General features: G+C 69.2%; 56 protein-coding genes and 2 pseudogenes (2 of these 58 cut by a window edge). 17 read left to right on the top strand and 41 right to left on the bottom strand.

The window, feature by feature from the left end:
• Both ACIA47_RS15925 and ACIA47_RS15920 read left to right on the top strand, forming a co-directional pair.
• Positions 1–542: the end of a SulP family inorganic anion transporter gene (locus ACIA47_RS15925; RefSeq protein ID WP_396708525.1), read on the top strand. Its footprint begins 958 nt before the window's first position; the window shows 542 of its 1,500 coding nt (coding positions 959–1,500); the start codon falls outside the window, past its left edge; it ends in the stop codon at positions 540–542.
• The gene (locus ACIA47_RS15920) at positions 542–988 is read left to right on the top strand and encodes a MerR family transcriptional regulator (protein ID WP_396708523.1); all 447 of its coding nucleotides are present in this window, start codon (positions 542–544) and stop codon (positions 986–988) included. Before ACIA47_RS15925 ends, ACIA47_RS15920 begins: the two co-directional genes overlap by 1 nt.
• A 177-nt stretch (positions 989–1,165) precedes the next feature.
• Here the strand turns inward: ACIA47_RS15920 and ACIA47_RS15915 are convergent, their stop codons facing one another.
• From ACIA47_RS15915 to ACIA47_RS15895, 5 genes are all read right to left on the bottom strand, one after another.
• Positions 1,166–2,620 carry a glucose-6-phosphate dehydrogenase gene (locus ACIA47_RS15915; protein WP_203118156.1) on the bottom strand — a complete coding sequence of 485 codons (1,455 nt, stop codon included), beginning with the start codon at positions 2,618–2,620 and terminating at the stop codon, positions 1,166–1,168.
• A gap of 433 nt (positions 2,621–3,053) precedes the next feature.
• Complete coding sequence (locus ACIA47_RS15910) at positions 3,054–4,322, bottom strand: MFS transporter (protein WP_396708521.1); 1,269 nt, start codon at positions 4,320–4,322, stop codon at positions 3,054–3,056.
• Complete coding sequence (locus tag ACIA47_RS15905) at positions 4,322–5,740, bottom strand: FAD-dependent oxidoreductase (protein ID WP_396708519.1); 1,419 nt, start codon at positions 5,738–5,740, stop codon at positions 4,322–4,324. The genes ACIA47_RS15910 and ACIA47_RS15905 overlap by 1 nt, the downstream gene beginning before the upstream one ends.
• 77 nt (positions 5,741–5,817) lie before the next feature.
• Positions 5,818–6,315 carry a GNAT family N-acetyltransferase gene (locus ACIA47_RS15900; protein WP_203118153.1) on the bottom strand — a complete coding sequence of 166 codons (498 nt, stop codon included), beginning with the start codon at positions 6,313–6,315 and terminating at the stop codon, positions 5,818–5,820.
• A complete protein-coding gene (locus tag ACIA47_RS15895; RefSeq protein WP_203118151.1) occupies positions 6,315–6,641 on the bottom strand; it encodes a metalloregulator ArsR/SmtB family transcription factor in 327 nt (108 codons plus the stop codon). Before ACIA47_RS15895 ends, ACIA47_RS15900 begins: the two co-directional genes overlap by 1 nt.
• 292 nt (positions 6,642–6,933) lie before the next feature.
• Between ACIA47_RS15895 and ACIA47_RS15890 the strand changes: the two genes are divergently transcribed.
• Positions 6,934–7,311 (top strand): metalloregulator ArsR/SmtB family transcription factor, encoded by a 378-nt coding sequence (locus ACIA47_RS15890; protein ID WP_203118149.1) that lies wholly within the window; start codon positions 6,934–6,936, stop codon positions 7,309–7,311.
• On the opposite strand, the gene ACIA47_RS15885 is transcribed toward ACIA47_RS15890, so the two are convergent.
• Positions 7,283–8,395 (bottom strand): flavin-containing monooxygenase, encoded by a 1,113-nt coding sequence (locus tag ACIA47_RS15885; protein WP_396708516.1) that lies wholly within the window; start codon positions 8,393–8,395, stop codon positions 7,283–7,285. The genes ACIA47_RS15890 and ACIA47_RS15885 overlap by 29 nt on opposite strands.
• A gap of 62 nt (positions 8,396–8,457) precedes the next feature.
• On the opposite strand from ACIA47_RS15885, the gene ACIA47_RS15880 reads away from it, so the two are divergent.
• The 5 genes from ACIA47_RS15880 (at position 8,458) to ACIA47_RS15860 (ending at position 12,768) form a co-directional block, all read left to right on the top strand.
• Positions 8,458–8,787 carry a metalloregulator ArsR/SmtB family transcription factor gene (locus tag ACIA47_RS15880; protein ID WP_203118145.1) on the top strand — a complete coding sequence of 110 codons (330 nt, stop codon included), beginning with the start codon at positions 8,458–8,460 and terminating at the stop codon, positions 8,785–8,787.
• Between the two features lie 209 nt (positions 8,788–8,996).
• Positions 8,997–9,698, top strand: coding sequence for a helix-turn-helix domain-containing protein (locus ACIA47_RS15875; RefSeq protein WP_396708514.1), 702 nt, complete (start codon positions 8,997–8,999; stop codon positions 9,696–9,698).
• A 238-nt stretch (positions 9,699–9,936) separates the two neighbouring features.
• Positions 9,937–10,344, top strand: a complete 408-nt coding sequence (locus ACIA47_RS15870) for an arsenate reductase ArsC (RefSeq protein WP_396708512.1) — start codon at positions 9,937–9,939, stop codon at positions 10,342–10,344.
• Positions 10,345–10,413: 69 nt separating this feature from the next.
• Positions 10,414–11,343, top strand: coding sequence for a thioredoxin-disulfide reductase (trxB, locus tag ACIA47_RS15865; protein ID WP_396708510.1), 930 nt, complete (start codon positions 10,414–10,416; stop codon positions 11,341–11,343).
• 57 nt (positions 11,344–11,400) lie between these two features.
• Positions 11,401–12,768 carry an FAD-dependent oxidoreductase gene (locus ACIA47_RS15860; RefSeq protein ID WP_396708508.1) on the top strand — a complete coding sequence of 456 codons (1,368 nt, stop codon included), beginning with the start codon at positions 11,401–11,403 and terminating at the stop codon, positions 12,766–12,768.
• A gap of 150 nt (positions 12,769–12,918) precedes the next feature.
• On the opposite strand, the gene ACIA47_RS15855 is transcribed toward ACIA47_RS15860, so the two are convergent.
• The 7 genes from ACIA47_RS15855 to ACIA47_RS15825 all read right to left on the bottom strand — a co-directional run bounded on the left by ACIA47_RS15855 (position 12,919) and on the right by ACIA47_RS15825 (position 20,308).
• Positions 12,919–13,287, bottom strand: coding sequence for a metalloregulator ArsR/SmtB family transcription factor (locus ACIA47_RS15855; protein WP_203117976.1), 369 nt, complete (start codon positions 13,285–13,287; stop codon positions 12,919–12,921).
• A 77-nt stretch (positions 13,288–13,364) separates the two neighbouring features.
• Positions 13,365–14,060, bottom strand: a complete 696-nt coding sequence (locus ACIA47_RS15850; protein ID WP_203117978.1) for a response regulator transcription factor — start codon at positions 14,058–14,060, stop codon at positions 13,365–13,367.
• 69 nt (positions 14,061–14,129) lie between these two features.
• Positions 14,130–14,897 (bottom strand): phosphate ABC transporter ATP-binding protein PstB, encoded by a 768-nt coding sequence (gene pstB, locus ACIA47_RS15845; RefSeq protein ID WP_396708807.1) that lies wholly within the window; start codon positions 14,895–14,897, stop codon positions 14,130–14,132.
• Positions 14,898–15,047: 150 nt separating this feature from the next.
• A complete protein-coding gene (pstA, locus tag ACIA47_RS15840) occupies positions 15,048–15,968 on the bottom strand; it encodes a phosphate ABC transporter permease PstA (RefSeq protein WP_203117979.1) in 921 nt (306 codons plus the stop codon).
• Positions 15,965–16,909: a phosphate ABC transporter permease subunit PstC gene (gene pstC / locus ACIA47_RS15835; RefSeq protein WP_396708504.1), complete on the bottom strand. Its 945-nt coding sequence runs from the start codon at positions 16,907–16,909 to the stop codon at positions 15,965–15,967. The genes pstA and pstC overlap by 4 nt, the downstream gene beginning before the upstream one ends.
• An 8-nt stretch (positions 16,910–16,917) precedes the next feature.
• The gene (locus ACIA47_RS15830; protein WP_396708502.1) at positions 16,918–17,883 is read right to left on the bottom strand and encodes a phosphate ABC transporter substrate-binding protein PstS family protein; all 966 of its coding nucleotides are present in this window, start codon (positions 17,881–17,883) and stop codon (positions 16,918–16,920) included.
• A 325-nt stretch (positions 17,884–18,208) separates the two neighbouring features.
• Positions 18,209–20,308, bottom strand: a complete 2,100-nt coding sequence (locus tag ACIA47_RS15825; protein ID WP_396708500.1) for a PhoX family protein — start codon at positions 20,306–20,308, stop codon at positions 18,209–18,211.
• A 201-nt stretch (positions 20,309–20,509) separates the two neighbouring features.
• Between ACIA47_RS15825 and ACIA47_RS15820 the strand changes: the two genes are divergently transcribed.
• The 3 genes from ACIA47_RS15820 to ACIA47_RS15810 all read left to right on the top strand — a co-directional run bounded on the left by ACIA47_RS15820 (position 20,510) and on the right by ACIA47_RS15810 (position 22,728).
• A complete protein-coding gene (locus ACIA47_RS15820) occupies positions 20,510–20,869 on the top strand; it encodes a metalloregulator ArsR/SmtB family transcription factor (protein ID WP_203117980.1) in 360 nt (119 codons plus the stop codon).
• Positions 20,866–21,942 (top strand): ACR3 family arsenite efflux transporter, encoded by a 1,077-nt coding sequence (gene arsB / locus ACIA47_RS15815; protein WP_203117981.1) that lies wholly within the window; start codon positions 20,866–20,868, stop codon positions 21,940–21,942. Before ACIA47_RS15820 ends, arsB begins: the two co-directional genes overlap by 4 nt.
• 132 nt (positions 21,943–22,074) lie before the next feature.
• Positions 22,075–22,728 (top strand): low molecular weight phosphatase family protein, encoded by a 654-nt coding sequence (locus ACIA47_RS15810; RefSeq protein ID WP_396708497.1) that lies wholly within the window; start codon positions 22,075–22,077, stop codon positions 22,726–22,728.
• Between the two features lie 370 nt (positions 22,729–23,098).
• Here ACIA47_RS15810 and ACIA47_RS15805 read toward each other — a convergent pair whose 3' ends face one another.
• Positions 23,099–24,517, bottom strand: coding sequence for an FAD-binding oxidoreductase (locus ACIA47_RS15805; protein WP_396708495.1), 1,419 nt, complete (start codon positions 24,515–24,517; stop codon positions 23,099–23,101).
• A 331-nt stretch (positions 24,518–24,848) separates the two neighbouring features.
• On the opposite strand from ACIA47_RS15805, the pseudogene ACIA47_RS15800 reads away from it, so the two are divergent.
• Positions 24,849–25,055, top strand: a pseudogene (locus ACIA47_RS15800) (transposase family protein); the annotation flags it as partial.
• 229 nt (positions 25,056–25,284) lie between these two features.
• Here ACIA47_RS15800 and ACIA47_RS15795 read toward each other — a convergent pair.
• The 23 genes from ACIA47_RS15795 to rpmB all read right to left on the bottom strand — a co-directional run bounded on the left by ACIA47_RS15795 (position 25,285) and on the right by rpmB (position 47,965).
• A complete protein-coding gene (locus tag ACIA47_RS15795) occupies positions 25,285–26,430 on the bottom strand; it encodes a hypothetical protein (protein ID WP_396708493.1) in 1,146 nt (381 codons plus the stop codon).
• Positions 26,427–26,999 carry a sigma-70 family RNA polymerase sigma factor gene (locus ACIA47_RS15790; protein WP_203117984.1) on the bottom strand — a complete coding sequence of 191 codons (573 nt, stop codon included), beginning with the start codon at positions 26,997–26,999 and terminating at the stop codon, positions 26,427–26,429. The genes ACIA47_RS15795 and ACIA47_RS15790 overlap by 4 nt, the downstream gene beginning before the upstream one ends.
• 693 nt (positions 27,000–27,692) lie before the next feature.
• A complete protein-coding gene (locus tag ACIA47_RS15785) occupies positions 27,693–28,001 on the bottom strand; it encodes a metalloregulator ArsR/SmtB family transcription factor (RefSeq protein ID WP_203117985.1) in 309 nt (102 codons plus the stop codon).
• Complete coding sequence (locus tag ACIA47_RS15780; protein WP_396708491.1) at positions 27,998–28,834, bottom strand: metal ABC transporter permease; 837 nt, start codon at positions 28,832–28,834, stop codon at positions 27,998–28,000. The genes ACIA47_RS15785 and ACIA47_RS15780 overlap by 4 nt, the downstream gene beginning before the upstream one ends.
• Complete coding sequence (locus ACIA47_RS15775) at positions 28,818–29,705, bottom strand: metal ABC transporter permease (protein ID WP_396708489.1); 888 nt, start codon at positions 29,703–29,705, stop codon at positions 28,818–28,820. The genes ACIA47_RS15780 and ACIA47_RS15775 overlap by 17 nt, the downstream gene beginning before the upstream one ends.
• Positions 29,702–30,472 (bottom strand): metal ABC transporter ATP-binding protein, encoded by a 771-nt coding sequence (locus ACIA47_RS15770; RefSeq protein ID WP_396708487.1) that lies wholly within the window; start codon positions 30,470–30,472, stop codon positions 29,702–29,704. Before ACIA47_RS15770 ends, ACIA47_RS15775 begins: the two co-directional genes overlap by 4 nt.
• Position 30,473: 1 nt before the next feature.
• Complete coding sequence (locus tag ACIA47_RS15765; RefSeq protein ID WP_396708485.1) at positions 30,474–31,463, bottom strand: metal ABC transporter substrate-binding protein; 990 nt, start codon at positions 31,461–31,463, stop codon at positions 30,474–30,476.
• Between the two features lie 120 nt (positions 31,464–31,583).
• Positions 31,584–32,345: a methyltransferase domain-containing protein gene (locus tag ACIA47_RS15760; protein WP_396708483.1), complete on the bottom strand. Its 762-nt coding sequence runs from the start codon at positions 32,343–32,345 to the stop codon at positions 31,584–31,586.
• 112 nt (positions 32,346–32,457) lie between these two features.
• Positions 32,458–33,648 (bottom strand): aminotransferase class V-fold PLP-dependent enzyme, encoded by a 1,191-nt coding sequence (locus ACIA47_RS15755; RefSeq protein ID WP_203117993.1) that lies wholly within the window; start codon positions 33,646–33,648, stop codon positions 32,458–32,460.
• A gap of 1 nt (position 33,649) precedes the next feature.
• Positions 33,650–34,969 (bottom strand): pyridoxal-phosphate dependent enzyme, encoded by a 1,320-nt coding sequence (locus ACIA47_RS15750; protein ID WP_203117995.1) that lies wholly within the window; start codon positions 34,967–34,969, stop codon positions 33,650–33,652.
• Positions 34,966–36,327: a Y4yA family PLP-dependent enzyme gene (locus tag ACIA47_RS15745; protein ID WP_238410411.1), complete on the bottom strand. Its 1,362-nt coding sequence runs from the start codon at positions 36,325–36,327 to the stop codon at positions 34,966–34,968. Before ACIA47_RS15745 ends, ACIA47_RS15750 begins: the two co-directional genes overlap by 4 nt.
• Before the next feature lie 748 nt (positions 36,328–37,075).
• The gene (locus ACIA47_RS15740) at positions 37,076–37,720 is read right to left on the bottom strand and encodes a choice-of-anchor M domain-containing protein (RefSeq protein WP_396708805.1); all 645 of its coding nucleotides are present in this window, start codon (positions 37,718–37,720) and stop codon (positions 37,076–37,078) included.
• A 5-nt stretch (positions 37,721–37,725) separates the two neighbouring features.
• On the bottom strand, positions 37,726–38,382 hold the full coding sequence (locus ACIA47_RS15735) for a choice-of-anchor M domain-containing protein (RefSeq protein WP_396708480.1): 657 nt from the start codon (positions 38,380–38,382) through the stop codon (positions 37,726–37,728).
• A 43-nt stretch (positions 38,383–38,425) separates the two neighbouring features.
• On the bottom strand, positions 38,426–39,361 hold the full coding sequence (locus tag ACIA47_RS15730; protein ID WP_203118008.1) for an anchored repeat-type ABC transporter permease subunit: 936 nt from the start codon (positions 39,359–39,361) through the stop codon (positions 38,426–38,428).
• Positions 39,361–40,074 (bottom strand): anchored repeat-type ABC transporter ATP-binding subunit, encoded by a 714-nt coding sequence (locus ACIA47_RS15725; RefSeq protein ID WP_396708803.1) that lies wholly within the window; start codon positions 40,072–40,074, stop codon positions 39,361–39,363. Before ACIA47_RS15725 ends, ACIA47_RS15730 begins: the two co-directional genes overlap by 1 nt.
• 26 nt (positions 40,075–40,100) lie before the next feature.
• Positions 40,101–41,081: a choice-of-anchor M domain-containing protein gene (locus ACIA47_RS15720; RefSeq protein ID WP_396708478.1), complete on the bottom strand. Its 981-nt coding sequence runs from the start codon at positions 41,079–41,081 to the stop codon at positions 40,101–40,103.
• A gap of 11 nt (positions 41,082–41,092) precedes the next feature.
• Positions 41,093–42,676 carry an anchored repeat ABC transporter, substrate-binding protein gene (locus ACIA47_RS15715; RefSeq protein WP_396708476.1) on the bottom strand — a complete coding sequence of 528 codons (1,584 nt, stop codon included), beginning with the start codon at positions 42,674–42,676 and terminating at the stop codon, positions 41,093–41,095.
• Entirely contained in the window at positions 42,673–44,274 is a 1,602-nt protein-coding gene (locus tag ACIA47_RS15710; protein WP_396708474.1) for a TIGR03773 family transporter-associated surface protein, read from the bottom strand. Before ACIA47_RS15710 ends, ACIA47_RS15715 begins: the two co-directional genes overlap by 4 nt.
• A gap of 134 nt (positions 44,275–44,408) precedes the next feature.
• A complete protein-coding gene (locus tag ACIA47_RS15705; protein WP_396708472.1) occupies positions 44,409–45,602 on the bottom strand; it encodes a WxL protein peptidoglycan domain-containing protein in 1,194 nt (397 codons plus the stop codon).
• Between the two features lie 128 nt (positions 45,603–45,730).
• Positions 45,731–47,203, bottom strand: coding sequence for a choice-of-anchor M domain-containing protein (locus ACIA47_RS15700; RefSeq protein ID WP_396708470.1), 1,473 nt, complete (start codon positions 47,201–47,203; stop codon positions 45,731–45,733).
• A gap of 53 nt (positions 47,204–47,256) precedes the next feature.
• Positions 47,257–47,562 (bottom strand): 30S ribosomal protein S14, encoded by a 306-nt coding sequence (gene rpsN / locus ACIA47_RS15695; protein WP_396708468.1) that lies wholly within the window; start codon positions 47,560–47,562, stop codon positions 47,257–47,259.
• Entirely contained in the window at positions 47,562–47,729 is a 168-nt protein-coding gene (rpmG, locus tag ACIA47_RS15690; protein ID WP_013287204.1) for a 50S ribosomal protein L33, read from the bottom strand. Before rpmG ends, rpsN begins: the two co-directional genes overlap by 1 nt.
• Positions 47,729–47,965 (bottom strand): 50S ribosomal protein L28, encoded by a 237-nt coding sequence (rpmB, locus tag ACIA47_RS15685; protein ID WP_203118037.1) that lies wholly within the window; start codon positions 47,963–47,965, stop codon positions 47,729–47,731. Before rpmB ends, rpmG begins: the two co-directional genes overlap by 1 nt.
• A 199-nt stretch (positions 47,966–48,164) precedes the next feature.
• Between rpmB and ACIA47_RS15680 the strand changes: the two genes are divergently transcribed.
• Positions 48,165–49,466: a CobW family GTP-binding protein gene (locus tag ACIA47_RS15680; RefSeq protein ID WP_396708465.1), complete on the top strand. Its 1,302-nt coding sequence runs from the start codon at positions 48,165–48,167 to the stop codon at positions 49,464–49,466.
• Positions 49,463–49,723 carry a type B 50S ribosomal protein L31 gene (locus tag ACIA47_RS15675; protein WP_203118054.1) on the top strand — a complete coding sequence of 87 codons (261 nt, stop codon included), beginning with the start codon at positions 49,463–49,465 and terminating at the stop codon, positions 49,721–49,723. Before ACIA47_RS15680 ends, ACIA47_RS15675 begins: the two co-directional genes overlap by 4 nt.
• Positions 49,724–50,187: 464 nt before the next feature.
• On the opposite strand, the gene ACIA47_RS15670 is transcribed toward ACIA47_RS15675, so the two are convergent.
• The 3 genes from ACIA47_RS15670 to ACIA47_RS15660 all read right to left on the bottom strand — a co-directional run bounded on the left by ACIA47_RS15670 (position 50,188) and on the right by ACIA47_RS15660 (position 52,631).
• A complete protein-coding gene (locus ACIA47_RS15670) occupies positions 50,188–51,414 on the bottom strand; it encodes a GTP-binding protein (protein ID WP_396708462.1) in 1,227 nt (408 codons plus the stop codon).
• Positions 51,411–51,590: a 50S ribosomal protein L32 gene (rpmF, locus tag ACIA47_RS15665; protein WP_132340382.1), complete on the bottom strand. Its 180-nt coding sequence runs from the start codon at positions 51,588–51,590 to the stop codon at positions 51,411–51,413. Before rpmF ends, ACIA47_RS15670 begins: the two co-directional genes overlap by 4 nt.
• 624 nt (positions 51,591–52,214) lie before the next feature.
• Complete coding sequence (locus ACIA47_RS15660; RefSeq protein ID WP_203118058.1) at positions 52,215–52,631, bottom strand: Fur family transcriptional regulator; 417 nt, start codon at positions 52,629–52,631, stop codon at positions 52,215–52,217.
• Positions 52,632–53,115: 484 nt separating this feature from the next.
• Here ACIA47_RS15660 and ACIA47_RS15655 point away from each other — a divergent pair.
• The 3 genes and pseudogenes from ACIA47_RS15655 to ACIA47_RS15645 form a co-directional block, all read left to right on the top strand.
• Positions 53,116–53,310, top strand: a pseudogene (locus ACIA47_RS15655) (hypothetical protein); the annotation flags it as partial.
• A gap of 435 nt (positions 53,311–53,745) precedes the next feature.
• On the top strand, positions 53,746–54,828 hold the full coding sequence (locus ACIA47_RS15650; RefSeq protein WP_396708459.1) for a permease: 1,083 nt from the start codon (positions 53,746–53,748) through the stop codon (positions 54,826–54,828).
• Positions 54,825–55,628 (top strand): TIGR03943 family putative permease subunit, encoded by an 804-nt coding sequence (locus ACIA47_RS15645; RefSeq protein WP_203118060.1) that lies wholly within the window; start codon positions 54,825–54,827, stop codon positions 55,626–55,628. The genes ACIA47_RS15650 and ACIA47_RS15645 overlap by 4 nt, the downstream gene beginning before the upstream one ends.
• Positions 55,629–55,779: 151 nt before the next feature.
• Here ACIA47_RS15645 and ACIA47_RS15640 read toward each other — a convergent pair whose 3' ends face one another.
• Positions 55,780–56,089, bottom strand: the final stretch of a protein-coding gene (locus tag ACIA47_RS15640; protein ID WP_203118062.1) for a hypothetical protein. 368 nt of this gene lie beyond the right edge of the window; the window shows 310 of its 678 coding nt (coding positions 369–678); the start codon falls outside the window, past its right edge; the stop codon is at positions 55,780–55,782.

Here is a 56,089-nt window from a genome sequence, read left to right as displayed (position 1 = left end):
TCGGCGACATCGTCGCGGTGATCCCGATGGCCGCCCTGGTCGCCGTGATGATCATCGTCGCCGTCGGCACGTTCGACTGGCACTCCGTCGCCCCGGCCACGCTCAAGCGGATGCCGCTCGGCGAGACCCTGGTCATGGTCACCACCGTCGGCGCAGTGCTCGCCACCCACAACCTGGCCATCGGCGTGATCGCCGGCGTGCTCACCGCCATGGTCATCTTCGCCCGGCGGGTCGCCCACCTGGTGGAGGTCACCAGCGTGCTGGACCCCGACGGCGGCACCCGGATCTACTCCGTACACGGTGAGCTGTTCTTCGCCTCCAGCAACGACCTGGTCTTCCAGTTCGACTACGCCAACGACCCGCAGAACGTGGTCATCGACATGACGCACGCTCACGTGTGGGACGCCTCGTCGGTCGCGGCGCTGGACGCGATCACCACCAAGTACGCCGCACGCGGCAAGACCGTCGAGATCGTCGAGCTGAACAAGCGCAGCGCCGCCATCCACGGGACCCTCGCCGGCAACCTGAGCGGCGGCCACTGATGCCGGGAACGACGCAGGGCACCGGGGCGCAGCACAGCTGCGGCCCGGCCGCCGGCCGGCTGATGCAGATCGGCGAAGCCGCCGACCGGGTCGGACTGAGCATTCGCACCATCCGCCACTACGAGGACGCCAAACTGATCGTCCCGTCGGCACGCAGCGAGGGCGGCTTCCGCCTCTACACCGAGCCGGACCTCGACCGACTCGCCGTGGTCAAGCGGATGAAGCCGCTCGGATTCACCCTCGACGAGATGCGCGACCTGCTCGGCGTCCTGGACGCCCTGCCCACCGCCGGCGAGGACGACCGGCCGGCACTGCTCGACCGCCTCGGCATGTTCCACACCCTCGCGACCGCCCGGGTCGACGCACTGCACGAGCAACTGGCCGCCGCCGAGGGCTTCGCCAACACCCTGCGCCACCAACTCGACCAACACACGCCCGCCCACTGAGCGAACCAGGTCCACGCCGCCGCGGGACCGGTGCACCTTGACGGGGCAAACCTCAACCGGACACCACGACGGTGTCGCCACGGGATCGAGACCGTGAACGTCGACTCGCCGCCACTGCGCCCGCCCCGGGGGCCTCGACCCCCCACCTGCCCCCGGGGCCGCCGCAGCAGTGACATCTCAGTGGAGAATTTCCTCGCCGGGCGCGGGGGCCAGTAGGGAGTCAACCGGGCCACGGCTGCCGGCCGGGTACTCCTGCAACGGCACCGCACCCGCCCGCCAGGCGTCGAGCACCGGCTCGACAATGCGCCAGCACTCCTCAGCGGTGTCGCCCCGCACCGACAAGGTCGGGTCGCCGTCGAAGGCGCCACGAAGCACCTCCCCGTACGGCGGCAGGCCGCCCGGGCCGAACTCGGCCACCAGATGCGCCTGATCGAGCTCCAAGGGATCGCCCGGCCCGTTGATGTTGACGTCGAGACCCAACCGGTCCGGGCCGAAGCCGATCCGCAGCCGATCGGGCTGCTCGTACCCGGTGAGACCAGTGGGCACTCGGGGCGGTTGCCGGAAGGTGACGACGGCCTCCTTGCGCCGGCCGGCCAGCGCCTTACCGGAGCGCAGTCGAAACGGCACACCCGCCCACCGCCAGGTGTCCACGGCCAGCACCACCTCCGCCAGGGTTTCGGTCCCCCCGGTCGGGTCGATGCCGGGCTCGTCGGCGTACGCGGGCAGTCGCCTCCCGTTCACCTCGCCCGCCGTGTATCGGGCCCGCCGGCTCCACCGCACCGGATCGCCGTCCCACACCCTCGTGGCGCGCAGCACCTGCGCCTTGCGGCCCCGCAGGTCGCGGGCGTCGAGGGTGGGCGGCGCGTCCATCGCCATCAACGCGAGGACCTGCAGCAGGTGGCTCTGCACCATGTCGACGAGCGCGCCCGCGCCGTCGTAGTAGCCGGCCCGGCCCTCCAGGCCCAGGGCCTCGTCGAAGACGATGTCCACGCAGGCCACGTGCGCGGCGTTGAGCACCGGTTCGAAGATCCGGTTGGCGAAGCGCAGACCGAGGATGTTCACCACCGTGGACTTGCCCAGAAAGTGGTCGATGCGGTGCACCTGGTCCTCCGGCACCAGCCCGGCCAGGACGTGGTTGAGCGACCTGGCCGACGCCCCGTCCGTACCGAATGGTTTCTCCAGCATCAGCCGGGTGCCGGGTGGCAGGCCGATGCGGGCCAGAGCTGCGGCGGACCGGGCCGTGATCACCGGCGGCAGGGCGAAGAAGATCACCAGCTGGCCGTGGCAGGCGGCCAGCAGCCGCCGTAGGTCCTCCTCCCGGGTCACGTCCGCAGGCAGGTAGCGGGTTGCGCGGACCATCTCGGTCTCCCGAGGCCCGTCCGCACCCACCGTCGCGAAGGATTCGGCCACGCGGCGACGCCACCGCTCGTCGTTCCAGTCGTCCCTGCCGCTGCCGATCAGCACAAGGTCCGGCTGGGCGCCGGTAGCGACCAACCGACCCAGCCCGGGCAGGAGCAGACGCTCCGCCAGGTCACCGCTGGCGCCGAGCAACAGCAGCGTCTGGGGTACGGGGTCGGAGGGTGCGGGACCGTCGGCCACGGAAATGGCGGCGCTCGAGGTCGATGTCGTCATGCACTCACCATGCCCTGCCGGTCGGGCTGCTACGCGCCCGTTGCCCGGACCTACCTGCTCCTCGTTCATCGGAGCCTGGCTCCACAGCTCGACCAGGAAACACCGACAGCACCGCCACCAGCCGATCGCGCGGGCGACAAGGGTGAATCGCTCCCGCAACGCGAGGACGCCACAGCCAGCCGCGACCGCGAGTAAGGCGAGTACGACAACCGTGCAGAGTTCGACCCGCGGCGGCGGCCGCGCGGGCAGGTCCGCAACGCGAGGGTCATACCGGCACGGGTATCAGCCAGATCAGTGCCGGCAGTATCACCGACGCCGTGACGGTCAGTGACCGTACGCACCGATGTCGGCTCACCCGCTGCCGCCGGGCGTGCGAGCGCCATGCGCTCGCCGCCGGGCAGGCGGTGAAGGCGGAGCTGCCCCGTCGACCGGCTCAGCTCTGGGCCTCGGATAGGTGTCGCGCAGGGACGTTCGCCCTGACGAGCATGCCGAGTACGGCGAGTGCGCAGCAAGTGGCGACGGCGGCGAGCAGCGCCGCGTATCCGCCAGCGGTGTGCAGGAGGAGGGCGGCTGCCAGGGGTGCGGTTGCTTTGGCGATGGTGACGGGGGCGGCGAGGCGTCCGGCGATCGTGGCGTAGGCGGTGGTGCCGTAGCGGTCGGCAAGAAGGGCCGGGGTGGCGAGGCTGGTGATCCCGAAGCCGAGTCCGAAGCCGACGACGGTGGTGACAGCGCCGGTGCGGGTGTCGGCGAGCAGGGGCATCGTGAGGACGGCGGCGGCCTGGGTGGCGAAGACGGCGGCCACGATCGTGGTGACGCGTAGGTGTCGGCGGGCGGCGGTGAGGACGAGTCGGCCGGTGACCGAGAGGACGCCGAGCAGGCCGGTGGCGGTGGCGGCGAAGGTGGCGGGGTGGCCACGGCTCATCAGGTAGCCGACGAGGTGGACGGTCATGGTGCTGGTGGCCGCGCCCTGCGCGATGAAGGTTGCGGCCAGGACCCAGAACCGGGCGTCGCGCATAGCGGCCTTGACGATCGCGCGCCGCTGGGCGTGGGCCGGCGGTGCCGGGTCGGTAGGGGCCGTGGCCGCTGTCGGCTGGGGTCGGCGGATGGTGAGTGCGTGCAGGGGCACGGTGACCAGGCCGTGGATGACGGCGAGGACGAGGAGCGCGCCGCGCCAGCCGAGGTGTGCGGCCAGGAGGCCGGTCAGCGGCATGAAGATGGTGCTGGCGAAGCCGGCCACGATGGTGACGGCCAGCAGTGCCGTGGTACGCCGGTCTGGGGTGAACCAGGCGATGATGACGGCGAAGGCTGGCTCGTAGAGCACCATCGCGCCGGTGATTCCGATGCCGATCATGACGGCGTAGAGCTGGCCGATGGTCTGTACCTGGGACCACGCCACCAGCAGGGCGGTGGCCACGATCGACCCAGCGGTCATCAGCGCTCGCCCGCCGTGGCGGTCGAGCCACCTGCCGACCGGGATGGCCATGAGGGCGCCCGCGAGGACGGAGGCGGTGAGCGCGCCGGTGACGGCGGTGGTGGAGGCGCCGAGGGTGGCGGCCATGGGACGGAGCAGGACGGGGTAGGCGTAGTAGAGGGTGCCGTAACCGACGGTGGAGGTGATCGCGAGGGCGGCGACGATTCGCCAACCGTGGGCGTGGTGCCCGCCGACCGTGGGGTCGGCGGGCACCGTCGTGGTGGTGGGCATCAGCTGCCGCAGCAGCCGCCGGCCTGAGCGCCAGCGGGAGCGGCGTCGAGGGTGACCAGGTTCAACGGTGCGGACAGCAGCCCGCCGGAGATGCCGGTGGCGAGTCCGCGCGCTGCCGGCGCGGCGGTGGGCGCCGGCCCGCAGCAGCTGTCGCCGGTGGCGGAGTCGGCGGGGTTGCTGTTGCACACGCCGGTTTCGGGCAGGTCGAGCTGGACGTCGCGGGCGGCGGCCCAGTCCCCGGCGAGGGCGGCGACGACGGAGCGGACCTGCTCGTAGCCGGTGGCCATGAGGAACGTCGGCGCGCGGCCGTAGGACTTCATGCCGACGGCGTAGTAGCCGGTCTCCGGGTGGGTGAGCTCGTTCACGCCGTGCGGGGGCACGGTGCCGCAGGAGTGCTCGTTCGGGTCGATCAGCGGCGCGAGGGCGCGGGTGGCACCCATCACCGGGTCGAGGTCCAGGCGCAGCTCGGCGGCGATCGAATGGTCCGGTCGGAAGCCGGTGGCGGCGACGATCCGGTCCACAGTGACGGACTCCTCGCTGCCGTCGGCGTGCCGCACCACCACACTCACCCGGCCGCCTGTCGGAGTGAGGGCGTGCACGGAGAAGCCGGTGAGTAGCCGGATCCGTCCGGCGTCGACGTGGGCACGCAGCCGTGAGCCCAGGGCACCGCGAGCCGGGAGGGCGTCGGCCTCTTCGCCGCCGTAGGTACGCGCCGGTGAGGCGGTCCGGATCGCCCAGGTCACCTCGGTGCCCGGCGTGGATTCGGCCAGTTCGGCCAGGGACAGCAGCGTGTTCGCGGCGGAGTGGCCGGCCCCGACGACGAGGGTGTGGCGGCCGGCGAAGCGGTCCCGGGCCGCGCCGAGCACGTCGGGCAGCGCGTGCTCCAGGAAGGCAGCGACAGTGGTCTCGCCGCGGGCGGGCAGGCCGGACGCGCCCAGGACGTTCGGCGTGCCCCAGGTGCCGGAGGCGTCGATCACCGCGCGGGCTAGGAGCTCCTCACCGTCGGCGAGGCGGACCAGGAATGGCGTGGACTCACGGCCAGCGGTGCGCAACCGGTCCAGGCCCAAGCGGCTGATCGCCTCGACCCGGGCGCCGTAGCGCAGGTGCGGCTTGAGCTGCGGCAGCTGGGCGAGGGGCTGGAGGTAGTCGCCGACGAGCTCCGCTCCGGTGGGCAGGGCCTCCAGGTCAGGGGCGACCCAGCCCGCCTCGTCGAGGAGGCGGCGGGCGGCCGGGTCGATGTTGTAGCGCCACGGGGAGAACACGCGCACGTGGCCCCACTGCCGCACGGCGGCACCCGGGGTGTCTCCCGCCTCCAGGACGGTAAAGGCGATGCCCCGCTCGTGCAGGTGCGCGGCGGCGGCCAAGCCGACCGGGCCGGCGCCGATGACCACGACGGGCAGCTCGTTCAAAGTGCTCATCGATCAAACTCCTCTGTGTTGATGACTGTCGAATCAAGTGGGTGGACGGGACCCAGCTGGTGCGGGGCCGGGGTTGGTCAGGTGACGACGGGACTGCGCCGCTCGAGCAGGACGACGTCGCGCCAGCGGCCGTGGTGGCGAGCGACCCGCTCGCGCACGCCGATGACCCGGAAGCCGGACCGCGCGTGCAGGGTGAGGCTCGCGGCGTTCTCGGGAAAAATTCCGGACTGGATGGTCCAGATGCCGGCGGCCTCGGTGGAGGCGACCAGCGTGTCCAGCAGCAGCCGTGCGACGCCGCGACCCTGCGCGGCGGGGTCGACGTAGACAGAGTGCTCGACCACACCGGCGTAGACGGCGCGGCCTGAGGTGGCCGTGACAGCGATCCAACCGACCACCGTGTCGGTCCCGTCGACCGCCACGAAACGGTGCTCGGGCAGCTTCGCCGCGTCGAACGCCGCCCAGGTGGGCGCGGTCGTCTCGAAGCTGGCGTTGCCGGCGTCAAGTCCGGCCTGGTAAATCGCCAGGACCCGCTCGGCGTCGTCGTCCCGCAGAGGGCGGACCGTGATGTCGGCCATCAGCAGGCTCCATTCGGACTCGGGGCGGGTCGGCCCATGACCACGTCCGCGGCAGAGGGAAAGCAGTCGACGCAGGCGTCGTTGATCCGGTAGTGGCGGGCGGTACCGACCGGCTCGACGAGGACGAACCGCACCTCGGTGAGGATCTTCAGGTGCTGCGAGACGGTGGACTGCGCCAGGCCGATCGCGGTGACGATCTCCCCGACGCTCATCGCCTGGGAGTGCCGGGCGAGGTACTCCACGATCTGCACTCGGGTCGGGTCGGCCAGAGCCCGGAACCACGACGCGTACGTCTGCGCTGTCGCCCGATCGAGGAGCTCGTTCACCCCAACACCCTTTCATCGCCTATCGCCGATTGACGATCAACCTTACCAACTGCCGCGAATGGCGGTCATCGACCGAAGGTCACGTGGGCAGCATGTGCCGCCTCGAAGCGGCGCCGGGCGCGCTGCTCGGCGGTGGTGACCTCGGCACAGGAGTCGCAGAATCGGACACCGCTCGTGAATGCCCTGGGTCGGCGCGTCAGCCTGAACATGATCTTTTCCTTTCGGAACGCTGTCTTGACGTCCGTCTAAGCAGAGAGTTGCACGTTGATTAGAAGGATGTCAACCTAGAGACATGTCGAAGCAAGCCGCGCCTCTCACCCTCGCCGACGTGACCGCCGAGGCGTTCTGCTGCCAGCCCCTGGCGCAGCACCGCGTGCCGGCGGGGACCGCCGCGGTGCTCGCGCCGGCTTTCAAGGCCCTGGGTGATCCGGTCCGGCTGCAGCTGATGTCGATGATCGCCTCTGCGGAGGGCGGGGAGGCGTGCGTCTGCGACCTCACGCCCGCCTTCAACCTCACCGGGCCGACCATCTCGCATCACCTCAAGACCCTGCGCGAGGCGGGCCTCGTCGACGCCGAGCGGCGCGGCACCTGGGTGTACTACCGGGCCCGGCCGGCCGTCCTGCGCCAACTTGCCGCGCTGCTCACCGTGGAACCGGCAACCGCTTCATAGGCTGCAGCCGGCGCCGCGATCGGCCGGACTGGTCGCCAGCGAGGGCGGCAACGACATGCGCCGCATCGCGCCCGACGCCGCGAAGGGTGTTCGACGAGAACGCCCGCTGGAACTCCACACCGAGGTAGACCAGTCCTTGGTGGGTCGTGGAGACACCCCTCACATGGCGAGGCATGCCGTCAACCAGGGCCCCGAGCGGGGCGAGGTAGTCGAGGTGCGGGCGGTAGCCGGTCGCGAAGATCACCGCGTCGACCGGCTCGTCAGTACCGTCAGCCCAGATGACGCCGTCGGCGGTGAAGGCGGTGAACATCTCCCGGCGGGCGAGCAGGCCGGCGGAGATCGCGTCGCGGTAGACGCCGGTGTCGAGCACGGCGGCATGGCGGATCAGGCGAGTGAGCACCGCCCGGGGCAGAAGGTCCGCGCCGGTGACATGGAGCCAGTGATGCAGGTCGCGGCCGCGGATGCGCTGCGGCAGGAACTGTATCGGCGCCCGGGTGGCCAGGGTGACCCTCGCGTGCGGCGCGAGCTCGTAGGCGACCTGGACGGCGGAGTTTCCGGCGCCCACGACGAGGACCCGCTTGCCGGCATACGGCTCGGGCCGCCGGTAGTGCGCGACGTGCCGCACCTCGCCGGCGTAGGCGTCCCGGCCTCCGGGAACCACCGGCAGGTACGGGTTACTGAAGGAGCCGCTGGCGGCGACAACGCCCGCTGCGGTGATGTTGTCGCCGCTGTCGGTGTGGACGAGGTAGCCACCGCCTGGGCGCGGGTGCACCGCGGTTACCCGGGTGCCGGTCCGGATCTCGGCGTCGATGCTCGCGGAATAGCGGCGGAGATAGGCGACGACGTCGTCGCGGCTCGGATAGCGGTCAGGGTCCGCGCCGTCGAAGACCATGCCGGGCAGCGAGCTGTATCGGGCCGGCGAGAACAGGGTGAGGCTGTCGTAGTAGTCGGGCCAGGACCCCACCGGCTCAGCACCTGCCTCCAGGACGACAGGGCGCAGGCCAGCGGACAGGGCGGCGCGGGCGGCGGCGAGACCGGACTGGCCGCCACCGACGATGACGACGGGTTCTGCAGAGGTGGTCACTCCACAATCATATCGTCATTTCGTTGAATGACAATATGATGATGATGCGAGAAGGTGGGGCCATGGATCAGCCAGAGCCCGCAGCGCTCGCGTCCGGCGCCGGACCAGCCGGGCTGGCGCCGGACACGCAGGAGTTCCTCAAGGCGCTGGGGAGCCCAACGCGGCAGCGGATCATGATGCTGTTCTCCCAAGGTGCCGAGCTGTCCGTCGGGGAAGTCGCCGAGCGAACGGGCATCAGCCAAGCGACGGCGTCGCAGCAGTTGACGCTGCTGCGACGGGGACGGATCGTGACGTCACGGCGCGAGGGGAAGACCGTGTACTACCGCGCCGACCGCGACGGCGCCGTCGCGGCGCTGGCCGAGTTGCAGTCGTACCTCATGACCTGCTGCTGACCACAGCCCAGCGGGCGACCCACGACGTCCAGCCCGCGCCCCGGTCGATCACCGATCGGCGCGATCGCCGGCGAGATCGGCCAATCCAGCCTGCCGAAACCAGCCTCTCGGCCGAGCCTCCAGCCACCGGCCGCAGCCAGCAGGCCCGCCCCCCGCCCACTGATTCGTCACCCTTGACAGCATCGAATAGCTCAGTAATAGTTGAGTCAATGACTACTGAGTTTGCTTCCCTGCAAGCGCGGGCCCGGATCCACGCCGCGCTCGGCGACCCGGCGCGTTTGGCGGTCGTCGACGCGCTCACCCTGGGCGACGCCTCCCCCGGCGAGATCGCGCACGACCTCGGGATGCCGACGAATCTGGTCGCCCACCACGTCAAGGTCCTCAGCGAGGCCGGTCTCGTCGTCCGCAGCCGATCCGAGGGAGACCGCCGTCGCACCTACCTGCGGCTGCGACCCGAAGCCCTGGCCGCGTTGACGCCAGCGCCGATGGCCGGCGTAGGTCGGGTGGTCTTCGTCTGCACCCGCAACTCCGCCCGCTCGCAACTCGCCGCCGCCCTCTGGTCGGACCGCACCCACACCTGCGCGGCATCGGCCGGAACGCAGCCGGCAGAGCGGGTGCACCCGCGCGCCATCGCCGTGGCCCGCCGCTACGGGCTGCATCTGGACGCGACCGGCACCGCGCACGTCGCGGACATCGTGCGTGACGATGACCTGCTCATCGCCGTCTGCGACAACGCCCACGAGGAACTCACCGGCCCGGTCCGGCCCCGGCTGCACTGGTCGGTGCCCGACCCGGTCCGCGTGGACACCGACGCCGCTTTCGAGGCCGCGTTCGCCGACCTCGCCACCCGCATCGACCGCGTGGCCCCCATCGTCACCTCCACCCAGAGGTCGCCAGGCCGCCATGACTGACACCAGTCCCCTGCGCGATAACCGAGCGCAATCCAGCGCGCAACCACAGCGCGTGAGCACGAGGCCACGGCACGGTGCGGCGGACCAGACGTATCGGAGCCTGGTGAATCCCATCGCGTCCGGCCGGCCGTTACCGCCTGCTCGACCGCAACAGCGACCCCGGCCGCGCCCTGCCAGTGATTCCTGACCAGGTGCCGGTCGACCAGCCCCGCAATCCGTACTGCAAGGAAGGCTCCTGATGTCCGACAAGCCCAGCGTCCTGTTCGTCTGCGTGCACAACGCCGGCCGCTCCCAGATGGCCGCCGGCTGGCTGCGCCACCTCGCCGGCGACACCGTCGAGGTCCGCTCCGCCGGCTCCGCACCCGCAGAGGCCGTCAACCCCGCCGCCGTCGAGGCCATGCGCGAGGTCGGCATCGACATCACCGACCAGACGCCGAAACTCCTCGAGTACGCCACGGCCGAGTCGTCGGACGTCATCGTCACCATGGGATGCGGTGACGCCTGCCCGGTCTTCCCGGGCAAGCGCTATGAGGACTGGAAGCTCGAAGACCCGGCCGGCAAGGGCGTGGATTCCGTGCGCCCGATCCGTGACGAGATTCGTACCCGGGTGGAGAAGCTCCTCGGCGAGCTGCGCACCGCCGCCTGAACCTGTCACCACCCCCGCCCGCCGACCTCGCCGTCGGCGGGCGGCCCTCCCCTGAGCAGGAGCCCTCTCGTGTCCGACTCGCACCGCCTGATCATCATCGGCTCCGGACCCGCCGGATACACCGCTGCCCTCTACGCCGCCCGTGCGAACCTCGCGCCTCTCGTCATCGAGGGCAGCCAGTCCGGCGGCGCGCTGATGACCACCACCGAGGTGGAGAACTTCCCCGGCTTCCCCGACGGGATCACCGGCCCCGACCTGATGGACACCATGCGCAAGCAGGCCGACCGCTTCGGTGCCCAGTTCATCACCGACGACGTCACCCGCGTCGACCTCACCGGCCCTACCAAGACGGTGTGGGTCGGCGAGGATGCCTACCAGGCGAAGGCGGTCATCCTCGCCACCGGTTCCGCCTGGCGCCCCCTCGGCGTCCCCGGCGAGCAGGAACTTCTCGGCCACGGCGTGTCCGCCTGCGCCACCTGCGACGGATTCTTCTTCCGGGACCAGGACATCGCGGTGATCGGCGGCGGAGATACCGCGATGGAAGAAGCCACCTTCCTCACCCGCTTCGCCCGCAGCGTCACCATCGTCCACCGCCGCGACACCTTCCGCGCCAGCCAGATCATGGCCGAACGCGCGCTGAGCAACACCAAGATCCGGGTGGTGTGGAACAGCGTCGTCGAGGAAATCCTTGGCCAGGACGGCGCCGTTGTCGGGGCTCGCCTGCGCGACGTCCACACTGGCGAGACCCGCGTCCTGGATGTCACCGGCGTGTTCGTCGCCATCGGCCACGACCCTCGCAGCGAGCTCTTCCGCGAGCAGGTGAGGCTCGACGACGACGGCTACGTCACCGTCGACTCCCCCGGCACCCGCACCAACCTGCCCGGTGTCTTCGCCGCCGGCGACCTCGTCGACCACACCTACCGCCAGGCCATCACCGCTGCCGGCACCGGCTGCGCCGCCGCCCTCGACGCCGAGCGGTACCTCGCCGCCCTGTCCTGAGCCGTTTCCCGGTTCGCCCGTGCCGGCGGCCACCCAACCCTCGCAGGGAGAAACGTGATGCGTCTGCTCGTCATCGGTGGCAGCGACGCCGGCATCAGCGCCGGCCTGCGCGCGCGTGAACTCGACCCCGGCGCCGAGGTGACGCTCCTTGTCGCCGACGCTTACCCGAACTTCAGCATCTGCGGTATCCCGTACCACGTGTCCGGCGATGTCCCTGACTGGCGCAGCCTCGCCCACCGCAGCAGCAGCGACCTGGAGAATGCCGGCCTACAAATGCGGCTCAATCACCATGCAACCGGCATCGACGCGGGCACGCACACGGTCACCGCGACCACCCCGGACGGCACCACCACCACGTTGGGCTACGACCGGCTCGTCATCGGCACCGGGGCCGCTGCGGTGCGGCCACCGATCGAGGGCCTTGACCAGCTCGGGTCGGCAGACGGCGTCCACACGCTGCACACCATGGGCGACACCTTCGCCCTACTGCAATCGGTACAGCAGCGCCGAGCACGCTCGGCGGTCATCGTCGGCGCCGGCTACATCGGCCTGGAAATGGCCGAAGCGCTCACCACCCGCGGCCTGCAGGTCACCCTCATCGAGCAGGTCAACCAGGTCATGCCCACCATTGACCCGGAACTGGCCCAACCCCTCGCCGAGCACCTGCAAGGTCAGGGCGTCACGGTGCAGTGCGGCACCAGAGTTCACGCCATCGCCGTCGACGGCGACCGGCTGCGCGTCGACACCGATGCCACCACCTACGAGGCGGACGTCGTCCTCGTCGTCACCGGAGTCCGCCCAGACACCAACCTCGCCGCAGCCGCCGGCGTCACCCTCGGCGTTAACGGTGCGATCGCGGTCGACCGACAGATGCGCACGAACCTGCCCGACGTCTTCGCCGCCGGCGACTGTGTGCACACCTACCACCGGCTCCTCGACCGGCACGTGTACCTGCCGCTCGGCAGCACCGCCCACAAGCAGGGCCGGATCGCGGGCACCAACGCGCTCGGCGGGAAAGCCGTCTTCGCCGGGTCGCTGGGCACGCAGGCCGTCAAGGTCTTCGACCTCGTCGCCGCCGGCACCGGGCTGCGCGACCGCAACGCCCGCCAGGCCGGCTACGACCCGGTCACCGTGGCCGCCACCGCCGACGATCACAAGGCGTACTACCCGGGCGCGACACCCATCCGGGTCCGAGTCACCGCCGATCGCCGCACCGGCAAGCTCCTCGGCGCGCAACTACTCGGCACCCTTGGCGCCGAAATCGCCAAGCGCATCGACACCTACGCCACCGCCATCTCCTACGGCGCCACCGTCGGCGACATCGCCGAGCTCGACCTGTCGTACACCCCGCCGTTGGGCAGCCCCTGGGACGCCGTGCAGCTCGCCACTACACGATGGCAGCGGGAGGTCATCGAACGTCGGTAGCCGCAGGGCTCTTCCGCGCCCGGGAATCGGTTGGCCGTGGACCGCCAAGAGGCGACGATGGGGTGGTGAGCCGTAGCCTCTTCGATCCGGTACTGATCTTCGAAAGCGCTGGCGCCGAAAAGTACGCCCTGCTTCAGTTGGCCCGATTCCTCAGCGCCGACACAGACGGGGACGCCCCTTCGGCATGAGGTGCTTGACCGGTTCGAGTTGGCCAGGGTTGAGGGAGTACCACACCCAACTGCCGCGCTTGTTGCGGTTCAGCACGCCCGCCTCGACCAGAATCTTGAGATGGTGACTGATCGCCGGCTGGGTCATGTCGAACGCCTCGGTCAGGTCACACACACACGCCTCACCGCTCGGCGCGACCTCGATGATCGACAGGATCTGCAGCCGGGTGGGGTCGGAGAGGGCCTTGAACACTCGGGCGAACTGTTCGGCGTCGATGCGCGGTAGCGGCGGCCCCACCGGGGCGGGCGCGCACGCTGGCGCGACGGCCGGGGCGGTGGCGGCGGAAGACATGATCCGAGTCTAGGAAGTCCTGCTCAGGGGCCGAGTGGCCGGTAGGTGAACAGCAAGTGACGCCGACCACGGGACGACTACGGTGGGTCGAGACGGTATCCCATTCCGCGTACGGAAACGATGATCGAGGGTTTCCGTAGGTTGTCGCCGAGGCGGTGCCGAAGGCGGCGAATGTGCACGTTCAGGGTGTTGGACGCGTCGCCTTCGCCGCTCCAGAGCAGCCGGTTGATCTGGTGTCGGGTGACGACCCGGCGGGCGTGCAGCATGAGCAGGTGCAGCAGTTCGAACTCCCGCATCGGCAGTTCGATCCGCCTGCCGGCCAGCCGGACCTCGTGCGCGGCCGGGTCCAGCCGCAGCGCCCCGGCCTCGACGGCGACCTGGAAGTCCGCGGCGGTGTCCGGGGAGATCGCGCGCAGCATCGGCAGGATTTCCGTGACTCGATACGGCCGGGCGACGCAGGCGGTGGCACCTGCGGCGAGGGCTAGGCTGCCCTCCATTCCGTCGTGCTCGCCCACCCCGACGAGGGTGGGAATGCAAGCGCGGGTGTGTAGGGCGCGCGCGATGGTCGAGCCGCGCATGGGCGGGACGTCGGTGGCGGTGAGGACGGCGTCGGGCAGCAGCGCGCCGGCCTGCAGCAGGGCGTCGGCCGGGTCACCGGTGACGACGACGTCGATCTGCCGCTCCTGCAACTGCTCGGCGAGGGCGTTGGCCGTGCTGGTGTCGGGGTCGAGGACCAGGAGCAGGAATCTGGTCCTGGTGATCTGTGGCGTCAAGGGCTGGCACCGCGGCGTCTCAATGGAATCGGGCTGCATCGTTGGCCTTTGCTGACGGGATTGGGCGGGTCAGCCGAATCGGCCGGTGATGTATTCCTCGGTACGCTTCTGGGCCGGGTTGGTGAAGATCTTGTTCGTCGTGTCGTACTCGATGAGCCGGCCGTGTCGCTCGCCCTGCTCGTCGACCTCGGCGGTGAAGAACGCGGTGCGGTGCGAGACCCGGGCGGCCTGCTGCATGTTGTGGGTGACGATGACGATGGTGTAGTCGCGGCTCAGCTCGAACATCAGGTCTTCGATTTTGCTGGTGGCGATAGGATCGAGAGCCGAGCACGGCTCGTCCATGAGGATGACCTCGGGGCTTACGGCGATAGTGCGGGCGATGCACAGCCGTTGCTGCTGCCCACCGGACAGGGCGAGAGCTGACTGCTTCAGCTTGTCTTTGACCTCGTCCCACAGGGCGGCGCGGCGCAGGGCCTTCTCCACGAGCTCGTCCATGTTGGACACCTTCATGCCCGTGACGCGGGGACCGTAGGCGATGTTGTCGTAGATCGACTTGGGGAACGGGTTGGGCTTTTGAAACACCATGCCGATACGGCGGCGAACCTCGATGGGGTCGACCTCACGGGCGTAGAGGTCCTCGCCGTGGAAGCTGACCCGGCCAGCGACGCGGGCGCCGGGGATGAGGTCGTTCATCCGGTTGAGCGAGCGCAACACGGTGGACTTGCCGCACCCGGAGGGCCCGATCAGGGCGGTGATCTGGTGCCGGCCGATGGTCATGTCGACGCCTCGGACGGCCTGGTAGTCGCCGTAGAAGATGTTGACGTCCTCCAGGCGCAGGACCTGCTCGTCACCGCCGCGGGGTCCTCCTTCGTTGCGGTTGGCGGGGTTGACCAGCGCTACCGGGGGTGGTGCGGGGCGGGTGCTGTTCACGGTGTCGGTCACGTCGGGGGGCCTTTCGGTTCGGATCGCTCACAGTGGAGTGGCCTGCTACCAGCGCTTCTGGAACTTGTTGCGGATGAGGATCGCGGCGGAGTTCAGCACCAGGAGGATGACCAGCAGCAGCACGATCGCCGCGGCGGCGAGTTCTTGGAACTCGGCCTGCGGCTCCTTGATCAGGTTGTAGATCTGGATTGGCAGGGTGGTGTACGACGACAGCAGGCTGTCGGGGTTGAACCGGATGAAGGTGACCGCGCCGAGCAAGATCAGCGGGGCTGCCTCTCCCAGGGCTCGTGACAGGGCGAGGATCGCGCCGGTGGACATGCCGGGGACGGCGGCGGGGAGGACCTGCCGCCAGGTGGTTTGCCATCTGGTCGCGCCGAGGGCGTAGGAGGCTTGCCGGATCGAGCGCGGTACTGCGCGTAGCGCTTCCCGGCTGGCGATGATGACGACCGGCAGGACGAGCAGGGACAGCACGATCGCGGCGGTGATGACGGTGAACCCGAGACCGATCACCCGGGCGATCAGTCCGAGGCCGAGGATGCCGAACACGATGGACGGGACACCGGCGAGGTTCTGGATGTTGAGTTCCAGCAGCCGGTTGTACCAGCGGGTATTGTCGGCGTACTCCTCCAGGTAGATCGCCGAGGCGATGCCGATCGGTAGGCAGATCGCGGCGGTCAGGCCGATGACCCACAGCGTGCCGGTGATCGCCGATTGGACGCCGGCGCGGGCGACCCGGGAGGCGGCGCCGGTGGGCATCTCCTGCCACAGGCGTGGGTCGAGCCGGTTCCAGCCCTTGATGACCGCGAAGGCGATCAACGCGACCAGGAACGCGAAGGCGACCAGCAGGCAGAACTGCAGCGCGAGCTTGAACAGCACCTCGCCTGGGCGGGATCGCCGCTGGCTCAGCGACGGCCGGTGGCGCGGGTTCGCCGCGTGTGAGGCCGGCGGTGTGGACGTCGTACTCACTCGTACACCTCCCGAAATTTGCGGACCAGCCGGATGGACAGGGCGTTGAGGGCGAAGGTGAACAGGAACAGGGTGGTGCCCACCGCGAAGATGGTCAGGTAGTCGAGGGAGTCCACCGGCAGGTCCCCCTGGGCGGCGCCGGCGATGTAGCTGGTCATGGTCGCGGCACCGTCGATGGGCGACCACGGGACGCCGGCGGTCTTCAACCCGGCGGCGACGGTGACGATCATCGTCTCCCCGAGTGCCCGGGACACCCCGAGCACGATCGCGGCGACGATCCCCGACAACGCCCCGGGCACCACGACGCGGGTGGCGACCTGCATCTTCGTCGACGCCAGGGCGTAGGCGCCTTCGCGAAGGCTGTGCGGCACCGCGCTCATCGCGTCCTCGGCCAGGCTGGCCACGGTGGGCACGATCATGATGCCCATGGCGATGCCGGCGACCAGGAGGTTCTGGAACTCCGGCTTGTCGTCGCGGGGCCACAGGTCGATCAGGATGGGGTTGAGGAAGGTTAGGGCGAAGAACCCGTACACCACGGTCGGGATTCCGGCGAGCACCTCGAGGATCGGCTTGAGAAGCTTGCGGGTGCCGGGTCGGGCGTACTCGGACAGGTAGATCGCCGCGCCGATGCCCAGCGGCACCGCGATGACCGTCGCGATGAGCGTCACCCACAGCGTGCCGACCAGCAGGGGCAGCACCCCGTACTGCTTGATTGAGAACAGCGGTGTCCACTGCGTGTTGGTGACGAACTCGACGATGCTGACCTCGCCGAAGAACTCCACGGTGGGGAACAGCAGCGAGACGACGATGCCAATGGTCGTCGCGATGGAGACCGCTGCGGCGAGGACGAGGAACCCTTCGATGATGCGTTCGCCGGGCCGGCGGCGTCCCCGCCGCACAGAGGCGGCGGGGACGGGGGCTCCGGGGGTGATGACCGCCACGAGCCCGCTCAGGCCTTCGTCAGGGTCGCGAACTCGGACTTCAGGGTCTCCTTCTGGGCAGCGGTCAGCGGCACGTACTTGGCTTCCTTGACGACCTCGTCGATGCTCTCGATGTAGAAGTCGACGAAGCCCTTGACCTGCTCCTTGGCGATGCCCTTGTCGGAGACGTAGATGAACAGCGGCCGGGACAGCGGCTTGTAGCTGCCGTCCTGCGCGGCGGCCACGCTCGGCTCGACGCAGCCGTCGCCGCCGTCGACCTTGACGAGCTTCAGCTTGTCGGCGTTCTCCTCGTAGTAGGTGAACCCGAAGTAGCCGAGCCCGCCCTTGGAGCCGCTCACGCCTTGCACGGTGACGTTGTCGTCCTCGGTCGGGGTGTAGTCGGTGCGGTGCGCCTTCTCCTTGCCGTTGATCGCGGCGGTCCAGTAGTCGAAGGTGCCGGAGTCGGTACCCGCGCCGAACAGCTTGAGCGGCTCGTTCGGGAACTTCGAGTCGACCTGATTCCAGTTGTTGACCTTCGAGCCGGGTTCCCAGATCGCCTTGAGCTGCGGCACCGTCAGGCAGTCAGCGAAGGTGTTGTCCTTGCTGACCACCACCGACAGCGCGTCATTGGCCACGATCAGTTCGACGAATTTGACACCGTTCTTCTCGCACTCGGCCTTCTCGGTGTCCTTGATTGGGCGAGAGGCATCGGAGATGTCGGTCTCGCCGTTGCAGAACTTCTTGAACCCACCCCCGGTGCCGGAGATGCCCACCGTGACGTTCACCTTGGCCTGCTCGTCGGCGAACAGCTCGGCCGCCGCCTTGCTCAGCGGACCGACCGTGCTCGACCCGTCGACCTTCACGTCGCCGGACAGCTCAGCCGCGGCACCAGTCCCGGTGCCACCGTCGTTGTTGTCGCTGCCACAGGCAGCCAGACCGACCGTCAGGACCAGCGCGACTGACGCCAGGCCCAGCCCACGCACCGTCTTGATCACAATTCGTCCTCTTCAGACAGGCCGGCGGGTATCGCCGGTGCTCGTTCGGGGTCGGCTGTCTTTCACCGACGAGCTCATAAAAGATTGCTTATGTGATCGCGCATCGTCGACTAGGTGAACGGAAGCTGAACATAAGCGAGTGTTTATTTCCCCTTGCCCGCCGCTCTCGGGCTATGCATCGATTCCCTTGCCGTTCACTCTTCGTTCACTCCAGCCCGGGCCGATGGCGCAGCAGAAAGCCCTTGTGCGCAAGGACGGACTGCGCGAGTTGACACGGGCGGGCGCCCGGACCGTGGTGGTCCGGGCGCCCGCTCACGTGACGGGGTCAGGCACCGATTTGCCGGCCGTCGACGCGCCAGACGCTGATCACGGCTGGACGGGCGTAGTCGCCATTCGGCCAGGTGGAGGCGGGGTTGTCCATGCTCGCACCCTCGATTTCGCCGGGGTGCTGGACGGAGACGAACGCGGTGCGGTTGTCGTCGCTCAGGGACGCTGACGCTTGCTCCGCACCGACCGGGACGGTGAGGAACTGCTTCACGTGTCCGCGCTCGGGGCCGTCGAGGGGCACGGCGAAGAGGCCGTCATTGGAGCCGAGCGCGTTGCCGTCGGTGGAGATCCACAGGTTGCCGTGGGCGTCGAAGTCGAGGTTGTCGGGACAAGAGATCGGGCTGACCTTGGTCTTGTCGTAGCCGGCAAAGTACGTCGACGGGTCGGCCGGGTCGCCGCACACGATCGGAATCGCCCAGGTGAACGTGGTCGCCGCGTTGTCGCCGCCGTCCTCAGTGATCTCCAGGATGTGGCCGTGCCGGTTGTTCGATCGAGGGTTGACCTCGTCAGCAGCCGGTTGCCCGGTAGCACCACGGCGGGTGTTGTTGGTCAACGCGGCGTACACCTTGCCGGTGCGCAGGTTCGGCGCGACATCCTCGGGGCGGTCCATCTTGGTGGCGCCCACCACGTCGGCGGCCAGGCGGGTGTGAACCAGGACCTCGCCGACGCTCATGCCCGGGACCAGGGACTGCCGGCCCTGGGCGAGGGGGATCCACCGGCCGGTGCCGTTGAACGCCCCGTCGGCGGGAAGCGCGCCTGAGCCGTCGATCTCAGTCGCGGAGGTGAACCCGAAAGACGCGACGTACAACGTTCCCGACTCCAGCAGGGTCATGTTGTGTGCCCGGTCGAAGGGCTTGTCGCCCCGGTGCATCTTCTTGTCCGAGACGAACTTGTACAGGTAGTCAAAGCGCTCGTCGTCGCCCATGTAGGCCACGACCCGCCCGTCGCGGGCAAGGATGATCTCCGCGCCCTCGTGCTTGAACCGACCCAGTGCCGTGTGCTTGCGCGGGGTGAAGGTCGGGTCGTGAGGGTCGAGTTCCAGGATCCAGCCGAACCGGTTGGCCTCGTTCGGGTGGGCGCTCAGGTCGAACCGGGCGTCGGCGCGCTCCCACTTGCGTGACCCGGACGGGTAGCGGTTGACGGTGTCGATCCCGTAGCGGGTCAGGGCAGGCTTGGCCCCGGCGGGGACGGCATCGCCGCCGACGAAGTACTGGTTGAAGTTCTCCTCGCCGGACAGGATCGTGCCCCACGGGGTGAGTCCGCCGGCACAGTTGTTCAACGAGCCGAGCACCATGGTGCCGGACGGGTCGGCCGCGGTGCGTAGCAGCGCCGAGCCGGCAGCCGGGCCGGTGAAGCGCATCAGGGTGCCGGCTGTGATCCGCCGATTCCACCGCCGTGGCCCCCGGGTCACCGGCACCCACTGCCCAGTGTCACCGACCCGCTCGATCTCCACCACACTGAGCCCGTGGGCGGCCATCGCCACCCGGACCTGCTCCACCGTCAGCGCCTCCGGGGTGGTGTAGCCGGGGAACATCAGGTTTTCGTTGGTGTACTCGTGGTTGACCACCAGCAGCGCCCGGCGGCCGTGCCGGTCCAGCGGCAGGGTCACGAGCCAGTCGTTGTTGTAGCCGAACTGCGTGGCCTGCGCTGCGGCGCTCTGCCGATCGGCCCGGAAGGCCGGCGCTCCCGGCACGACCGGGTCGCCCCACCGGAGGATGACCGCGTTGTCGTAGCCGTTGGGCACGATGACGGTGTCCAGGGTGTTGGGCGGGATCGGCTTGAATGTCAGCCTTGCGCCATTGATCGGTGGGCGGGGCCCGGTATGGCCCGCCGGAGCCACAGCCTGCGCCGGGGCGGCATCGGTAGCCAGAGCTGCGGCGCCGACGCCGATGACCAGAGCGCCGAGGGAGCCGGCGCGCAGCAGGCCGCGACGAGACACCTCAGCATTGACCACGTCACCAAAGTACGAATTGTCCGAGTTGTTGGGCGCCGCGTGTGAGCAGGCGTTCCCGCAGCGGTAGAGGCAGGTCATCGCACTGCGACCGCCGTGACCGGGCAGTAGCGGCAGCGAACGAGGCGGACGGGGCGAGGCCGTCATCGGTCCTCCCAGAGAAGATCGGAGATACGGACACCTGCGGACGCTAGGAAGGTCAGATAGACCGCCAGCGAACTGCGAGGCGACGAACCGACCTTCAGCGGATGAACGCGACGTGGACATCAAATTTCACGATCGCGAATCGTTCACTCAGCGCCGGCGGCGAGTTGACGATCGGATCCATATCAGCGAGGATTTAATTCAATGGGAGTTGATACGGATGATACGCAGCTCGCGGCACTCCGGGCGGTGGCTGACCCGCTGCGCTGGCGGGTCATGCAGGCGCTGGCGCGGGAGCAGTTGTGCGTGTGCCACCTTGTCGAAGACCTGGGGGTCACCCAGCCGCTGATCAGCCACCACCTGCGGGCGCTGCGCCAGGCCGGGCTGGTGGAGACCGAACGTCACCGCTACTGGACCTACTACCGGCTCCGCCCCGAGGCGATCCGCGCGCTCGGCCAGGGCATCGCCGCCCTCGCCGACCACGCGCCCACCGGCACCGAGGGCAGGCGGCCCTGCGGCCCGGACGCACCCACCCACGAACCAACAGAGGAACCAGGCACATGACGACACTGGCCACACCGGCGAGCACGACGCCCCGGCTCTCGACGCTGGACCGGCTCCTGCCGGTATGGATCGGCGCCGCCATGCTCGCCGGACTGCTCCTGGGCCGGCTGATCCCCGGACTCGACGATGCCCTGGACCACGTCAAGGTCGGCGGGATCTCCGTACCCATCGCCCTGGGTCTGCTGATCATGATGTACCCGGTCCTGGCCAAGGTCCGCTACGACCGCCTCGACACCGTCACCTCCGACCGGCGCCTATTGATCTCCTCCCTGGTGATCAACTGGCTCATCGGTCCCGCTGTCATGTTCGCCCTGGCGTGGCTGCTCCTGCCCGACCAGCCCGCGTACCGCACCGGCCTGATCATCGTCGGTCTCGCCCGCTGCATCGCCATGGTCATCATCTGGAACGATCTCGCCTGCGGCGACCGCGAAGCCGCCGCCGTCCTGGTCGCCCTCAATTCCGTCTTCCAGGTCCTCGCCTTCGGCGTGCTCGGCTGGTTCTACCTCACCGTCCTGCCCGGCTGGCTGGGCCTGGAGCAGGCCGGACTTGCCGTCTCCGGCTGGGACATCGCTGGCAGCGTCCTGGTCTTCCTCGGCATCCCCCTCGCCGCCGGCTACCTCACCCGCAGATTCGGCGAACGGGCCAAGGGCCGCGACTGGTACGAGGCGAAGTTCCTGCCCCGGATCGGGCCGGTCGCCCTGTACGGGCTGCTGTTCACCATCGTGCTGCTCTTCGCCCTACAGGGCGACGCCATCACCGCCCAACCCTGGGACGTCGCCCGCATCGCGCTTCCCCTGCTCGCCTACTTCGCGATCATGTGGTTCGGCTCGTTCGCCATCGGTCGGGCCATCGGCCTGAACTACGAACGCACCACCACGCTGGCCTTCACCGCAGCCGGCAACAACTTCGAACTCGCCATCGCCGTGGCGATCGGCGTGTTCGGCGTGACCAGCGGCCAGGCCCTCGCCGGAGTCGTCGGACCACTGATCGAGGTACCGGTCCTGGTCGCGCTCGTCTACGTCAGCCTCGCCGCCCGTCGCCGGTTCTTTCCCACCGGCGTCACCAATGCGTAATTGGGCACTGGCATCTGTCGCCGTCGGTGCGAGGTCGGCGGCCGGTGGCCGCCTCCTCGCGCCGGCTCTGACGACGGGCTCCGCCCTCATCACGGCAGCCCAGCGGCCACCACCTGGCACCGTAGGGGCACCATGATTGACAACCCGTTTCACGGCGCGGACACCCGGGATGTCGACTACGTGCTCGGGCGCATCGCAAAACGGCTATCGAGCCGGTTCACCGGTGTGTTCGGCCCGGAAACCGTCGAACGGTACGTCTTCGAGTCCTACATGTATTTGCACCGCACCGTCCGCCTCCAGACGCACCTGCCAGCGCTGACGGAGAACTTCGCCACCGAGCGTCTCACCGCCCTGGCACAGGTCGAAGGGAACATCGACAAACCAGTACCCGAGGTGCTGTTCCTCTGTGCCTACAACGCCGGCCGTTCCCAACTCGCCGCTGCACTCGCCGAGCGGTACGCACAAGGCAAGGTGCACGTGCGGTGCGCAGGCTCGCACCCGGCGGATTGGCTCGATCAGAACGTCATTGAGGCGCTCGGCGAATGGGGCGTCGACATTAGCCGGGCGTACCCCAAGCCCTTGACATCGGACATCCTCGGCGCGAGCGACGTCATCGTGACCATGGGATGCGGAGACGCCTGCCCAGTCCTCGCCGGCAAGCGCTACCTCGACTGGGACATCCCCGACCCCGCCGGACAAGATTTGCCCTTCGTCCGAACCGTCCGCGACGACGTCGACGCCCGCGTGCGAGCGCTCATGGACGAACTCACCCTCGCCACGAGTTGATTCCAGAAGAAGTGCGGTCTGACAGCCCACTGTTCTTTCGTGTGCGTGCACAAGGCCGGCCGCTCCCAGATACCCTGCGGCCGGCTGCGCCCGCTTCCGGCAAAGTCGCTCGCGCGGACGGGGTTCCACCGACCTTACCTTCGCGGTCCCAGTTCAGGGTTTGCGTGGCGCCGGTGGTGGTGGGTCGGGTTTTGGTGTTGCCGGCGTTGTCATGCTGACCTCCGGCTATCCGAGGGCGGCCACCGAGAACGCCGTCCAGGCCGACATCTACCGCTGCCGGCTACGCGACCGCCGGACGCGGCAACCCCCAGCCGGGCAACGGCCCCGCCGGGAAACACCTGTTCCGACGTGGCCACTGCCCGGCCCGGCTCTACTCGTTTGAGCCCGGGGTGATGTTGTGGTTGACGCGGAAGATGTTGGTCGGGTCGTAGCTGCGCTTGACCGCGACCAGCCGCTCGTACGTCGCCGGCGGGTAGGCCGCCGCGACCCCTTCGGCAGTGGCGTCACTGACTCCCAGGAGGTTCACGAACCGCCAGCCGGTGCTCCACGGCTGGATGGCCTGGAACAGGCGGGTCAGGTATCCCCGGAACGCCTCGGCCTGGTCCGGGCCACCGATCGCGACGGTGTAGAACGTGAAGGCTGCGTCGCGCAGGTCAATCGCGTTCGTTGCCTCCGGGCGGCGGTCGAGTGCTCCACCGAGGTGCCGGATCTCCAGCACGGTCAGCGGGCTGCCCGTGCCGGGGCCGGCCTGGGCGATGATCGTGTCGACCAGTTCCGGGGTGAACTCCCGCAGCAACGCCGACCGGTCCACGAACGGGATCGGGGTCGGCGGGTCGGCGTGGATCGAGCCGACCGCGCGGTACGGCATCTCGGTCACCGAGTCGATCAGTGTCGGGGCGATCGCGCGCAGCGGAGCGATCAGCCGCTCGCCGTCCTCCGCCGCACCGACGTAGGCGATCCGGATGTGCGCCACCAGCCGGCCGCGTAGCGGCTCGGGCACCTCGGGGATCTGTGGCAGCTGCAGCAACGCGGCCGACGAGGTCAACTCGTCCGGGACGCCAGCCGTCCATCGTCCCCACGCCTTGAGCACCTCGGCGGCCCGCTCACCCGGGAAGAAGAGGCCACCGCCGTAGATCTGGCTGACCGGGAAGAGGGCGAACTCCATCGCGGTGACCACGCCGAAGTTGCCTTTGCCGCCGCGCAGCGCCCAGAACAGTTCCGGCTCGTTCGTCGCGGTCACCGTGCGTAGCTCGCCGTCTGCGGTGACGAGCTCGATCAGGTGGACGTGGTCGGCGGCGAAGCCGAAGGTGCGGCCGATCGGGCTCAACCCACCGCCGAGCGTGTAACTGACCGCGCCGACGGTCGGAGCAGCCCCGTTGAGGGGTGCCAGCCCGTGCTCGGCCGCCGCGTCGACCACCTGCTGCCACCGTACGCCGGCCTCGATCCGGGCGGTGCGCGCCTCGACGTCGATGACGACGGCGTCCATCCGCCGGGTGGTGATCAGGAGCGCTCCGGCCGAGGGAAGCGCCGAGTGACCGGTGGCGAGCACCGCGACCGGCAGGCCCTGCTCGGCTGCGAAACGGACAGCGATTTGGACGTCGGCGGCGTTGGCGGCGCCGACCACAAGTGCTGGCTGCTGTGGGATGGCGAGGTTGTACGACGCGCACTCGACGTCGTACCCCTCGTTACCGGGGAGTAGCACTGGTCCGACCGTCCGGGCGGTGAGCCGTGCTGCGGCATCCTCCGTGACGGGCGTGCCGTACTGGACTGGATTCTGGATGGGGTCCATCGAGCTTTGCCTTCCGCGAGGTCGGGACGTGCGACCATGACCGGATCCGATCTTGCGCCGATTAGTTCGGAAATCTGGTTTGTTCGAGAGCGGTTTCACACAGCCGGTGGTCGCGTCGACCACATAGCGGGGCGGTGGTAGCGCCCGGGGCCACACTGCTGCCGGCGACGAGCCCGTCGACATCAACGCCGTGAGGGCTTTCGCCGAACGGCTGTCACATCAAGCAGGCGGTGGCCATACCGGATTCACGTCCGATTCATCAGGCCGACCGCTTCGGCTGGCTAGCGTCTCCCGTGCATGACCTTGAGCGAACCGGTCGGGGCGTCAGCATCGCCGACACCGGTACCGGCCGAAGCTGTCACGCCGGCAGAAGGCCGTGAACAGTTCCCACGTCCGCATCCGCGCCTGCGGTGAACGCGCCGTCGCCACTCTCAAGACCTGGAAAATTCTGGCCAAGCTGCGCCGCAGCCCTTCTCGGACGACCGCGATCGTGCAGGCCATCCTCGTCCTGCACCACGTCGAGAACCCGATCCACTGAGGATAGGCAAGGCTCAATGCGTCGCTCGGCGGTGGCGCTCGGTTCGAGGCTCGGCGTTGCCGACGCTTACGGTGGCTGCGCGAGCAGTCTTCTGCCAGGTGCACACAACCCTCGGCCGTGCGAACAACAAAACGACGGTGCGGGCCGCCTCCAGGCGGCCCGCACCGTTACCGAACGCCGGGCGCGTCACGCCCGTCTGCCGGAATGCTGGTGGGTGGGAGTTCCCGGCCTACAGGTCGGCCTTCGCCACGCGGGAGGATTCGTAGTTCGTGGAGGCCTGGGGCAGGTCCGGCACGGTGGAGACGTCCTTGACCAGCATGCCGGTCTTGGCGTCGATGGTTAGCACCTCGCTGCCCTCGCCGCCGAACACCTCGGGGCCGGCGGTGATCGTCAGCGTGGCCTTGCCGTGGGTGGTCGAGTTCTTGACGCTGACCGCGGAGATGGTGGACAGCAGACGCAGCACACCGGCCCGGACCGGCGTGTTGCCGTTACCAGCGGACAGCGCTTGGGTGCTGTACGTCCAGAGGGCGTTGTCGAAGTGCCGCTGAACGGCCTGGGGGCTGTACGGCTTCGGCTTGGCGTTGCCGCCCTTCTGCTTAATGATCACCTGGGCGGCCGCCTGCTGCTTGTCCCACACCGCCTTCTGCGCTGCGGGGTCGAGGCCCACCAGCGGATCCTTGGCTGCCTTGAGCATCTGGGTCCGGCCGTCAGCCGGGCTGCTGTCCGCCGCGGCGACGGCTGCCTTGAGGAGCGGAGCGTAGCCGCCGTCCGTCATCTGGTCCTGGTGATGGACTATCGCACGTTTGATGTCCTTCACGCTGTTGCCCGTGTAGATTGCGTGACCGTCGGTGTACAGCGTGTAGACGACCTGCATGGTCTTGGTGCCGTGGACCTGCGTCGCCTTCACCAGCCACGCGTCGCCCGCCGACGGGGTGACCGTCTTGATGGACCCGGCCAGGGTCATCAGCGGCGCGCGCTCGGCGGACCCGTCGACGGTGGTCGAGCCCGAGGTGGCGGCCGACGAATCCTTGCCGGCCTCCGTGACCCCGGTTGCCGGCGAGTTCAGCACCACAGCGACGACTGCCGCCGCTGCGGTAACCGCCACCCCGGCGCCGATACCCCATCGGCCGGCGATACCGATCCGGCGGCGGCGCTGAATCGCCGGGCTGGATTCGCGGTCCCGTGTGGTTGTCATCGTTTCCATGGTTGAAGTCGCCTCCATAGTCGTGTCCTCCGCTGATATCGCGCCCAGCAGCCGCACGGTTCCGGGGTCGGTCATAGCCGCCCGCAGCACCGCCCGCGCCCGCTGATACGCCTCCGGGCGTAGTGGTTCTGCGCTGCCCAACGCACCGACCAGATCGAGCTCGTCGGTCATCGGTGTCTCTCCTTCGCGCTGTTGGAGTCCTTCAGAAGCGCGGACACCCCCGGCGCGCCGCGCAATGCCGTCCTGGCCTGGCTCAGCAGCCGCCGCGCGGTGCCGGCCGGTATGCCGAGTGCCCGCGCGGCGTCGGCTGCGGTCAGGTCCTCCCAGGCGACGAGCCTCAGGACCTCCCGCTCTTCGGGTTTGAGCCGCATCAGGGCCGACCGGAGCACCGCCCGGGCGTCCACGCCGAGGTCCACCGCCGACCACGGATCCCATCCAGTAGCCACGTCCGGCACGTCCGCGACCAGGTCCTCGACCGGCCGGGACCGCCAGTAGCGCCGCAAGCGATTCAATGCCACCCCGTACAGCCACGGCCGCGCATCGTTGTACGACCGGTCGTACGAACGCCGCGACTCGAACGCCGCAACCCAAACCTCGCCCAGGAGGTCCTCAGCCGCATCCCGCCCCGCCCGGCGAACGAGGTACGAACCGACGGCGGCCTCATGACGCTCGACCACCTCCACGAAGGCGTCGACATCGCCATCCAGCGACCGGCCTATCAAATCCGCATCCGAAGCCATGGCCCTCCTCGGCAAAATTCCGCGCTTCAACCTGACATTGCCGATCAGGCGGGAAAGTGTTCAGGCGCCGAGGTCCGAGGGCGAGCGGTGTTGTCGCCGCACCTGGCCCGCGGATCCACCTTCGAAGTCGATTCCAGGTCGGGTTACCCGCCCCCAACCACCGCGAACACCCGGACACCATCACCAACACCGGCGGCCTTTGCCCCGGGTCCACCCGACCCGTTCCATGATCACCGTCGTCGGCACGTCCGGGAACTCCGCCAACCACACCCGGAGTAAGTCCTGACGACCCCGGGGTGTGGGCATAGATGAAGTTGTGGTGATGACGAGCATCCGCTGGCACGGTTGGATGTCAAGGCGGTGCTCCGGCGCCCATCCCAGTGCGCGCATGAGCTGCGCTGCGGTCACTCGGCCGCAGCGTGCGGGAAGAGCCATCCACAGCAGCAACTCGCAAGCGCCGGTGGGTGCCGCCGGAAAGACCCGGGCAGGTAGCGCGGGCACTGGGAATGGGATTGGGCTCGCGGGCAGGCCTTCGGGACAAGCGGACGGACGAATACCCTTACCCTGCTTACCTGCCGGTCCTCCAACTTCGCAACGATGCCGTAGGTCTGCTGGAATACCAGCTCGCTTCGACCAAGGCGACCTGCGCAGCGCACAACGGTGAAGCCGGCCGTACAAACTCCCGCGCGATGTTCAGGCCGAGTGCTCGGCATAGTGCAGCACTTCCGCGATGAGTCGCCTGGTGGCCTCCCCCTGCAGCGTGTAGGTGACCTCTCGTCCGCGACGCTTGCGCCGGATCAACCGGGCCTCCTTGAGATACCGCAGGTGGCGGGCAATGATCGTCGAATCCGCGGACATCGCCTCCGCCAGCGACGCCGGGGTCTGTTCGCCGCCCTGCAGCAACACGAGGATGTGTATGCGGTGCTCGTACGCCATGGCGCGCAGCACGACGACCGCGCGGTCCAGCGTGGACCTCGTCTCGTCGAGGTCTGCGGTGCTCATGCCGCGATCGCAGGCAGCCGGGCGGGCATGAGCCTGGAATTGACCAGCCGGGACAGCACGGTCGACAGCGCCAGGACCGCGGTGGCGGTCAGGGTGATGCTCGCGCCGGCGGCGACGTCCCAGCGGCTCGACGCGTACAGGCCGCCGAGCCCGCTGAGAGCCCCGAGCGTGACCGCCAGGGCGGTGATGATGCTCAGCCGGTGCGACCACTGACGCGCCGCCGCTGCCGGCGCGACGATGAGGGCGAGGGCGAGGATCGTGCCGATGGCCGGAACGATCGTCACGACCGCCACCTGGATGACGAGCAGCAGCACGACGTCCCAGACACCGGTCGCGAACCCGGCCGCCTGCGCGCCGGCCTGGTCGAAGCCGGTGTAGCGCAGTGGACGGGCGCAGGCCAGCAGGACGGCCGCGACGACGACGAGCGCCACCGCGGTGGTCACGAGATCCTGCGGGCTGACGGTGAGAATCGATCCGACGAGGAACGATGTCAGGTCTCGGCTGAAGCCGTTCTGAGTGGCGACGAGCCCGGCGCCGAGCGCGAAGCCACCGGAGAGCATGACGCCGGTCGCCGCAGCCGTGTTCTGGCTTCGGTGGCGGCTGAGCGCGGCGACGCCCAGCGCGACGACCGCGCCTGCTACCACGCCGCCGACGACGATGTTGACGCCGATGATGGAGGCGGCCACCACTCCGGGGAACGTGGCGTGGGTCAGTGCCATGGTGAAGAAGGACAGTCGGCGTAGTACGACGTGAACGCCGACGAGTCCGGCGAGCGCGCCGGCGAGCAGCACCTCGGCCGTGGCCCGGTGCAGCGTGTCATCCCACCAGTTCATGGGGAGACCTCCTTGCGTCGGAGACGATCCGCCCGTGGTTGCGCCTCGACCTCAGCGCGCCCAGTGGAAGCAGCAGCAGGTAGGCGAGCACGAGCAGCAGGACGACGGCGGAGGCCGAGGTCAGAGAGATGCCGTACTCGATCGATGCGGTCCAGCTGGCCAGGAGGCCGCCGTATGCGGCGATGAGGATGAGGCCGGTGCCGATCACGGCCATCAGCGGCAGGTGTGTGGTGAGCATGCGGGCGGCCGCGGCCGGCACGATGAGCAGCGCGACCACGAGGATGGTGCCGACGGCGCGCACCGCGGCGACGACGACGAGCGCGACGATGATGTTGAGCAACAGATCTAGCCAGGTGACCCGGAAACCGGCGGCGGCCGCTCCGGCCGGGTCGAAGGTCCGGAAGATCAGAGCGCGGGCGCTGATCAGCAGCAGCCCGAGGATGACGACCGCCAGCACGGCGGTCTCGGCGATCTGACGCGGGGTCACCGTCAGGATGCGCCCGAAGAGGAACGACGTCAGATCGGAGGTGTACGAGGAGCGCCGTGACACGAGCACCACGCCGATCGAGAACATGGCGGTGAGCACCACGGCGGTGGAGGCATCGTCGGACAGCGTCCCTCCCCGGCTGAGCAGGGTCAGCGCCACCGCGGTCACGACGCCGGCGACCAGCGCCCCGACGACGATGCCTTCGATGCCACCGGCCAGGAACCCGATGACGACGCCGGGGAACACGGTGTGCGTCAGCGCATCGGATACGAACGACAGGCGGCGGGTGAAGACGAAGACGCTGACCGGTCCGCAGATAAGGGCGAGCAGTGCGAGCTCGGCCAGGGCGCGCCCCATGAACGGTACGGTGAACGGCTCGATCACGGCTCCACCAGCACTGTCCGACCGTCGGCCATCTCGATGGCGTGTCCGCCGTACGCGCGGCGCAGCGTATCGGCCGTCAATGTCTCATCGGGCGGGCCGACCGCCCACTGCCGGGCGTTGAGCACGCAGACCGTGTCGGCGAGCTCGTGCGCAACCGTCAGGTCGTGGGTGCTCAGCACCAGGGTGGTCCCGGTCGCGCTGAGTTCGCGCAGGACCGACAGGATGGCTTCCTGGCTCACCGCGTCGACGCCGTTGAACGGCTCGTCGAGCAGCAGCAACCGTGGCTCGGCGGCAATGGCGCGGGCCAGCAGCACCCGCTGACGCTGGCCACCGGAGAGCACGCCGAAGTGTGTCCTCGCGTGATCGGCCAGGCCGAGGCGGTCGAGCGCCTCGTGAACGGCTCGTCGGTCGATGTTGCGGGTGGGGCGCCACCAGCCGATACGCCGGTAGCGGCCCATCATGACGACCTGGGCGGCGGTGACAGGGAAGTCGGCGTCGAGGGAGTCGGTCTGGGGGACGTATCCGGTGAGGGTTCGGGCCTGGGCCGGCTTGAGCCCGAGCACGGTGGACGTGCCGGCGAGGACCGGCACCAGGCCGAGAATCGACTTGATCAGCGTGGACTTGCCGGCGCCGTTCGGCCCGATCAGGGCCAGGCGTTGCCCGGGGGCCAGTTCAAGGTGGACGTCGGTGAGCACGGGCGTGCCGTGGTAGCCGACGCTCACCTCGGCGTAGCGCAGGGCGGCGTCGGCCACCACGACATCGCCCATGTCAGCCGCCCAGAGCCGTGACGATGACCTGGGTGTTGTGCCGCTCGGCACCGAGGTAGGTGCCCTGGGGTGTGCCTTCGGCGCCGATGCTGTCGCCGTAGAGGGCGTCCTCACCGCCGATGACCTTGACGCCGGCCTGGTTGGCGATCGCCTCTGCGCTCTTGGGTGGCAGCGACGTCTCCGCGAAGATGGCCTTCGTACCGGTGGCCTTGATCTTCGCGACGAGGTCGGCGAGCTGCTTCGCGCTCAGCTCGGCGGAGGTGTCGAGGCTGGGGATGACCGAGCCGACGAACTGCAACTTGTACCGGTCGACGTAGTAGCCGAAGGCGTCGTGGTTGGTCACGAGCTTGCGTTGATCGGCAGGGATCCGGGCGAAGGCGGCCTCGTTGTCGGTGTCGAGCTTGTCGAGTTCGGCCGTGTAGTTCTTCAGATTGCCGGCGAAGGCGGCGGCGTGCGCGGGGTCGGCCGCGGCGAGAGCCTTCTCGATGTTGACGACCATCGTCTTGGCGTTCAGCGGGTTGTGCCAGATGTGCGGATCGTGCTCCTCGGCCTCGTGCGCGCCCTCGCCCTCCTCGTGGCCGTCCTCGCCCTCCTCGTGGCCACCCTCGCGCAGGGTGACGCCCTGGCTGGAGTCGACGACGGTGCCCTTGAAGCCGGCCGACTCGATGGTCTGGTCGAGCCACTCCTCTAGGCCGACACCGTTCTTGACCACGATGGTGGCCTTACCGATCGCCTGGATATCGGCCGGGGTGGGCTCGTAGTCGTGCGGGTCCACGTTCGGCTTGATGATCTGTGTGACGGTGACGTCGCTGCCGCCGATGGCGCGGACGAAGTCGGCCACCTCGGGGGTGGTGGCGACCACGGCGAGCCCGGTGCCGGCCGAGGCGTTGCTACCACCCTTGGCGGTGTCGTCACCCGAGCCACAACCGCCAAGAAGAACGAGCGCGGCGGCGGTTGCCGCGGCGATGATCGAGCGTTGCCCATACTTCACGAAGACACTCCATTCCTGAGATGCGGAACGGTAATCGTTTTCGCTAAGTATCGTCTAATAGCGAGATGACCACACATGCATGTGTCGTCCCCGCAGCGCTCGGGACCGGGCGGTCGGCCCTCAGACCATGGCCGCCAGGGCCGCGTGCCTGCCACATCGCCAGAGGATTCCGGCCTCGCCGAATCCGGCCTCACGAGCGGCGGTGGCATGCCATGACGCCGGAGCGGTGAACTCGGCCGGCAGCCGTTCGCCGAAGATCTCCGCCCGCTGCGCGAGCAGCGGCCGCAGCACCTCCACCTCCCCGATGTCGCTCCACCACTGCGCCCAGGCCAGCTCCGCGGCGGCTTCGTTCGGGGCCGGGTTCAAGGCGGTCATCAGGGATGGGAGTCCCTCGTCGGGCATGAGGTCCGCGACGATGAGCAGCCCACCGGGCGCCAGGCAGCGGCGAGCGTCGTCGTAGAACCCACGCACCTGGGATGGCGTCAGGTAATGCAGGGTCATGACCACCGTGACCAGGTCGTGGCCGCCACCCGCGCGGTCCACCCAGCCCGGCGTCGACAGGTCACCCTCCAGCGCCCGCACCTCGCCCGCCAGGGCACCGCGCGCCAGCGCGAGCAGCACTGGATCGATGTCCATGAGGGTGATCTCTGCGTCGGGCCACCGCCGAGCCATCCGCTCCGCCAGCAACCCGGGGCCGCCACCCAGATCGAGAACCCGGTCGGGCGCCCCGCCGTGAACAGCCTCGGCGACACGGCACAGCGTCACCTCAAGGCTGGCGAGGTGCGGCACGAATTTCCCCATGACCTGGGACCATGTCTCGCGCCACCGGACGATCTGCGTAGGGTCGAGCACCGCGCCGGGCGCGCCGGTGGTCGTTGCCATGGGTGTACTCCGGGGACGACGCGCGAACGGGAAGCCATACGATAACGGAAGCCATTTCCGACAGGATAGGTGATCCGAGACGGCAGAAACGGCATATCGCGGTGCGTGTCGGTCAATCCTGGTCGAGCTCCGCCAGGACCGACAGGAGCCGGTCCACCTCCTCGGCGGTGTTGTAGACGTGCAGGCTTACCCGTACGGATGCCGTCTTCTCGCCCTGGTCGCCCTGGCAGTGACCGTCGGCGCGAACCAGTAGTCCGCGCGCGGCCAGGATGAACCCGAGGTCGTTCGAGCCGATCAGATGGTGGCGGAAGGCCACGATGCCCTGGCGCTGCTGCACCGGAGCGTCGGCGGCCAGGCTGCTCTGACAGCCCAGCACCTCAAAGTTGGACAGCGTGCGCAACCCGTCGGTGAGCCGCGCGCCGAGCGCGGTGTTCCACCGTGCGACGCGATCCAGGCCGGCGGCGTCGAGCCAGTCCAGCGCGGCGACCAGGCTGATGATGCCACTGGTGTTGGGAGAGCCGTGCCAGCCGGCCGGCGCGTACGTCGGACCGCGCTGATTGCGCGCCCAGATCGCCCCGGTGCCCGGCAGCGCCATCGCCTTGTGCCCGGAGAACACCACGAAGTCCACGTCGGTCGTCGCGGTGGACAGCGGCAGGTGCCCCACGCCCTGCGCGGCGTCCAGGCAGATCGGAACGGTCGGTCCGGCTGCCACGCGCAGCCTGTGCACGTTCATGTCACTGCCGTAGACGTGATGCACGTGGGTCACGGCGATCAGGCGCGTCCGATCGTTGATCATCGCCGTGAGCCGGCCGGTGTCGTAATCGTGGGCGGCGTCGTAGGGCATCGCGCGCACCCCGATCGAGGCGCCCTGACGACGCAGCAGCTCCGCGGCTTCCAGCCAGGGCGCGTTGTTGGCGGCGTGATCGGCGAACGGCACAATGATCTCGTCGCCGTCGCGCAGCTGCGGGGCGAGCCAGTCACGGGCGATGGCGCGCAAACCCTCGGTGGTGCCGCTGACGAAGTGCACTCCGGATCGCTCCGGCTCCGGATCGTCGAGGAAGCCGCGCAGCCGGTCGCGGGCCTGCTCGATGCGGGTGGTCGTCCGGTTCGCCCACGGGTACGTGCCCCGGGCAGCGTTGGCGTTGCCAGTCGTCAGGTAAGCCAGGACAGCGTCGAGGACGGCCTGCGGCTTCTGAGATGTGGCGGCGCTGTCCAGGTACGCGACATCGGGGTTGGCGGTGATGAGCGGGAACTGGTCGCGCAGCTCCTCCTGCCACGGGCGCAGCTCGTCGAGAACATCCATGTCAGTCGCGCACGAGTTCGGCGCCGGCGTCACGCCAGGCGATGATCCCGCCGTCGAGCGAGCGCACGTCCGGATGACCCATCCGGGTCAGCAGAGCGGCGTACCGGGCTGACTTCTCCCCCACCGGGCAGACCAGCAGCACCGGTTGGCGGCGACCGAACGGCAGCCCACCATGCAACAGTTCAGCGAAGAGTTCGTCGACGATGTTGATCGAGCCGTCAATGTGCAGCGCCTGGTACGCGAACGGGCTGCGCAGGTCGACAACAAGCCCTCGGCGCCCGGCGATCCACCGCTCGGCTTCCGCGACACCCACCGTGGCCGCCTGCCGCACGTCCGCGTCGGTCACCGTGCGGACGGAGTTGCGCCGCGGCGGCCGACCGAACAGCTCGGGCCGCCGCTCCCGCAGATAGCTCATGTAGCTCTCGACGCGGTCACAGACGATGAAGACCGCTGTCCGGCGCGCGGTGAGCTGCGCGTCGATGCCGCGCAGATGGCGTACGGCACCCTGGTAGGCGCCGCCACCGGTCGGCCCGGCGAGCGTGCCGCAGCGGCGTACGAGAGTCAGCAGACCATCGATGGCGTCGTCGGCGGTGATCGTCTCCACCGTGTCGTAGACGTCGGGGTCGAAGAGGCCGACCTCGTGCACCTCGTCGATGGTGCGGATCCCCGGGATGAAGTCGGACTTGTGCGCCACCAGCCCGACGACGCGCACGTCGGGATTGTGCTGGCGCAGGGCCGTCGCCACCCCGGTGGAGGAGCCGGCCGTTCCGACGCAGGCGATGAAGTAGTCCGGGGCTCGGCCGTCGAGGTCCTTCACGATCTCCGGGCCGGTGCCGTTCAGGTGCGCGTCGACGTTGAGCTCGTTGAAGTACTGGTCGGTGTGCAGGTAACCGCCGCCCGATCCGGCGAGGCGGTGGTACATCCTGGTCAGCGGGTCGTCGATGTCGGTGGGGTCGAGGCATTCGGCCTGCCCGGGCAGCTCGTCGATCTCCGCGCCGAGTAGCAGCAGCAGGTCCTTGATCTCGGCGACCTTCATGCGGTTGGTGACGCTCTTGAAAGTGAGCCCGTGCATCCCGGCGATGACGGCGAGGGCCTTGGCCGTGTTGCCGCTCGACAACTCGACAACGGTGTCGCCGCGCTCAACGGCCTGAGTGAGCAGGGGTCGGGCCATGTTCCACGCGGCGCGGTCCTTGAGCGAGCCGAACGGGTTGAGCAACTCCATCTTGGCGTACAGGTCGATGTTGCGTAGACCGTGCACGGCGGGGTCGATGCGCACCAGCGGGGTGTTGCCGATGGCCTCGGTCATGCTCTCGAACCTCATGGTGCCTCCGCACGATGGTGAACGGGCCAGTACTGCTCGTCGAGGCACCATCGCCACGCGCCGTCGTCGCGGTACAGCGCGACCTTGCGGCCGATCGGCTGGCGCAGCGCGTGCGTGGCGCTGAAGTCCATGAGGTAGCCGGCGGTGTTGACGAAGGCCAGCAGGTCGCCGGTGCGGGGCCGGGACGGCAGGAAGACCTTGCGTCGGGTGATGAGATCCGCTTCGAGGCAGAGGTTGCCGAACAGGTACACCCCTGCGGGCCCCGGAGCGGCCGGGGTCGTCCGGTGCACGACGACCGGGTCCATCAGCACGCCGTGTTCCTCAAGGCTGACATCACGTGCGTTGCAGTCCAGGCGCACGATCGTGTCGCCGTTGGCCTCGTCCCGGACCTCCAGAACGCTGGCCAGGACCAGTCCGCACTGGTCGAGCAAGGCCCGACCCGGCTCGACGTGCAGGTCGTACATGTTGTCCAACAGCAGTGTGCCGAGTGGGCGGCGCTGCTCGGGGGCGGTTGTTCGCAACAGCCGATTGAGGTACGCGGGTCCGGAGACGGGCCGGTGAGCGGGGTACAGGTTCAGCGACCCCCGAACGTGGTCACCTTCGGCGCGCAGCCCGTAACCGTGCCCGTTCCAGGTCAGTGGCGCTCGCTTGCCGAGCACCGCCTCGGTCAACGCGGAGGTGTACTGCTCCCACTGTGTGCCGTCAGCGAGGTAGTTCACGCCGAACCCACCGCCGATGTTCACCGACCATGGCCGCAGACCGCGTCGACGGCATTCGTCCAGCGCGCCGAGGCAGCCCTCCAACGCGACAGCCTTTTCCGGTAGCCCGATCGTGTCGAGGTGAAACGCCACTCCGACCAGATCCAGGGCGTCGGCGTGTTTCTCGATCGCGTCGAGAACCTCGCTCGCTGCGGCGGCCGACACCCCGAAGCGGCTGCGGCGACTGCCGAGCTGCACGCCTGACGAGGTGAAGCCCGACAGGCGTGCCATCACCCGTACGCGCGGCAACGACCAATCCGTGACCAGTGCGGCGAGCACCGCCAACTCGCCGACCGAATCAGCACTGACGGTGACTCCGGTGCGGGCGCACAGCCAGAGGAACTCCTCGTTCTTCGGCCCGGTCGCCATGATTCGCTGCGGTACGAAGCCGGCACCGAGCGCGTGCTGCAGCTCGGCGAGCGACGCCACGTCGATGCCCGCGTCGGTGGCGGCGAGTTCACGCACCAGGGCCCTGGATCGGTTGGCCTTGTGCGCGTAATAGATCTGGCCGGAGAGGCGGTGGTCGGAAAGGATTGAGCGGAATGCGGCGACGTTGTCGGCCACTTGCTGTGGAAGAATCACGCCGAGTGGAGATCCCATCGCGTCGGCTAACTGTACCAACAGGACGGTTTCGTCGAGCGCCGACCGCAGTGTCGGATCAATTTGCGGAGCCAGATAAAGGGGCAATGCGACTCCTCAGCTGAGTCGTGGCGCCACGGACGCCGCCACCCCTCTCACCGAAAACCCTTCGTGACGACGGCCTGCTTCAACGTAACCGATGTTCCGACGCCCGCCAAGAGGCGGCAGACGAGCGACCGGACACCTCGCCGTCACATATACGAGTGCGCATATGTGACGGTGGTCGTCAATATATGGGTCGACAATCCAGCAGACCCGACGACCACGACGCGAAGCAATGTCTTCTCTTGCTGCACCGGGCCACGCTGAACACTCACTGCAGGCAATACCGGCGCGCGGCTCAGTCTTCGGCGCAGGACGCGCAGATGCCCAGCAGCACCCTCACCTCGGCACCGAGACCGCCACGCCTCCCCTGATCCGCCCACCGGAGGTACCACGCTCTTGGGCGGATCGATGAAATGATAACCAGTTCAAGTTAGTCCCCGGTTCGCCGCCCCCGCTGGCACCGCCCACCCGAAGGTTTCGCCGTCCTCTCACCAGCGATGTCAATCCGCGAGTGCCCCACGGCGGAGGTCGGAGCTGGTGGCACTGGTCGGCGCGCGGCGCCTACGAGAGGTAGGCGCCGCGCCGATCGGATCCGCCACGGCACACGCGTCCTACCGGGGCGGATATCGACAGTGAGTTGGCAGATCAGATGTGGTGGAACGGATCAGGGAAGGACTTCGAAGGTGAAGGTCTTGGCGCCCGAGCTGACGGTGGCCCCACTGGAGGCGAGCGTGCCGTTGACTTCGAAGGTGAGGGCGTAGGTGCCGGCGGCGTCGAAGCCCCAGTTGACGTGGGCGTGGGTGTTGTGGTTGACGTTGAGGCTGTCGGGCAGGCCGTTCCCGCTGTCGAAGAGCACGGTGGGGGTGCCGCCGGAGACGGTGTAGATGCTGAAGCCAGCGGGGCCGGAGACGCTGGTGAGTTTGAAGGTGACCCGGTTGTTCTGGAAGATGCCGCTGGGCACCTCGGCGGTGTTCCACCCAGCCCAGAGGAGTCCGGCGGTGCTGGACTGCGGCAGGACCCACGCCTGACCGCCGGTGCCGAGGAAGGACCAGGCGGAGCTACCGGGCGCGGTGATCTTGGCGGTGCTCGGCACTCGGAAGAGCACGTCGGCGGGATTGCGTTCGACGTTGGTGGTGCCGGTGCCGTCGAGGACGTTGACGGTGAGCGCGCCGGCGGTGTAGTCGACGTCGATCACGTCGACGTGGCCGCTGGAGAGCACGACCGGTGCTGCGGCTACGGGCGCCGCGGTGCCGACGAGCAGTGCGCCGGTCAGGAGGAGACCGGCGAAGAGCCGGTTGCGGGCACGCACGGCGTTCACGCCTTGACCGTGAAGCGGAGCGTGGCGGGGGCGGAGGTGACCTGCTGGCCGGTGGCGGCCAGGGTGCCGGCGGCGCGCACCGTCACGCAGTAGGTGCCGGCCCTGCCGAACGCCCAGTTGGCGTGCGCGTGGTCACCCGCCGTCACAGTGATGGCGTCCGGGAGGCCGTCACCGCTGTCAGCCAGGATGGTTGGCTGACCGACGGCGTTCTCGGTGTAGATGGCGAGCTGGCCGGGGCCGGTGACCGACTGCACGGACAGCGTCAGGGCATCGCCTGCGAAGACGCCGGCTTCGATCTCCTCGGCGGCGATGCCCGGCCAGATCAGGTTGGTGTTCTCGATCTGCGGCAGGACCCAGACCTTGGAGACGCCTGGGGTGCCGAGGAAAGCGTAGGCGGGGTCGGCGGGGACGGTGACCTTGGCTTGGCGCTTGACGATCAGCTTGACCTCGTCGGCGCCGTACTCGATGTCGTTGTCCTCGTCGTGGACGCCGACCTCCAGCGTGCCGGCCTCGTAGGCCACGTCGACGAGGTCGAGATGGCCGGTGTTGAACACCACGGCAGAGGTGGTGGCGGCCTGGGCGGGCAGGGCCGTGGCGACCAGAGCCACGCCTAGGACGCCCGACGCCAGGAGATGACGGATGGTGCTACGCACGAAAAGACTCCTCTCGACGCGAGGGTCCCGAATGGACCAACGCTTATTGAAAATGATAGTCGTTTCGCTTTGCCTGCGATAGGGCTGGACGAGGGCTCGGATGTGCGTCGTCGAGTTCGTGCCCGCCAGGGCGTCGCCACCGTCGGGTCAGCAGGCCGTGTCGCGGGGCGAACAGCCAGGCGGCAAGGAAGACCGCGGTGGCGACCAGGACGATGGTGCCGCCGACCGGTGTGTCGTAGCTCCAGGACAGGTACAGCCCGACGGTCGCCGAGACGCCGCCGATCAGCGGGGCGAGCAGCATCATGACGCCGAGCCGGTCGGTGAGCAGACGGGCTGCCGCCGCGGGGGTGATCAGCAGGGCCAGGACGAGGATGTTGCCGATGGTCTGCAGGGAGATCACCACAGCCAGAGTGACCAGGACGTAGAGCACGATGTCGAGCCAGAAGACCGACAGCCCCATGGCGCGCGACATCTCCCGGTCCAGGCAGACCGCGACGAATTCCTTGTGCAGGGCGAGCACCAGGCCGAGGATGACCAGGCCGGTGCCCCCGACGACGTACAGGTCCCGGTCCGGGATGCCGGTGATCGAGCCGAAGAGGAACTGCTGCAGCGATCCCGCGTATCCGGGGGCCTGCGAGATGATCACGATACCGAGAGCGAACGCGCCAACCAGGAAGACGCCGATGATCGAGTCCTCCTTGACGCGCCGGTTCTGCGAGAAAATGGCGATCAGCAGGGCGGTGGCGACACCGGCGACGGCGCCACCGAGCACCAGGCTGCCCTGCAGGACGAAGGCGACCGCGATGCCCGGAAAGACCGCGTGTGCCACGGCGTCGCCGATGAACGCCATGCCGCGCAGGACGACGTAGCAGCCGACGACGCCGCAGACGATGCTGGACATGACCGCGATTGCCAGTGCCTTGGGCAGGAACGCGAGGTCGGGGTTGAGCAGGTCGGTGAGGAAATCGGTGATCGACATCAGGTCGCCCTCACGAGCTTCAGCAGTGGGGAGGTCGCGCTCACCCCGAAGGTCCTCGTCCACGGCTCGGCGTCCTGCAGGTCCGCCGGCTGCCCGTCGGCGATGATCCGACCGTTGAGCAGGACCAGACGGGTGCAGGAGTCCACCGCCGCGACGAGATCGTGGGTGGTCATCAGCACCGCACGGTCCTCTTTCGCCAGGCTGGTGAACAGGTCGCCCAGCAGTTCCTGGGTGGGCATGTCGAGTCCGGTGAAGGGTTCGTCCAGCAGCAGGATGCGCGGGGCGAGGGCGAGGGCTCGCGCGACCAGGACGCGTTGACGTTGCCCGCCGGACAGCTCACCGACCGGCCGGCGGCGCAACCCGGTCAGATGTACGCGGTCCAGTGCGTCGCCGACCGCTCGCCAGTCGGTGACGCCAGGTCGGCGCAGCAGGCCGATGCGGCCGGTCCGGCCGCTCATCACGGCCTGTTCGACCGAGATCGGGAAGTCCCAGGTGAACTCGTGACGCTGGGGCACGTAACCGATTTCAGACCGGCCGGGACGCGCCGGCTTGCCGTCCACTGTCACGGTGCCGCCGCGGGTGCGGGTCAGTGACAGGACGGCACGGAGCAGGGTGGTCTTCCCGGCGCCGTTGGGCCCGAGCAGCCCAACCAGTTCGCCCCGGTCCAGGTGCAGCTGGATGTCCCGCAGGACCGGCCGGCCGCCGAGGTCCACGTCCAACCCTTCGATGTCGAGTGCTCTCACCGCTGGCCCTCCGACCGTGCGGTGGCGCGTTCCTGTTCGGCCCGGCGCTTCGCGCCGCGTCCGCGTAGCAGCAGGAGGACCAGTCCGACGGCGAGCAGGGCGGCCGCGCCTGCCAGCGCGATGAGCAGCAGTGTCGTGGGCCTGCCGACTGGCTCGTCGTCTGCGGTCCGTTCCTCGCCGGTTGGTGCCTGCCCGGCTGCGGTGGGGATGTCCGCGGTGGCGGCAAACGCCTCGTCGGCGCTGGTGGTGTCGCCCACGGCGAAGCGCAGCGTGCGGGTCGCCGAAACCGTCTCCCCGTTGATCAGGTCGGCCGACGCCCGGACGGCGACCAGGTAGACGCCGGGTGCGGTGAACACCCAGTTGGCGTGGGTGTGGGTGTTGACCTCGGCCCAGAAAGGCTGCGTGGTGGAATCGGCGGAGCGCCACAGCGGCTGTGGTGCGGCGAAGTTGCCCGACTGCAGGTAGGTCGTGAGGTTTCCCGGTCCCCGGACGCCGAGCAGGGTCAGGGTGACGCCACGGTCGATGGTCTGCATCACCCGGGGGTCCTGGGTGTTCCAGCCGAGCCAGACGACGTCGGAGTTCTGGACCTGCGGCACCACGTACACCCGCTTGCCGGCGTCGACGCCGAGGAAGGCATACGCCGGGTCGTCGGGAACGGTCTGCAGCGCGGCGTCGGAGACCCGGAGCAGGGCCTCGTCGGGGTTGCGCCACACCGGTCGCGCCTGCGTGCCGTCGTGAATCAGCAGTGTCCACTGGTTGTCGACGTAGCGGGGGCCGATGTCGACGTGTCCGGTGGCGAGTTCCGCCCGGCCGGTGGCGAGGGGCTGGTCGGCGGCGATCGACTGGCTGAGGCCCGGTGTCGGCTCCTCGGCCCGGGCCGGGGTCTGCGTCGTGGTCAGCACGATCACCGTGGCCACCGCGCATCGCAGGAAGGCGGTGGTCGTACGGGGGCGGCGTAGCGCCCGTCCTGCCGTCACTGGCTCCTCCATCACTTGTCGGTGGTCAGGCAGTCGTGCAGCGATTCGGCGTTGAACCGCATCATGTCCGCGTAGGTGGTGACGCCGCGGTCGAAGGTGTCGCCGTAGATCGCGCAGACCCGCAGCCCTTCTTCGCGGGCCACCTCGGTCAGGGTGGTGGATCGGGCCGCCAGGTTGGGTTCCAGGAACACGGCGGGGATCTTCAGGTTGCGAATCGTCTCGGTGAGCCGGCGGCGGTCGGCGAGGCTCGGCTCGGTGGCGGGGTTCGGGGTGACGAAGCCGGAGATCTGGATTCCGTACGCCTGGCCCAGGTAGCCGAACGCGTCGTGGGTGCTGACCAGGTGGCGTCGCGACTGCGGGATGCGGGCGATCGTGTCCCGGACCTGGGTGTCGAGCGTTTCCAGTTCCCGGATGTAGGCCGAGGCGTTCCTGCGGTAGTCCGTCGCGCCCTGCGGGTCGACGCTGATCAGGGTGTCCCGGATGAGCTCCACATAGGAGATCGCGTTGCGGACGTTCTGCCACAGGTGCGGGTCAATTTCACCGTGCACATGCTTGCCGAGCACCGCCTGCGGAAGCTGGTAGACCTGGGTGCCGGGTCGACCGAGGAACCGGAATCTCCGGTCACCGGGTATCTCCAGCAGCGCCTTGTTCGGCACCTCGATCACGGTGTTGGCCGGGTCGTACACCCGCTGGTTGGCCTCGCCGCTGCCCTCTGGGTCGGCGAACAGGTAGAGCCGTCGCTCGTCGAGGTCGACCGTGACGTCGGCGTGCCCCGAGTTCAGCACCTCCGCGCGCGCCATGCCCGGCACCGAGTGCGGGTCCACCCCGACGGCGAAGGTGAACACCTGCTCGCCCAGTGGGACAGGGGCGGTTTCGGGGGTGACCGCCAGTTGCGCCCGCATGGTCAGCCGGTAGATACCCGGCTTGGTGAACGCCCAGCTCATGTGCGTGTGCGCGTCGGGTGGGAGCGTGGCGGTGTCGTCCCGGTAGCCGTTGGCGGCGTCGAACCCGTCGCCCGAATCGACGTAGAACGACGGGTTGCCGAACGACTCGGTCAGGTACCCGAGCATCCGTCCCGGACCGTTTACGGCAGTCGCTGTGAGTAGCACGTCGGAGGAGCGGTTCGCGCCCTGCGCCGCACCGGTGCCGCGTACCCGCATACCCAGCCAGATGGTGTCCAGCGACACGTCCTCGACCAGCGGGATGATCTCCGCGGCGTACTTCACCGCACCCTCGGCCAGCGAGATGCTCGGTACGCCGTCGCGCAGGTTCGCGTCCAGCGCCTTGATCACCGCCTGCTCCTCCAGGAGCAGGTAGTTGCTGAACGCGACGTCGGCGTAGACGACGTCGCGGACGTCCCGCAGTGACGGCTCGTAGCTGTGCGGGTCGGCGCTGTCCGGCACCAACGAGCCGACGGCCACCCGCTCCCCGCCGACGTTGCTCACCAGGTCCCGCAGGATGCCGGTGGTCGTGATGACCTGGACCCGGTCGTCGTTGGGGCTCAATGCCACCTCCGACCGGCAGCCGGCGATCAGCCCCACGATCAGCAGCGGCAGGATCGCCTGCCGCAGCCGTGGCGCGACCAGCGGACTCACGCGTCTGCCGTTGCGAGGCCGGCGCGGCGGCGGCGGGTCAGCAGCACCAGCAGCACCCCGACGCCGACGAGAACCACGCCGGCCGCGCCGGCCGTCAGCACCCAATCGGTGCCGGTTCGCGGAAGACGGCCAGTACCGCCCCGGTCGTCCCCGTCGTTGTCCCCGCCACTCCCGGTGCCACTGCCGGAGCCGAAGCCGCTGTTCGGGTCGGTGCTGTCGCCGACGGCGAGGGTGAGTGTCTTCGTGTCGGTGACTGTTTTGCCGGCGCTGGTGGTCCCGTTCATCTGCACGGTGAGGCGGTACAGGCCGGGCTTGCTGAACGCCCAGTTGCCGTGCGCGTGGGTGTTCAGCGGAACGCTCAGTTGCTGCGGGAACGCCTTGGTCGAGTCGAACAGCACGTCGGCCTTGCCGAACGAGCCGGTCAGGAAGAGAGCGAACCGGCCGGGCCCGTTGACGCCCTTCAGCGCCCAGGTGACGTTGCCCTTGATGCCCGACACGACGGATTCGTGCTGGGTGTTCCAGCCGGGCCAGACGATGCCCGCCTGCTGCGACTGCGGCAGCAGCCACACGGCGTCGCCCTGCTTTCCGAGGAAGTCGGCGCCGGCGGGCACCGTGATCTTCGCATTGTCCTTGACCTGCAGGACCACGTCGGCGGTCTCCCGCCAGACGGGAGGGCTGGTCCGGTCGTCCTTGATCCGGATCGTCCACCTGTCTCCGGACAGTTGGGGGCCCATGTCGACGTGCCCGTCCGCAATCACCTGTCGGGCACCCGTGGCGGTGGTGGCCGCCGCCTTCGCGGCCGCCGCCGGTGGGGCTGCGGCGGGCTTCGGCGCAGCTGCGGGCTTCGGCGCAGCCGCGGGTGCGGCTAACGCGCGCGCTGCCGACTGCTCGTCTGACCCCGGCACCTGCTTGGCCGGAGGAGCAAGCGGCGCCTGCTCGACCGGGCTGATCGCCGGCACGCGCACCCGGTACGTCGCCTCTGCGCTGGCCTTCTGGCCGGAGCGCAGGGTGGCTGACCCGGTCAGGGTCAGCCGGTAGTCACCGGCCGCGTCGAAGGCCCAGACCAGGCCGCCGGTACGTGTCGCCACCGGCAGCTGCACCGTCCGCTTCAGGCCTGGGCCGCTGCCGAAGAGCGGGGTCGCCGTGCCGAGGCCGGACAGGGTGTACGCGGTGAACGTTCCCGGCCCCTCGACCGAGTGCAGGGTGAGGGCCACCGTGTCGTCGGTGACGACGCCGGGGCGTACCTCGGTGGTGTCCAGCGCTGGGAACCGGGTGTCGCCGGCGGACAGTGACCACACGGCGTGCCCCGGCGAACCGAGGAAGGCGAAGGTCTCGCCTGCCGGCACTCGGCCAGCCAGCCCGCCGTCCGGGCCGAGCACCACCTCGGCCGGGTCGTGTCCGGCCGCGTCGCGGGACACCTGTGTGGCGTCGCGCAGCCGCAGCGACATCGAGTCACCGTTCAGGGCGACGGACACCAGGTCCGCGCCGGCCGCGGTGACCGCCGCCGGTTCCGCGGCCGCCGGCACACCCCCAGCGGCCAACGCCAGTACGGCTAGCGCAAGACCGGCGGCGCCGGCTCGCATGGTTCTCATCCTCATTGCCTGCTCCCCAGACGGCTTCGTAGTAGTTCATCGAGGTGGTGTCGCGCCGTGACGACGTGACTCGGCGGCGTGTACGCCGCCCGACGGGATCGAGAAGGCCGGCGCGGCACCGTCGGTTCGGCACGGCCGTGTCATCGCTCGTCCTTCACCGTGCGGTCGATGTCCGGCTGTCGGTTGTGGTGGCCAGGTTCGCCGCGATCGACGTCCGGCACCGGGCGATCCGGCGGCCGGCTGTCGCCACTGGGCCGCGGGCTCACACTGACTGCGGCATCTCGGTTGTCCGGGGTCAGTTCGGTCTCCCGGCTGGCCTCTGCACGACCCTCCTCCCGGGCGGCGGCTACCGCCCGGACGATCTGTCGGGCCCGCCGCCGACGGGCGGCGATCAGCGCCCAGCCGACGACGGCGAGCAGGACCAGCAGGGCCGTCTGCGGCCAGGGCACCGCCCAGACGGGGACCCGCGCCGTGTCGACCGCCGGCTGCGGGTCGAGGACCTGGTCGCCCACGGCGGTAGGTATGACGGCGGCGCTCACGGTCAACCGGAACAGTGGCGGTACGCCCGTCATGCGTATCGTCGTGGTCAGTTCGCCGCCGGGCAGGATCTCCGGCAGGGCCGGCGCGTCGACCGAGCGCCGACCGAGGCCGAACGGGCCGGAGGCGGCTAGCGTGGGCTGCCCGGCGAGCCGGACGTTGCCGGTGTTGCGGACGGTGAAGGTGGCGGTGAGCGTGCCACCGGCGAGGGGATTGGGCGAGCCGGTGTGCCGTACCCGAAGGTCCTCGACGGTCAGCGCCGGTTGCAGCTCGCCGGTCACCCGCAGGTAGATCCGCGCGCCGACCCGGTGGTCGACGGCGACCTGGTTGCCCTGCGCGTTTGCCGTCGTGGCGGCGAGCGAGGCGACGATCCCCCCGGCGTGGTCCCCGGGCGTGGCGTTGGCCGGCACGGTGAGCGTGAACGGGATGTCCAGGCGGGACGTGGACGGGATGGTCACGGTGGCGCCGGTGAAGCGGACCCAGGCACCGACGTCGGTGGGCTTCTGACCACCGGCCAGCAGGTCGAATCCGCCCTGCGCGGTGGTGAACGCGTCGCTGGCGTAGAGGTTCAGGGTCAGCGGGCGGGCCGAGTGGTTGGTGACCGCGACGTAGTCGGTCAGGGTGGCGCCGGAATCGAGCTTGTACGTGAACGCTGGCCGGCCGTTCGGGCCCTTCGCGCTCGACGGCGCCACTCCCCACGTCACGGCAGATCCCGCCGACGGCGCAGGAGGCGACGGCGTAGGCGGGGCCGCGGCGAGCAGGGCGATGCCGGTGGCGATGGCGGCGAGCAGGCGCATGGCGGGGATGAATCCGTTCCTGGATGCGAGGGGTGAGGCGGGGTGGGCGGGTCGCGGCAACGGCCCACCCACCCCGCGACCATCTGGTGACCCGGTTCAGCGCCGGGCCACCGGACAAGTTCGGGCGATCAGATCGCGGTGAGGGTGAGGGTCGCGGTATAGGTCCCCGCGGCCGTCTCGGTGGGCAGGCTCAGCCGCAGGCCCGCGCCCAGTTGCGCGGTGCCCCGCCCGGCGCCGCCCGGCGCCGTTCCCAGCACCGCGCTGTTGCCGAGGCCGCCGCCGGCCCCGATGACGTACGGCGCAATCTCCGGACCAGCGACCACGCCCTGCCCTGAGCCCTGGGCGATCACCCGAGGGCTCCAGCCGAGGTAGCCGGAGCTGAACGTCGCGCCGTCCGGCCCGGCGAAGTCCGCCGGGATCTGCCCGGACGCGCCCCATCCCGGTCGGCCGGCGCGGGTGTCGGTCACCGTGACCGGGCGGAGTTCACCATTGCTCTCCCACCGGTCACCACCTGCGGTGAGCTGCGCGGGTGGCAGCACCACCGCACGGTCGTCCGGGTTGACGCTGATGACCAGAGAACCCTGGGTCTCGTCGATCGACGCGGTGATCGTCTGCGAGGTGCCCGGCTCCTGCGGCGGGAACGCCACCCAGAGGGCAACCGGTTCGCTGGTCGCTACCACGTCGTGGGCGTCGCCGTACAGCTTGACCACGTACTCGCAGGCGTTCAGCTCCCGGGTGGCGGTGAACGAGTAGCTCGCGCCCGCCTCACCCGCGATGATGCTCCAGTCGTCCGTGCCGGGGCACCTGCTGAACCAGTGGTAGTGGTCCAGCTCGGTCTGCGGCGTCTGCACGGCGTTGAGAGTCACCGTGTCGTTGGGTTGGTACTCGTCGGCCATGCCGCCGACCGACAGGCTGACCTCTGGCCCACCGCCGGACAGCTCGCCGACGACGAACGAGTAGTCGACCGGCCCGGTGCTGACCGTCGTGCCGTTGGTCAACGTCGCGTCGGCCTGGAACGTCAGCGTGTAGCTGCCCAGCGCGCGAAACGCCCAGTTGGAGTGCGCGTGCGTGTGCACCGGCACGTCGATGGCGTCGGGCAGTCCGTCGTCGGAGCGGAACTTGATGATCGGACCGCCGAACGAGTCCTGGGTGAACAGCGTGACGGTGCCCGGCCCCTGCACGTCGACCAGGCTCAGCCGCACCTTGTTCCCCTCGAACACCCCCGAGTCGAGCGTCGTGGTGTTCCAACCCGGCCAGAGCAGATTCGGATCCTGGGTCAACGGCAGCAACCAGACCTGGCTGCCCGCCGGCCCGAGGAAGGCGAACCGAGGATCGTCCGGTACGGCCATCGCTGCCTCCGGCAGAACCTGGAACGACACGTCCGCCGGGTCCCGCGTCACTGAAGGGCTGACCGTGTCGTCGTTGACCTTCAACGACAGCGCTCCACCCTCGTAGTGCACGTCGATCGCGTCAGTGTGCCCCTTGGACAACACCACCTTCTCGGACGCCGACGCAGCGGTCGGCGCGAGCACCGTGCCGGCGACCACCACCGCCCCGGCAACCAGGGCCGCGAAACCGCGAGCCCTCAAAATTGCACTCATACTTCCCCTTTCAGCACCGCGCGTACGTGCGCGCGGTGGTCCATGTGGTGACGTCACCACGACGCCTTGCGCACCCCTGGCAGCTCGCCACGTAGGGCCAGCTCGCGGAAGCGCACCCGGGACAACCCGAACCGGGTCAGCACCCCGCGCGGGCGCCCGTCGATCTGGTCGCGCGAGCGCAGCCGCACCGGGCTGGAGTCCCGCGGCAGCCGGCTGAGTCGACGCACCGCCTCGGCGCGTACCTCCGGGTCGGTATCCGGATGGGCGACCATCCGCTTCAGCTCCGCCCGCCCCTCGGCGTGCCGGGCTACCAGTTCCTCGCGGCGCGCCTGCCGATTGACCAGGCTCTTCTTGGCCATCAGCGGGCCTCGCGGAACTCGACGTGGCGACGTACGACCGGGTCGTACTTGCGCAGGACCAGCCGGTCCGGGTCGTTGCGGCGGTTCTTGCGGGTGACGTACGTGTAGCCGGTGCCGGCGGTGCTGCGCAGCCGCACGATCGGTCGCACGTCGGTCTGGCGGGCCATCAGAGCTTCACCCCCCGAGCGCGCAGCTCGGCGACGACCTTCTCGATGCCCTTGCGGTCCACTGTCTTCAACGCCTTCGTCGTCAGGGTGAGGCTGACCCATCGCCGTTGCGACGGCAGCCAGTAGCGGTGGTTCTGCAGGTTCGGGTTCCACCGGCGGCGGGTGCGCCGGTGGGAGTGGGACACGGCGTTGCCGAAGCTCGGCTTCGCGCCGGTGACGTCACAACGTCGGGACACAGTGAACGCTCCCTTGCTCAAGTTGAACGATAACGACAACGGTTTTCAGTTCTACATCACCCGTTCGGTCAGACCCCACCCCGGGTCGTTGCCAACGAGCTCAGCCGGGACCGTCGCGCCCGCCGGACCGCCATTCGCTTCGCCAGCCCTCGTGTGCCTAGAATGACAATCGTTTTCAGTAAGCGTCGAGAGGAGTGCGATGTCGTCGTCACCACAGGCCCCGACCCACGTCGTGACAACGGACGCGGATACCCGCCCCTCGTTGACGGTGCTGTCCGGGTTCTGGCCAGCGGCGACCTTCGCCGTCGCCCGGGCGCTGCTCGCCGCCGACGAGTCACTGCTGCTGGTGCGCCACGACCTCACCGGGATCCGCGACGGCGTCGTGCGCCGCGTGGTGCGCTCCAGCACAGGCATCATCGAGGACGAGCAGGTCGACCTGAGGCACGGCTGCATCTCCTGCACCCTGCGCGAAGACGTGCTGCCCACCCTCGTCCGGCTCGCCCGCAGCCATCCCGGCCACGATCTGGTGCTCATGCTGCCCGAAGTGGTGGAACCCGAGGCTGTCGCCGCCGCCTGCGCCCACTGCCTCGTCGACGGCGCACCGATCACCGACCTCATCCGCGTCGACTCCTACGTGACCGTCCTCGACGCCGAACACCTGCTCGACGGTCTCGCCAGCACCGACGACCTCACCGCACTCGGCATCCAGGCCGCAGACGACGACGACCGCGCGCTCGCCGACGTCGTGGTCCGTCAGATCGAGTACGCCGACACCCTGCTGCTCTGGGGACAGTCCCGAGAAGGCGCCTTCGACACCAGCCGGCTGTCGGTCCTGCTGCAGCGGATGGCGCCGTGGGCGGTGCACATCCGCGTCGACGATGACCGCGTCGACGCCAGCACGCTGACCTGCCAACTGCGCCACACCCACCGGCACCGACCGGAGACCCCCGGGCTGCTCGCCCGCGGCCTACAGGGCTACACGCTGGGCACACACGAGCCGGAACCCGACTGCGGCGTGGTCTCCGCCGTCTTCCGCGCCCGCCGCCCGTTCCACCCGCAACGCCTGCACGACGTCCTGGAAGACGTCAACGCCGAGATGATCCGTTCCCGAGGCCACCTCTGGCTGGCCAGCCAACCCGACGCCGTGGTGGCGTGGGAGTTCGCCGGTGGCGGTCTGGCCATGGGCTCGCTCGGACACTGGCTGGTCAGCCTGCCCGAGGACCGCTGGGAGCACGTCGAAGACCAACGCCGCCTCGCTGCCGCCCTGGACTGGGACCCCTACTACGGCGACCGCCACCAACACCTGGTCTTCATCGGCCTCGACGTCGACCCCGTCGAGCTGCACCGCACCCTCGCCCACTGCCTGCTCACCGACGGCGAACTCGCCGACGGCGAAGAAAGCTGGCGCACCTACCACGACCCGTTCGCCGGCTGCTTCCCCCTCAACACGGAGGAGCTGGACGACACCGACACCGACACCGAAGGAGCGCAACCCTCATGAAGCCCGGAATCCACCCCGACTACCGACCCGTCATCTACCGCGACAAGAGCGCCGACTTCGCCTTCCTCACCCGCTCCACCGCCACCAGCGCCCAAAGCATCGAGTGGACCGACGGCAACACCTACCCCGTGATCGACGTGCAGATCTCCTCCGCCAGTCACCCCTTTTGGACCGGCAAGCAGCGCCTGCTCGACACCGCGGGCCGAGTCGAGAAGTTCCGCCAGAAGTACGCCCGCCGCGGGCCGCAGGGCACGTGACCATCGGTGTGCCCGTCGGCTGGACCGACCGGCGCCGCACCTGGTGAGGGCCCGCCCGGCACGACCGGTTCTGGCACCTGACGGTCGCCCGCGAGCTGGTTGCCCCGGCGACCGGCTCGCGGTTGACCGTCAGAGGCGGGAAGACCCCCGCCATCACCCGGTCGCGCCGCTGCGCTGACATCCCCGCCGAGACAGCCCTGCGGTAGACGCTCGGCGCTCGAACACCTTGACCCTCGTGTTCGACCGCCCACCGCTGGTCATCAACAGTCCCCCTCGTTCTCCGAGAACGCCAAGCCTGGGGGTGGTACCGCCACCGCCGTCGAGCGCCCGCTGGCGCACGTGTCCGCGTACTGTCTCGTCGCCGACGCAACCGGCGACCAGGAGACGCTGCGGCCAGTTTCGTCAGTGGGTAACCCGGCTCCCGATCCCGCCGCTACCGGGTGAGGTCAGAGTGGTTGACTTGGTCAGACCTGAACCGGCTCGCCGTGTTCGTGCAGGTCGCTCAGGTCCCAGATGGGGAACGGGTCGGGCAGCGCCCGCCAGGCATCCTCTCCGGCGGCGATCTCGGTGTCGGTGAGCAGGCAGTCGCTCAGGGCGGCCCGTAGGCCCTGACCGTCCAGGTCGATACCGATGAGGACGAGTTCCTGCTGCCTGTCCCCGAAGACCGGATGCCAGCGAGACTCCAGCTCGATCCGCTCGTCGGGATCCTCGGGCCACTCCCCGGAGACCAAGACGGGCACGCCGACCGGATCGCACCGGCCCGTAGGACCGGCCTGCGACCACAGTGCCTGCACGCCCGGGCGGCTGGCGAGCCACAGGAATCCCTTCGACCGCACCACACCGAACACATCCAGCCCGCCGGCCAGCAGGTCCCACAGTCGCTGCGGGTGCATAGGCCGATGGTCGCGGAAAACAATGCTGGAGATGCCGTACTCCTCGGTTTCCGGCACGTGCCCGCCGTTGAGCTCGGCGACCCAGCCGGGCGCCGTCTCGGCCCGCTCCAGGTCGAACCTGCCCGTGTGCAGGACCTCTGCCGGGGCCACCCGGCCGTGCACGGCACGGACCTGTCGGGCGGCCGGATTCAGGCGGGTCAGTAGTGCCTCAACCAGCGCCAAATCCTCCGGGGCGACCATGTCGATCTTGTTGACCACCAGCACGTCGGAGAACTCGATCTGGTCGACCAGCAGGTCGGAGACACTCCGATCGTCTCCCTCGTACGCGGCCAGCCCACGTGCTTCCAGCGTCTCCCCCGCCTCGATGCGGGCCCGCAGGCCCGCCGCGTCGACCACCGTCACGGTGGTGTCCAGCCGAGCCAGGTCATCGAGGACCTGCCCGTTCTCTACGCCGAAGGCGAAGGTGGCGGCCACCGGCATCGGCTCAGAGATACCGCTGGACTCGATCAACAGGTAGTCGAAGCGACCCAGCCGAGCCAACCGGGCCACCTCGTCGAGCAGATCATCGCGCAACGTGCAGCAGATACAGCCATTGGTCAACTCGACCAGCCGCTCCTCCGTCCGCGACAAAGCCGCGCCGTCACGCACCAACGCGGCGTCAATGTTGATCTCGCTCATGTCGTTGACGATCACCGCCACCCGCAACCCGTCACGGTTGGCCAGCACGTGGTTGAGCAGGCTGGTCTTACCCGCGCCGAGGAACCCGGACAGCACTGTCACCGGCAGCCGGCCCGTCACGGCTGATCCACCACCTGACGCCCCTTGTACAGGCCGCAGTGCGCACAGGCGCGGTGCGGCACCACCATCTCCTTGCGCGGACACGGGCAGGGCGTCAACTGCGGCACACTCGCCTTCCACTGCGCGCGACGGTGGCGGGTGTTGGACCGGGACATCTTGCGCTTGGGCACGGCCATGAAGGATCTCCTCACCGAGGGGGGTCACCCAAATGCTAATGGTTCCCATTTTCGATTAGGTGGTCGGGTGCCTGAGGGCGCACCCCGCATGATTTTCTGGCTGAACACGCCGGCCCGGCAGACCACTGACCGGACAGGAAATCTGTTGCTGGCTGCGCCCAGCCACGCCGTGCGGACACCGAAGACCGCGAGGCAACCGCAGGTACCACACTCCGCTGCGGTTCACCTGATGGATGAGCGGCCTCATGAGCGAGGTAAGTGCGAGAGCGCGCCCATGCCTGTTGGCCGCAAGCGCTCTTGCCGCTCGGGTGGAAGCCGGCCGGCGCGACGCCAGGATAGGACGCCGCGCCGATCGGATATCCGCCGTGACAGAAGTACCCCCTCCTGCGACGGATATCGACAATGGTAACGAGTTGCAGGGAAGTTGGAAGAGGGTAAGGTGCTGGCGCAGCTTGGCGACGTCGGCGGCCAGGACTGGGAGCTGCCCTCCAGTACGCCCACGAGCTTCGTCGACGCGACGCGGCCTGGGTCAGCCCACGTCGAGGCGCTCGGCTGCCACCGACCGACCAGGCCGGGTTCTTCCGGACTTCCCGCCCTGGCCTCAGGAGACGATCCGTCGATCGCTCAGCGAACGCATTCGGCGCAGGTGCCGAAAATCTCCAAGGTGTGACCGACGTCGACGAACCCGTGCTGCGCGGCAACCTGGTCGGCCCACCGCTCCACGGCCGGACCGGCCACCTCGACCGTTCGCCCACAGTCTCGGCAGACCAGGTGGTGATGGTGTTTGCTCTGGCTGCACCGGCGGAAGAGTTGTTCGCCGCCCGGCAGTCGAGTCGAATCGATCTCACCGGCATCCACCAGCAGCTGCAACGTCCGATAGACGGTGGTCAGGCCGACGCCCGCCTTACGCGCCAGCAGCATCTGGTGCAGTTGCTGCGCCGAGTGAAAGCCCTCCACCTCGCGCAACAGCGCCAGCACCTCTGCCCGCTGTCGGGTGTTCCGGGTCACATTCGGCATCGCCTGGTTCACCGTGGCCGCCATCCTCCCGTGATTTCAGGCGCCGCCGGCCTACCGCTTCCGACATGTCGCCTCGCTGCCCGTCGGACCATTATGCGTCGTCGCGCATGTACGCCGCCGCACCATCTACCCACCCCACCTCCTTGCCGTTGCGGGGCAGTGCGAATCAGCCCGTGGCGGAAGGAGCGCGACCCACCGGGGCGCGGTAATGAAAACCGGAACGAGTACTGATAAGGCAGCATAAGCGACAGGGCGGCAACGCCGACGGAACGCGGTCTCCGCAGGCGACCTGCTGGCGGAGCTTGCGGCGTCGGCCCGGCCGGTGAAGGAGCCCGTCCTTCGAGGCCATGGCGGCCGACCTCGCCCTCAGAGCTGAAGGGCCAGCTGACGATGTCACGGAGAGATCACAAGGTCGAACCATCTATCGACATCGACTACCAACACCACGAAGGATTCGCTCACACGCGCCCTGTCATCTCAGGGCCTGTTCTCTGGAGGAAGAGAGAACGTGAGTAGACCCCGCAACCTGAGCAGGCATACCTCCGCCGCGCTCTTCGCATCGGTCCTAACCGCCGGCGCCATGACCGTGACGGGCGCTGCCGCCACCGCGAGCGCCGCTCCCTCCACCCCCGACACTCCGCAGGCCACGCCCGCCGAGGCGTTGGGCTCGCACGACGCCAAGCTGCTCGCCCAGGCCGAGGCGACGGCGCGGTCGTTGGACGCGGCGCCGTCGCCATCGGCGCCGTCAACTGATCCTTCCGCACCGCAGTGCGCGGGGGCCCATCTCTGATCTCGTGGGATGGGCTCCCGCGCCACGCGACACGGAGACCGCGACGGCATCTTCGCCCTGCCTGCCACCGCGAGGGCTCTTCGAGGGCCTATTTCTCGGTGCTGGTCTCGGGCAAAAAGATCTGCGCAGGAGGGGGCAGTTGCGCTGGTCAAGAGCTTCTGGCGCAGGCGATTAGCCCTCCACAGCTTCGGGACGCAGACAGGCCGCACTCGATACACTCACATCGCCGTTGATGGTTGCGAGCGAGCCGAAAGTCAGGGCATGCACGTCGCTCTACACCAACGCCAGTACGGGTAGGCGACCAAGCTGACGCCGTATCCACATGCCCAGAGCAGAGAAGGAGGCGGCGTGGCCGCATCCGAGCCCACCACCTCGTCGCGCACAAGCACAGCCCCCGACGCGCCCGCCGACGCAGACGGCACGCCGCCAGGCCTCGACGCTGCTCAGCACGACCACGGTCACCGGCCCCTATTTCCCTTCGTCGGCCGGATCGGTTCGGTCGAGATCCTCGCCGCCGTGCTGGTGCTGCTCATCTTCCTGCGCGACCCGCTGGCGAGATTGCTGTCCGCGCCGTCGCTGGCGACCTGGACGACGGTGTTCGTCTCGGTGATGGTGCAGGCCGTGCCATTCCTCGTCTTCGGGGTGCTGCTCTCCGCCGTGATCGCGGTCTTCGTACCCCGCTCCTTCTGGGCCCGGGCCCTGCCCAAGCATCCCGCCCTCGCCGTCCCGGTCGCCAGCGCCGCCGGGGTGATCCTCCCCGGCTGCGAGTGCGGGGCCGTGCCGATCGCGGGCTCCCTGATCCGCCGCGGCGTCACACCAGCGGCGGCACTGGCATTCCTGCTCGCCGCGCCGGCGATCAACCCGATCGTTCTCGTCGCCACGGCCGTCGCCTTTCCCAACAACCCCGAGATGGTCCTCGCCCGCGCGGTCGCCAGCCTCATCGTCGCCATGGTCATGGGCTGGCTCTGGCTGCGCCTGGGCCGCGCCGACTGGATCCGACTCCCGCGTCGACCCGACCTGGACGGGCTGCGACGCGGGGAGGCATTTTGGTCGGCCGCACGCCACGATGTGGTCCACGCCGGCGGGTTCCTTGTCATCGGCGCGATGGCCGCAGCCACCATCAACGTGGTTGTCCCCGAACAGTGGCTGCAGACCCTCGCCGACCAGCCGGTGCTGTCCGTGCTCGCCCTGGCCGGGCTCGCGGTCCTGCTGTCGATCTGCTCCGAGGCGGACGCGTTCGTCGCCGCCTCACTGTCGCAGTTCTCCCTCACCGCGCGGCTGGCCTTCCTGGTAGTCGGCCCGATGGTCGATCTGAAACTCATCTCCATGCAGGCCGGCATCTTCGGCCGGCGCTTCGCCGCCCGATTCGCGCCGGCCACCTTCACGGTCGCCGTCGCGGTCGCCGTCATCACCGGGATGGTGCTGCTGTGAACAGAATGGCTCAGGCCTGCGTCATGATCTTCTTCGGGGCTGCGGTCCTGCGGGCCAGCGTCACGGACCTCTACCTGCGCTACGTCAAGGAAGGGCTACGACCGTTCCTCATCGCCGCCAGCCTGCTGCTGATCGCCGCCGCGGTGATGACCCTCTGGTACGAACTGCGCCCCTACGCCGACGGGCCCGAGGACCGCAACGACCCTGAGGACCCCGCCGGCGGGAACCGGCGGCAGAGCGCTGAACAGATCACGAGCGGGCCAACGACGGAAGATGTCCACGACGAACACGCCCACCACGAACCACGAGTCGCCTGGCTGCTTCTCCTCCCAGCCCTCGGCCTGCTGCTCGTAAGTCCGCCCGCCCTCGGCTCGTACGCCGCCGGCCAAGCAGGCACCGCACTCACCGCTCAGCAGGACTACGACTACGACTACCCTCCCCTGCCTGCCGGCGATCCGGCGACGACCACAGTGTTCGACTACGCCGCCCGCGCCCTGTTCGACAAGGGCCAGTCGATCGGCACCCGCCGGGTCCAGCTCACCGGCTTTATCACCCCGGGACCCGACGGACAACCGATCCTCGCCCGCATGATCCTGTCCTGCTGCGCCGCCGACGGCCGACCCGTCAAACTCGGCATGGCCGGCAACGCGCCCACCGGTCTGGCCAACGACACCTGGATCCAGGTCACCGGCCGCTACACCGACCGCGTCACCCGCGACCCCATCAACGACGAAGAAATCCCCTATATCGACGTCGAATCCTGGCGACAGGTGACCGCCCCCAAGGACCCGTACGAGTAGTCCTGCTCCAAACGGGCACGCACATTCGTGACAACGCCGACCGTGCGCCGCGGAATCGTTACCCGCCGAGCAGGGTTGCAGCATCAACGCCCGGACAGCCAGCCATGGCGCAGCCGCGCGGCCCGCTAGGTTGCAGGGCGCGGGCGATCGGTCACCCGCCAGAGCCTTCTGCCACGCCGTCGGGAGTGAAGGCGCCGCCGCCGGGACTGGTGTCCAGGTAGACATGCTGGTGGCCTTGCCCGGCATCAATGTTGACCTGATCGAGCTGCGTGGCCGCGACGGACCAGGCGGCCGCCGCTTGGACCGCCTGACGTTTCGCCAGTTCCGTCAGAGCGGCCCGTTGGGTGGGCGGCCCGGTGACGGCGAGGAGATACGACTCGACAGCCAGGGACGCCTGCTCCACGGCGCTGCGCAGACCACCGCGTGCCACATTAGTCGCGGTAGTGCCCGACGGAGGATTG

Source organism: Micromonospora sp. NPDC051227 (genome assembly GCF_044455385.1).
Lineage (GTDB): Bacteria > Actinomycetota > Actinomycetes > Mycobacteriales > Micromonosporaceae > Micromonospora.
This window is presented reverse-complemented; position numbering and strand designations above follow the sequence as displayed.

Bases quoted from the DNA above. Each gene is read 5' to 3' on its own strand.
- ACIA47_RS15920 (WP_396708523.1), top strand. From the start codon at position 542: ATGCCGGGAACGACGCAGGGCACCGGGGCGCAGCACAGCTGCGGCCCG.
- ACIA47_RS15915 (WP_203118156.1), bottom strand. From the start codon at position 2,620: ATGACGACATCGACCTCGAGCGCCGCCATTTCCGTGGCCGACGGTCCC.
- ACIA47_RS15910 (WP_396708521.1), bottom strand. From the start codon at position 4,322: ATGCCCACCACCACGACGGTGCCCGCCGACCCCACGGTCGGCGGGCAC.
- ACIA47_RS15905 (WP_396708519.1), bottom strand. From the start codon at position 5,740: ATGAGCACTTTGAACGAGCTGCCCGTCGTGGTCATCGGCGCCGGCCCG.
- ACIA47_RS15900 (WP_203118153.1), bottom strand. From the start codon at position 6,315: ATGGCCGACATCACGGTCCGCCCTCTGCGGGACGACGACGCCGAGCGG.
- ACIA47_RS15890 (WP_203118149.1), top strand. From the start codon at position 6,934: ATGTCGAAGCAAGCCGCGCCTCTCACCCTCGCCGACGTGACCGCCGAG.
- ACIA47_RS15880 (WP_203118145.1), top strand. From the start codon at position 8,458: ATGGATCAGCCAGAGCCCGCAGCGCTCGCGTCCGGCGCCGGACCAGCC.
- ACIA47_RS15875 (WP_396708514.1), top strand. From the start codon at position 8,997: ATGACTACTGAGTTTGCTTCCCTGCAAGCGCGGGCCCGGATCCACGCC.
- ACIA47_RS15870 (WP_396708512.1), top strand. From the start codon at position 9,937: ATGTCCGACAAGCCCAGCGTCCTGTTCGTCTGCGTGCACAACGCCGGC.
- ACIA47_RS15860 (WP_396708508.1), top strand. From the start codon at position 11,401: ATGCGTCTGCTCGTCATCGGTGGCAGCGACGCCGGCATCAGCGCCGGC.
- ACIA47_RS15855 (WP_203117976.1), bottom strand. From the start codon at position 13,287: ATGTCTTCCGCCGCCACCGCCCCGGCCGTCGCGCCAGCGTGCGCGCCC.
- ACIA47_RS15825 (WP_396708500.1), bottom strand. From the start codon at position 20,308: ATGACGGCCTCGCCCCGTCCGCCTCGTTCGCTGCCGCTACTGCCCGGT.
- ACIA47_RS15820 (WP_203117980.1), top strand. From the start codon at position 20,510: ATGGGAGTTGATACGGATGATACGCAGCTCGCGGCACTCCGGGCGGTG.
- arsB (WP_203117981.1), top strand. From the start codon at position 20,866: ATGACGACACTGGCCACACCGGCGAGCACGACGCCCCGGCTCTCGACG.
- ACIA47_RS15810 (WP_396708497.1), top strand. From the start codon at position 22,075: ATGATTGACAACCCGTTTCACGGCGCGGACACCCGGGATGTCGACTAC.
- ACIA47_RS15805 (WP_396708495.1), bottom strand. From the start codon at position 24,517: ATGGACCCCATCCAGAATCCAGTCCAGTACGGCACGCCCGTCACGGAG.
- ACIA47_RS15795 (WP_396708493.1), bottom strand. From the start codon at position 26,430: ATGACCGACGAGCTCGATCTGGTCGGTGCGTTGGGCAGCGCAGAACCA.
- ACIA47_RS15790 (WP_203117984.1), bottom strand. From the start codon at position 26,999: ATGGCTTCGGATGCGGATTTGATAGGCCGGTCGCTGGATGGCGATGTC.
- ACIA47_RS15785 (WP_203117985.1), bottom strand. From the start codon at position 28,001: ATGAGCACCGCAGACCTCGACGAGACGAGGTCCACGCTGGACCGCGCG.
- ACIA47_RS15780 (WP_396708491.1), bottom strand. From the start codon at position 28,834: ATGAACTGGTGGGATGACACGCTGCACCGGGCCACGGCCGAGGTGCTG.
- ACIA47_RS15770 (WP_396708487.1), bottom strand. From the start codon at position 30,472: ATGGGCGATGTCGTGGTGGCCGACGCCGCCCTGCGCTACGCCGAGGTG.
- ACIA47_RS15760 (WP_396708483.1), bottom strand. From the start codon at position 32,345: ATGGCAACGACCACCGGCGCGCCCGGCGCGGTGCTCGACCCTACGCAG.
- ACIA47_RS15755 (WP_203117993.1), bottom strand. From the start codon at position 33,648: ATGGATGTTCTCGACGAGCTGCGCCCGTGGCAGGAGGAGCTGCGCGAC.
- ACIA47_RS15750 (WP_203117995.1), bottom strand. From the start codon at position 34,969: ATGAGGTTCGAGAGCATGACCGAGGCCATCGGCAACACCCCGCTGGTG.
- ACIA47_RS15745 (WP_238410411.1), bottom strand. From the start codon at position 36,327: ATGGGATCTCCACTCGGCGTGATTCTTCCACAGCAAGTGGCCGACAAC.
- ACIA47_RS15730 (WP_203118008.1), bottom strand. From the start codon at position 39,361: ATGTCGATCACCGATTTCCTCACCGACCTGCTCAACCCCGACCTCGCG.
- ACIA47_RS15710 (WP_396708474.1), bottom strand. From the start codon at position 44,274: ATGAGGATGAGAACCATGCGAGCCGGCGCCGCCGGTCTTGCGCTAGCC.
- ACIA47_RS15705 (WP_396708472.1), bottom strand. From the start codon at position 45,602: ATGCGCCTGCTCGCCGCCATCGCCACCGGCATCGCCCTGCTCGCCGCG.
- ACIA47_RS15700 (WP_396708470.1), bottom strand. From the start codon at position 47,203: ATGAGTGCAATTTTGAGGGCTCGCGGTTTCGCGGCCCTGGTTGCCGGG.
- rpsN (WP_396708468.1), bottom strand. From the start codon at position 47,562: ATGGCCAAGAAGAGCCTGGTCAATCGGCAGGCGCGCCGCGAGGAACTG.
- rpmG (WP_013287204.1), bottom strand. From the start codon at position 47,729: ATGGCCCGCCAGACCGACGTGCGACCGATCGTGCGGCTGCGCAGCACC.
- ACIA47_RS15680 (WP_396708465.1), top strand. From the start codon at position 48,165: ATGTCGTCGTCACCACAGGCCCCGACCCACGTCGTGACAACGGACGCG.
- ACIA47_RS15675 (WP_203118054.1), top strand. From the start codon at position 49,463: ATGAAGCCCGGAATCCACCCCGACTACCGACCCGTCATCTACCGCGAC.
- rpmF (WP_132340382.1), bottom strand. From the start codon at position 51,590: ATGGCCGTGCCCAAGCGCAAGATGTCCCGGTCCAACACCCGCCACCGT.
- ACIA47_RS15660 (WP_203118058.1), bottom strand. From the start codon at position 52,631: ATGGCGGCCACGGTGAACCAGGCGATGCCGAATGTGACCCGGAACACC.